This is a genomic window from Micromonospora sp. DT43 (assembly GCF_049841645.1).
GTDB lineage: Bacteria > Actinomycetota > Actinomycetes > Mycobacteriales > Micromonosporaceae > Micromonospora.
The window spans coordinates 56960-112631 of the sequence record NZ_JBNCKR010000012.1 but is presented as its reverse complement, the minus strand read 5'-3'; the positions used below and the strand labels follow the sequence as shown (position 1 = coordinate 112631).

Here is a 55672-nt window from a genome sequence, read left to right as displayed (position 1 = left end):
GCGTCAGGTACCGGGTAGAGATGGCGCCACGAGCGCGTCCACTCCGCCAGGCGTCGGATCACAGTTGTCGGCCTCTGGCCCTGGCCAGGCGAGCGCTCTTACCGTTAATGGTTCACAATGCGCTTTCCGGGACGGCAGGATCCCGACCGCGCCGGCGTTCGGGAGGACACATGGGCAGGGACGTCTCGCAGGGCGCCTTCACCCGGGAGGACCGCGTCCGCTACCGGCAGAAGGTTCGGCGGTGCCTGGACGTCTTCGCCCTGATGCTCGACGACTTCGGGTTCGACGCAGACCGGCCGATGACCGGCCTGGAGATCGAGCTGAACCTGGTCGACTCGGAAGCCGAGCCGGCGATGCGCAACGAGGAGATCCTCGCCGAGATCGCCGACCCGCTGTTCCAGACCGAGCTGGGGCAGTTCAACCTGGAGTTGAACGCGGAGCCCCGACTGATCGAGGGCACCGGTTTCGCCGACTACGAACACGACCTGCGCAGCAGTCTGAGCCGGGCAGACGAGCGCGCGGCCAAGTCGGACGCGAAGATCGTCCTGGTCGGCATCCTGCCCACCCTCACCGAGGGCCACCTGGTCGAGGACAATCTCTCCACCAACGAGCGCTACCGGGTGCTCAACGACCAGATCGTCGGCGCCCGCGGTGAGGCCATCGAACTCGACATCCGTGGCGTCGAGCAGTTGCGGACGCACACCGACTCGATCGCCCCCGAGGCGGCCTGCACCAGCCTTCAGTTCCATCTCCAGGTCGCGCCGGACAGCTTCGCCGACTACTGGAACGCCTCCCAGGCCATCGCCGGGGTGCAGGTGGCGGTCGGGGCGAACTCGCCCTTCCTGTACGGCCGCCAACTCTGGGCCGAGACCCGGATCGCCCTGTTCAAGCAGGCCACCGACACCCGCCCGGAAGAGCTCAAGGCTCAGGGCGTACGCCCCCGGGTCTGGTTCGGTGAGCGGTGGATCACCTCGATCTTCGACTTGTTCGAGGAGAACGTCAGGTACTTCCCGCCGCTGCTGCCGATCTGCGAGGACGAGGACCCGGTGGAGGTGCTGCACGCCGGTGGGGTGCCCCAACTGGGTGAGCTGCGGCTGCACAACGGCACCGTCTACCGCTGGAACCGCCCGGTCTACGACATCATGAACGGCCGCCCGCACCTGCGAGTGGAAAATCGCGTGCTGCCCGCCGGACCGACGGTGGTGGACATGCTGGCGAACGCCGCCTTCTACTTCGGGCTGGTCCGTGGCCTGGCCGAGGCGGACCGGCCGATCTGGAGTCAGCTCACGTTCAGCTCGGCCGAGGAGAACTTCCACTCGGCCGCCCGACGTGGGTTGGACGCCGTGCTGCACTGGCCCCGATTCGGTGACGTGCCGGTCACCAAGCTGGTGTTGGAGCACCTGCTGCCCGTCGCCGCGACAGGCCTGGACGGGTTCGGCGTCGACCCGGCACAGCGGGACCGGCTGCTCGGCATCATCGAGCAGCGCTGCCGTACCGGCCGCAACGGTGCCGTCTGGCAGACCGAGGCGGTCTGGGCGGCGGAGCGCCAGCGGGGCATGGACCGCGGCGCCGCGCTGCACCACATGGTGCAGCGGTACGCGGAACTCCAGCGCGGCAACGAACCGGTCCACACCTGGCCCGTCGACTGATCCCACCCGCAGAGCGCCGAGGCGGACGCGGTCAGTCGGCGGGGCGGGTGCTCCTGCGGGGTGGGCGGGCACGGCGGGGTGCCGGTTCCTCGGTCGCCCCGGCGGTGGCGGATTCGGCTGGCTCCGTGCCCTCCGGGGACGGCCGGGGCGCCGGTACCCGGGGTACGGCGGTCGTGCCGCCAGACCGGTTCTCCGCCCTGGTCGTCGACGACGCGGTCGCGGTCCTGCCGCGCCGAGGCGCCGTACCGGTCGAGGTGTCCGTCGCAGGCGCAGGGCTGTCCGCCCCGGCGCTGTCCGCCCCGGCGCTGTCCGGCCCGGCGCTGTTCGCCCTGGCGCGGTCCGTCTCGGCGCTGTCCGCCCGGTCCGACGACGGTACGGTCGCGCCGGCCGAGGCCGGGTCGACCCGAGCGCTCGGTCGGGTGGTCGGATCGGACTCGGTCGGGGTCGGCGCGGTCGGCGCGGTCGGGACGGGCTGCGTGCCCGCGGCGGCTGCCCGTCGGTGGGCGGCACGCCTGCGGCCGGCCCGCTCGGCGAGGACGGCGGCCAGTATCGAGCCGCCGACACCGGCGATCACCGCGTACGGGGCGATGATCTGGGTGGAGAACTGCGCGGGCCCGAGCGTGGCCCAGCGCGGCACCGTGGTCAGGTAGGCGAGCGCGACGAGCAGCGGGCCGGCCGCGCCGGAGGCCGCCGCGCCGGTCCGGTGTCCGCCCGAGCGCGCGGCGCCCCGAGCGACGAGCGCACCGATCAGGAGCGCGGGTACGAGCGCCAGCAGCGCTCCGGGCCAGTAGAGCTGGCCCCCGATCCAGTACCGCGCGTGGTCCGGGTCGAGCTGCCACGTGCCGAGCTGGGCGCCTGTGAGCCCGCGCCCGACGCGTACCCCGTCGATGACCGAGACCACCGCGAGCAGCCAGAGCCAGGCGGCCGTCGCGGTGACGTTCAGCGCGGCGGTGCGGGACCGCAGCGCCCAGAGTGCGACGACCACGCCGATCAGGATGCCCAGCGCCGCGTGCAGCGCGGCGACCCGTTGCGGTGTACCGGTGTCGGTGCCCACGGCGACCCGTGCCGGTACGGCGACCAGCAGCACGGTGACCAGTCCACCGAGCCCGGCGCCGAGCGCCAGTGACAGCCTGCGGAGCAGGCCGCCGCGCTCGGCGGGCAGCGTGTCGGCCACGGGTGTCACCCGATCGGCCGACGAGGTCGGCTGGTCCTGCGTCGCGTCGGTGCCCGCGGCCCGGATCGACCGCTCGCCGTCGAGCACCGCCGGCTGCGGCAGTCGCGCCTCGCGCGCCGGGGCGGACGCCGTCGGCGTGGCGTCAGCCGCCGAGGCCGGCGCCATCGGTTCGGCGTCGACGGCCGGCTGGGCGACTGCCGGGAGCATGGCACGTCTGTCGACCGTCGAGAGCACGGCACGCTGGTGCAGTCGCTGCGCGCAGACCGCACCCAGCACCGTCGAGCTGGCGGCGAGCCAGGTGGCCCAGGCGAGGCCGTCCGCCCAGGCCGTGTCGTTGGCCCCCGCGTCGGTGGGCGTCCAGGTGATGACGCCGAGCCCGTAGCCGAAGCCGAGCTGTGCGGCACCCGCGCCGGCAGCGACCCCGATCGCCGTCACGATCGATACTCCCCAGCCCCGTCTGGCCATGCCGGGCAGCGTAACGTCCCGTCGTCGGTGCGGCGAGTCGCAGCGACCCGCCGGTATGGACCGTCGGCACAACGTGATGGGCGGCGAACGGTACGGTCGCCGGTGATGAGGCGGTGGGCGGTATGACGGACGCGAACACGGGTCGGCAGGATTCCGCCGGCGGCCGGGCCGGCGGCGATGGGAGCCGGGCCAGCGTGCTGCTCGGCGGCGGGCTGGTCGCGGTGCTGCTGGCCGTGGTCGGTGCGACAGGCGGCTGGCTGCTGGCCGGCGAGGACGAAGAAACTCCGGCGAATCCGCAGGCGGTGGCCACCACGGCCGGTACGCCGACCGGTCGGGCCACCTCGTCCCGGCCGGCTCCCGGCCGGACCACGCCGTCCGGCCCTCGGACGACGGCCTCCACGACGAAGGGGACCGGGCTGACCGTGCCGCCGGTGGTCGGCGTCGACTTCGAGCAGGCACGCGAGATGTTGCGTGAGCAGCGGCTGGGCTGGCGCCTGGTCTTCGGCGGCGGCACCGGACGCAGGGTGGACAGCGCTTCGCCGGCCGTGGGCACCGAGGTGGCCCGGGGCGCCACGGTCCAACTGCAGGTGGCCGGTCCGGCCCCCGCCGCCGAGGTGCCGGACGTGGTCGGCGACCACTGCGCCAAGGCTGCCGACGAACTGGTCGAGGAGGGGCTCTACCCGCGTTACCGCAGTGGGCGCAGCGGAAAGGTCAGCCGGCAGGAACCGGCCGAGGACGGCCCGGCTCGCTGGAACGACGAGGTGAGCATCTGGTGCGGGGACGCGGCCCCGCCAAACCAGCCGACCACGAAGCCCACCCTCTGACCCGTCCCGTCGCACCGTCGGCGCGTCGGGGTGATCCACTCGGCTTCCTGGAAATCGGGCTGTCCGGAGTACCGGGACACCACGACTTCAACAGAACCGAGTCGATCAATACCGGCTGATGTCGACGTGGGCGGTTATGTTGACGGTCGAGGGCCATGGCGCCTGCCCGGTTCGGGAAAGGACGTGCAATGAGCGACGACCGCCAGGAGCCGCCGCCCGAGGACGACCGGACGCGCCCCCTGCCGCCCCCCGACGGCAACCGGCCGCAGCCGCCCGAACCCACCGCGTCGCCCGACGAGACGATGCCGATCGACCGGGCCGCTTCGGGGCCGCCGGGCGGTCGTGGGGGGTCGCCGGACGAGACGATGCCGATCGACCGAGCAGCGTCGGGGTCGCCGGACAAGACGATGCCGATCGACAGGGCCGCGTCGGGGTCGCCGGGCGACCGGACGGCGCGGATGCCGGCGGAGCGGTCGACGCCGCCGCCGTGGTCCGGGCGGGCCGAGGTGCGGGCGCCCCGACCGGCCGAACCGGCCGCCGACTGGTACGTCGAGGAGCAGGGGGGCCGGCGGTGGTGGCTGCCGATCCTCTGGGGCGTCCTCGCGTTGCTGCTCGCCGGGCTGCTCGGGGCGGCTCTGTGGGTGGTGCTCACCGCGCGGGACGACGACTCCGACGACCCGGCGACGCCGTCTGTCCCGCCGCCCAGTGCCACCGCCGCGCCGAGCAGCAGCGCCCCGACCTCGGCGGCGCCCAGCAGCGCTTCGCCGAGCAGTCCGGCTGCGACCACCGAGGAGGCGCAGATACCGGTGCCGCCGCTGGTCGGGCTGACGCAGGCCACCGCCGAGGGGCTGCTGGAGCGGCTCGGCCTGAGCTACCGAGTGGTGTACCGCCCGTCCGAACTGCCGCCGGGGACGGTGGTGAGCACCGATCCGGAGGCCGGTACGACGGTGCCGACCGACGAGGAGGTGCTGCTGGTGATCTCCCAGGCCCGGCCCTCCACCGGTACCAGCCCGACCGGTCCGAGCCCGACGGTGACGACCACGCCGTGACCGGTCACCACATCCGTCGGCGGGTGCCGACGAGGCCGAGGCCGGCGAGCGAGATGGTGAGGCCGAAGATCCCGGACCAGAACAGCGAGCGGTGGACGTCGGTGACGGCGTGCCCGGCCGGCGCGGCCTCGGTGAGGTCCTGCCCTCCGTCGGACTGACCGCCACCGCCGGCACCAGCGGCCGGGTCGGTCCCAGTGATCGGGTCGGTGCCAGTGGTCGGGTCCGTCGCTCCGACGCGTCCGTCGGGGACATCGGCGCCGAGCCAGCCGAATCCATCGGTCGGCGGGTGGGAGTCGACCACGGTGATCTCCGGGGCCGGCACCGGAACGGCCAGCCGGGTGGACGACAACGCCGGGTCGCGGACCAGGACCACGATGGTGGTCACGGCCCCGAGGAGGGCGAGCAGTCCGAGAGCGTAGGTGATACGGGAGCGGTGGTGCCGCCGCACGGCGGGCTGATTGACCATGACCATCCCAGGCTCAGGGTCCTGGACGTGCGGTGGAACGTGCCGGGGTGGGCGTACCGATTCTATGGCGACGGCACGCCTACCCGCGGCGGTTCGCGCTGGTCAGCCGACTCTGACCGGCGTACGGCTGACCGGTCGTCGGGTCCGTACGGTGTGCGGGCGGGGCTCCGGTGCGGCCTGCACCTGCCGCAGCCCTTCCCGCTGTACGAAGATCGATCGTCGGTTGACGGCATCGCCGGCGGCGTTGAGCTCGTAGCCGTCGAGCCAGAGCCAACCGTCGTAGGTCGGCCAGTCGAGCACCCGGATCACGCGGAACATGATCGGCCTGAGGAACTGGACACTCGCCGCGCGAGTCACGTGCAGAACGTCACCGGAGCGGGGAAGCACATGGGCTCCTGGGGAGGGAGAGCCGGCGTCGTGCCGGCGGGTGACTGGTCTGGGATGTCTCGGCCCGGTGACGGGATCGCGCCTCGTGGACCGGTTGGTGCGTGGTGGTGGTCGGGCCGTACCCGCTGGTGGCGTGCCGCCACCCGACCATCACCTGACTGCTTCCGGGAACCGCGCCCACCGCCGCAGTCAGCTGGCTTGCAGCGGTGGGGTCATCACCCCGGCGCAGATCTTGGTGGCACTGGCTGGGCCCGCGCCCGGTCCGGCTGTCCGGGGTCGGTGGGGTCACCACTCCCGGAGAGCGGACGGAGACGCTGAGTGATCCGTGCCATACGGACAGAGTGCATCAGCGACGTGCTACATGCAAGTTGCACGTCGACTTTTGCCGATACGTGAGTTCGCCACGCAAAGCGGCGCTTGAAGCCATCCGCGTGCGGACGGCACACTGAGGGCCGGTGTCGCCCGTCGCGGCCGGCCGATGACCGGCACCACCCCTCGTCGCGAACGCTCGCCGGTCGACGGTCGCGCCCCCGGCGAGCGCCAGTCAGTGGCGCGTCGACCGGAGGTAGCCCGAGAGTGGGGTCGAGCAACCAGCGGCGAGGACCAGAAACACCGAGGCCGCGCGATGAGTGAGCGGCGCAGCCCGACGATCCGACGGCGGCGGCTCGGTGCCGAGCTGCGGCGGCAGCGGGAGTCGGCCGGGATCACGATCGAGGTGGTCGCCGAGCAGTTGGAGTGCTCGGCGTCCAAGGTCTCCCGGATCGAGACCGGGCACACCACTGCCACTCCGCGCGACGTGCGGGACATGCTGCGGATCTACGGCGTCGTGGGTGCCGAGAGCGACGAACTTGTTCAGATCGCCCGGGAAGCGCGGCAGAAGGGCTGGTGGCACCCGTACAGCACGGTGCTGGTCGGCGCGTACGTCGGGCTGGAGGCGGCGGCGGGTTCGATCCGGGCGTACGAACAGCAGGTCGTTCCGGGCCTGTTGGAGACCGAGGAGTACGCCGGGGCGATGATCCGCGCCGCCCGTCCGGACTTCACCGCCGATCAGGTACACCAGAGGGTGCGTGTCCGTCTGGGCCGTCAGTCGTTGTTGACCCAGGACGATCCGGTCGATCTGTGGGTGGTGCTCGATGAGGCGGTGGTAAGTCGGCCGGTGGGCGGGGACGAGGTGATGCGCGGCCAACTCAGGAGGTTGGTCGAGGTGGCCGAGTTGCCGAACGTGACGCTCCAGATCCTCCCCTTCGAGGTGGGTGCGCACGCAGGCATGGACGGGACCTTCACGATTCTCAGCTTCCCCGAGCCCGGTGATCCGGATGTCGTGTACGCGGAGAACGCTACGGGTGGGCTCTTCCTCGAGAAGAGCGACGAACTGCAGAAGTACAGCTTCATCTTTGATCACATCCGCGCTGCGGCCATTCGTCCAGAGGAGTCCATCGCACACATCGCAAAACTGGCAGAGGAGCCGAAATGGCGACCAAGGGGTTCCCCGTGGACCTGACGCAGGCGACGTGGTTCAAGAGCTCGAAGAGCGGGCCGAACTGCGACAACTGCGTAGAGGTGGCGTACGTGACCGGGGCGGTCGGAGTGCGGGACTCGAAGGACAAGGCCGGCCCGGCCCTGGTCTTCGCTCCCGGTGACTGGCACGCCTTCGTCGCCGGAACCAGGGATGGTGTGTTGGGCTCGGTCTGACCGAGTGAGCAGTTGAGGTCCCCGTCCGGTCCCGACCGGGCGGGGACCTTCCGTCTTCCGCAGCGTCGACGACCCCCAGCGGGCACCGGCCCCGGCGAGGTTCCGCCGGGATTCCCGTCGCCACAGCGGGTCCGCCTCGTTGAACCCGTCGGTACGGCGCTGGTCCACGACCCGCCGCACCGACCCGCACCCGAGCGAGGTAGGCGAGACGGATGACGACGATCGGTTCAGAGAACCTCACCAACGGTCCGGGCAAGCCGGAGCGTTTCGGTGGCAAGTACCGCGGGGCGCGTCGGGACACCGTACTGACCGAGGTGGTCTCGACCGACCAGGAGCTGAACGGGCGGGAGATATCGGCCCCGGAGGGAGGCGAGGCACCGCTCTCGCTGCCGTCGCTGGACCCGAACCCCCTGGTCGAGCCGTCGTTCCCGCCGACCGGCTGGCCGCTGGAGCCCAGCGGTTCACTTGCCGACCACCCGCTGCTGCGGGGCCTGCTGCTGGAGTTGCCGCCGAAGGGCAGCATCCCGCCGCCGGGCTGGCTGGACCGCTGGTTCGAGGCGACGCGGGCGATCCTGGAACTGCTATACGTGCAGGGGGCCGGCCGCTCGCGCTGAGCGGGACGCGGCGGGCTGGGCCCGCTCGGTGAGCTGGCTGTGCCGCAGCGCGTGTCGCACGCCGATCGCGGCCACCGCGAGTGCGCCGACGGTGATCGCCGGCCCGGTGACCCCAGGCTCGGCGCCGAGGTCCGCACCTGCCGCCGCGATCACCGCCGGCAGCGTCGCCAAGGCTGTCACCTGCAACGGCAACCCGACGAGCGGGTGTGCTGCGGCGGCGCGCAGCCCGTGCGGGGCGGGCGTCCCGGGTGCCGTGTCGAACGCCCCGGCACCGGCCCACAGGCGGCGGATCCGTCGTACCGAGCAGGCGGCCACCACGAGCGCCGGCCCGGTGGCGAGGGTGAGCCCGGCGGCGGCCCGGTCCACCGGCGCGGTGCCGCCGCTGAACAGCCCACCGACGGACACCGCCGCGACGAGCGCCACGCCTGTCAGCGCGAGCGCCAGCAACCATCCGGCACGTCGACGGAGCGTACGCGCGTCGCGCAGTCGGGGCAGTCGGTCGGCCAGGACCCCGGCGACCAGCCAGATGGCGGCGACCGGCAACAGGATGGTGAGCTGACTCTCCATGTCGGAGAGTCTTTCCCGAATCGACGCGCGGCAAATCCGGGCCGGACCCTCGTTGACCCCGGAAGCCGAGCCCGTAGGGGGCATCCCATCCGGGTGATGGACGTTTCGACATGTTTATCTGCCCCGCCTCGTCGATCTACCCTCAGCCTGATCGGCATCTGTCGATAGATGTGGTACCGGTGGTCGCGCTTCGCCGCCGGTCGGAGGGAGGTAGGAAGATGGGTCTTCCACGCAGGTCCGTACTGGTCGGGGTGGCCGCCGCGACCGTGTTGGCCGTCGGCACCCCGGCCCTGGCCGCCGAGCCCGTCGGCGTGGTCCGGGAGGCCGGCGGAGCCACCGCCGTGCCGGACAGCTACATCGTCGTCCTCAAGGACACCGCAGTGGCCTCCAGCCGGGTCGGTGACACCGCCCAGCGACTGACCGGCCGGCACGGCGGACGGGTCGCCCGCACCTACGGCACGGCGCTGCGTGGCTTCGAGGTCACCGTCAGCGCGAAGGCGGCGGCACGCATCGCCGCCGACCCGGCGGTCGCGTACGTCGAGCAGAACCACACCGTGTCCATCGCCGGAACGCAGGCCAACCCACCCTCCTGGGGGTTGGACCGCATCGACCAGCGCAACCTGCCGCTGGACAGCTCCTACACCTACCCGAACACGGCGAGCAACGTGCACGCCTACATCATCGACACCGGCATCCGCTTCGCCCACAACGACTTCGGGGGCCGGGCCACCTCCGGCTACGACTCCGTGGACGGCGGGTCGGCCGACGACTGCAACGGGCACGGCACACACGTCGCCGGCACCGTCGGCGGATCCTCGTACGGGGTGGCCAAGGGCGTACAGCTCGTCGGCGTACGAGTGCTGAACTGCGCCGGCAGTGGCACCAACGCCGGTGTGATCGCCGGTGTCGACTGGGTCACCGCGAACGCGATCAAGCCGGCGGTGGCAAACATGAGTCTCGGCGGCGGCGCGAACAGCTCGCTGGACACCGCCGTCCGCAACTCGATCGCGTCCGGCGTGACGTACGGCCTGGCGGCCGGCAACGACAACGGCGCGAACGCCTGCAACACCTCGCCGGCGCGGACCACCGAGGCCATCACGGTCGGGTCGACGACCAGCTCGGACGCCCGTTCGTCGTTCTCCAACATCGGCACCTGCCTGGACATCTTCGCGCCCGGCTCGTCGATCACCTCGGCCTGGTACACGAGCAACACCGCGACCAACACGATCAGCGGCACCTCGATGGCCACTCCGCACGTGGTCGGAGCGGCGGCCCTGGTGGCCAGCGCCAACCCGAGCTGGACTCCTGCGCAGGTGCGCAACCAGCTGGTGGCCAACGCGACCCCGAACGTGGTGACAAACGCGGGCTCCGGCTCGCCGAATCTCTTGCTCTACGTGGGTAGCGGCGGCACCACGCCGCCGCCCACCGGCTGCACCGGAACCAACGGCACCGACGTGTCGATCCCGGACGCCGGTGCGGCGGTGACCAGCTCGATCACCATCTCCGGCTGTGGCCGCAACGCCTCGTCGGCCTCCACGGTGGCGGTGAACATCGTGCACACGTACCGCGGTGATCTGGTCATCGACCTGCTCGCCCCGGACGGCAGCGCGTACCGGCTGAAGAACAGCAGCACCTCGGACAGCGCCGACAACGTGAACACCACGTACACGGCGAACGTGTCCGGTGAGGCCGCCGACGGTATCTGGCGACTTCAGGTGCGCGACACCTACTCGGCCGACACCGGCTACCTCAACTCCTGGACCCTGACCGTCTGACCCGTCTCCGACGAGCGAGGCCCCACCCGGACATCCGGGTGGGGCCTCGTGTCGTACCGAAAAGGGGTCAGACCGCGAAGGTGGCCGGCCGCTCGGTGGCCGGGGCCGGCGGGCGGGCCTTCCACATACCCGTCTTCTGACCGGCGAGGCGGGCCAGGTAGGCGGGGTTGAGGATCACGTAGCGGCGCCAGAGCCGCTTCGGCTCCAGACCGAGCCGCCAGAACCACTCCAGGCCGGCGCGCTGCATCCACGGCGGGGGCTGGCGCAGCAGCCCGGCGTGGTAGTCGAAGGCCGCGCCGACCGCCATCAGCGGCATGTCGAGCAGTGGGCGCATGGCGTACGTGAAGACCTCCTGGCGCGGGCAGCCGAGCCCGACCAGGACGAGCCGGGCGCCGCTGGACCTGATCCGGTCGGCGATCTCGGCGTCCTCGCCCGGCTGGACCGCGCGGAACTTCGACGGCTCCACCCCGGCGATCTTCAGCGCGGGGAACATCCGCTCCAGCGCCGGGATGAGCTTGGCCAGCGTCTCCTCGGTCGAGCCGTACAGGTAGACCGGCAGGCCCTCGTCGGCGAAGCGGGAGAGCACGTGCAGGGTCAGCGTCGGCCCGTAGACCCGGTCCGTGAGCCCGGCGTGGTGCAGCAGGTTGAGCGCCCAGCGCACCGGCTGTCCGTCCGGGGTGACCACGTCGAACGAGTTGAGCCGGGCATTGTGCGCGGGGTCCAGCACACCTGTCATCACGCCGTGCACGGCCAGCGCGGTGAGCGCGAGTGGCCTGCGCTCGTGCGCCGCGGTCACCACCGCGTCGGTCGCCGTGGCGTAGTCGGTGGCGTCGACCAGGACGCCGAGCACGTTGCGCTTGGTCCTGGACGTCATGACTGCGGTACCCACTTGTCCACGTTGGCCTCGTAGATCTCCCGCAGGATCATCGGCACGTCGTACGTGATCTTCCACTCCGGGTACTGCTCCTCGAACCGGGCCATGCTGCTCACGTACCACTGGTGGTCGCCGGTGCGGTTCTGCTCGACGTAGTTGATCTGCGCCTCGCGGCCGGTGATCTCCTGGGCGATCGCGAACGCCTCGATGTGCGAGGTGTTGGAATGCCGGCCGCCGCCGAGGTTGTAGACCTCGGCGGAGCGGGGCGCCCGGAAGAACGCCTCGAACGCGGTAAGCACGTCGTGCGAGTGGATCGCGTCGCGGACCATCTTGCCCTTGTAGCCGAACAGGTTGTACGTCCGGCCCTCCATGACGCAGCGCATCAGGTAGGCCAGGAACCCGTGCAACTCGGCGGCCGAGTGGGCCGGGCCGGTCAGGGTGCCGCCCCGGAAACAGGCGGTCTTCATGTCGAAGTAGCGGCCGTACTCCTGCACCATCACGTCCGCAGCGACCTTCGAGGCGCCGAAGACCGAGTGCAGCGAGTGGTCGATCGACATCTCCTCGGTGATGCCCTGGTACCAGCGGTGGTCCTCGGGCAGTTCGTACCGGGTCTCCAGCTCGATGAGCGGCAGGCTGTTGGGCCGGTCGCCGTAGACCTTGTTTGTCGAGCAGTGGATGAACGGCGCGTCGATCGCGTGGCGGCGGGTGTTCTCCAGGATGTTGAGCGTGCCGCCGGCGTTCACGTCGAAGTCCGTGTACGGCTCCTTGGCCGCCCAGTCGTGGCTCGGCTGCGCGGCGCTGTGGATCACCACGGCGATGTCCGAGCCGTACTTCTTGAACACCTGCTCCAGACCGTCCCGGTCCCGGATGTCCACCGGGTAGTGGGTGTAGGAGCTACCCAGGTCACGGCCGAGCCGTTCCAGGCTCCACGAGGTGGAGCCGTCCTCACCGAAGAAGTACCGACGCATGTCGTTGTCGATGCCGACGACGTCCAGGCCGAGGCCGGCGAAGTGCCGGACCGCCTCGGAGCCGATCAGACCGCCCGACCCGGTCACCAACGCGACACTCACACGCCACTCCTGGTCCATCGGAGGCAGAAACCCTCGGAGCATAGCGTGATGCCCGGCACGCCCCGATATGACGGAAGGGCCCCGCATGTAGCGGAGCCCTCGTCTTTTGGTGGGGATGGGGGGAGTTGAACCCCCACGCCCTTTCGGGCACACGGACCTGAACCGTGCGCGTCTGCCATTCCGCCACATCCCCGTGGCACGACCCGGGACACTCTAGCCGCCCCGAACCCGCTGTCACCAACAGGCCCCGGGAATACTACGCTGTCCCAGTCGCTCGCCACGAGCGGTTACCGTTCGTGGCGGACGAAAGATTAGCACGGCGGTCCTGGTCCTTCCGAGCGGGCCGGGAGCAGCCGGCCGAGCGGCGTGTGAGCTGCGCGCGCGCCGGCCGGATACCATCATGTCCTCGGGACCCGAGGAGGAGCCGGTGAGCGTGCTGCAACGCTTCGAGAAGCGTCTGGAAGGCCTGGTCGAAGGGGCCTTCGCCAAGGTCTTCAAAGGGGTGGTCCACCCCGTGGAGATCCTCAACGCCATGCAGCGGGAGGCCGAGGCGCACAAGGCGATCCTGGCCGGTGGGCGCACGTTGGTGCCCAACCGCTACGTGATCGATCTCTCGCCGTTCGACCACAGTCGTCTGGCGCCGTACGCCGCCGCGCTGGCCCAGGAGCTGGCCCAGTCGCAGGCGGAGTTCATCGGCGAGCAGGCATGGACGGTCTACGGTGACGTGATCGTCGAGATCGAGCGGGGCGAGGGCCTGGACACGGGAATGTTCCGGGTCACCGCCGAGGTCTACACCGGCGGCGAGGTCGCCCCCGTGTCGGCGCCCGGCTACGACGCCGGCCCGCCCGCGTACCCCGCGTACGACCAGGGTGGCGGCTACGGCCCGCCGCCTGGGCACGGTGGCGGCCGCAACGTGCGGCTGGTCTCCGGTGACGGACGCACCTACCCGCTCCAGATGGGGTCGACGGTGATCGGTCGCGGCGACCAGGCGAACCTGCGCCTCCCCGACGTCGGCATCTCCCGGCGACACGCCCGGCTGGATTTCGACGGCGGCCAGGTTGTGCTGACCGATCTGGGCTCCACCAACGGCACCATGGTCAACGGGCAGCGGGTCTCCGCAGTCGCCCTCAACCCGGGTGACATGGTCCAGCTCGGCACCACGACGCTGACCTTCCGCGTGGACGGCTGAGCCGCCTTGCCGGCACTGGTCATCACCGTTGCCCGGTTCGGGTTCCTGATCCTGCTGTGGATCTTCGTGTTCACGGTGGTCGGCGTGATCCGTCGGGATCTCTTCGCGGGGGCCCGGTCCGGTCGCCTGGTGGCGGCACCACGCGCGGTTGGCGCCTCGACGGGGCAGGCGGCCAAACCGGCGAAGGTGAAGCGGGGCAGGGCCGCCCACCAGTTGGTGGTCACCGCAGGTCAACTGGCCGGCACCCGCATCACCCTCGGTGAAGCGCAGATCACCATCGGTCGGGCCGAGGACTCCACCCTGGTCATCACCGACGACTACGCCTCCGCGCGGCACGCGAGACTCGTGCCGCGCGAGGGCCAGTGGTTCGTCGAGGACCTCGGCTCGACTAACGGCACGTACCTCGATCGCGCTAAGGTCACCGGACCAACCCCCGTACCCCTCGGCGTGCCGATCCGAATCGGCCGCACTTCCCTCGAATTACGGCCATGACTCTGACCCTGCGCTATGCGGCCCACAGCGACCGCGGTCTGATCCGTGACGGCAATCAAGACTCCGTCTACGCCGGGCCGCGGCTACTCGCCGTTGCCGACGGCATGGGCGGCATGGCCGCCGGTGACGTCGCCAGCAACATCGTCATCGGTGCCATGGCGCCGCTCGACGAGGACGTCCCAGGGGACGCTCTCGTCGACGCGTTGCGTTCGGCCGTGGGCACCGCCAACCAACAGCTCCGCGACACGGTGGACGCCAACCCGCAGTTGGAGGGGATGGGCACCACGCTGACGGCGACCCTCTTCTCCGGCAGCAAGCTGGGGATGGTCCACATCGGTGACTCGCGGGCCTATCTGCTGCGCAACGGTGAGTTCTCCCAGATCACCAAGGACGACACGTACGTCCAGATGCTCGTCGACGAGGGCCGGATCAGCGCCGAGGAGGCCAGCAGCCACCCGCAGCGGTCGCTGCTGACCCGCGCCCTGGACGGCCGGGACATCGACCCGGAGTACTCGGTACGCCAGGTGTTGCCCGGCGACCGGTACCTGATCTGCAGCGACGGCCTCTCCGGCGTGGTGAGCGCGGAGACCATCGGCGAGAGTCTGCGGGAGTACACCGATCCGCAGAAGTGCGTGGAGCGGCTGGTGCAGCTCGCGCTGCGCGGCGGCGGTCCGGACAACATCACCGTGATCATCGCCGATGCCACCGACCACGACATCGTCGAGGCGACCCCGATCGTCGGTGGCGCCGCCGCCCGGGACCGGGGCATGGCCACCTCCGCCGACGACTCGACCCCGGCCGCCCGGGCCTCGGCGCTCTCCGCGCCGCGCCCCGCCGCGCCCGAGGAGCCGGCGGCCGCCGATGACGAGCCGGAGCGCCGCAAGCACCGTCCGGTACGCACCACCGCCATGGCGCTTGCCCTCCTGGTCATCCTCGGCGGCGGGCTCTTCGGCGGCTGGACGTACACCCAACGCCAGTACTACGTGGGCGCCACCGAGGAGGGGCAGGTCGCCGTCTTCCGTGGCATCCAGGGGCAGATCGCCGGGATGGACCTCTCGACCGTGCACCGCACCAGCGGCACCCGGTTGGACGACCTCACCGTCGCCGCTCAGGACACGGTCAAGGTGGGCATCCGGGCCAAGAACGAGCCGGACGCCGAGCGTCAGCTCGCCGAGCTGACAAGCGACACACCGAGCAACCCCAACCTGAAGCCGGTCTGCCCGCCCGACTCGGGCGCGCTGGTCGGCACGCCGACGCCCACCCCGAGCGTGACCCCGCCCGGGACGTCCCCGACTCCGAACGTCAGCCCCAGCCCCGGCGCGACGGTGAACGGGGTCGTCAGCGCGAGCCCGACCAACGCGGCGGCCACCACCGGCGGGACCGATCCGACCACCACACCCGACGCCACGCCCTCCGACTCGGCACCGCCGGCGCTCGACCCGGCCGGCTGCCGGTCTCCCGAGTGAGCGTCGGCTGAGAACCCAAGGACTCCACCCGTGACCGTAGCGGCCACACCGGCACCCTCGCCCGCCACCACGGGCGGGGAGTCCGGCGTACGCCTGGCCCGGTCCCGACGTAACGCCGAGCTGTCCCTGCTGCTGCTGGCCATGGTGCTGGTGGCGGCGTACATGGCGACAGTCGAGGCGAACCTTCTGGACACGGTCACCCCGGATTTCTGGATGCCCGCCGCCGCCCTCGGCGCGGTCTTCCTCGGCCTGCACCTGGTCATCCGGTTCCTCGCCCCGTTCGCCGACCCGGCTCTGCTGCCGGCGGTGGCCCTGCTCAACGGCCTCGGGGTGGGCTTCCTGCGCCGGATCGACCTGGGCGAGGCCGCCCCGGTCGACCGGGAGGACCTGGCGACCTTCGCCGGCATCGGCGGCCGGCAGCTCGCGTGGACGCTCGCCTCGGTGATCCTCGCCGCGGGCCTGCTCGCCATCATGCGCGACCACCGTTCGGTCTCCCGGTACGCGTACACCCTGGGGCTCGCCGGCATCGTGCTGGTGATGCTCCCGGCGGTGCTGCCGCGCAGCATCTCCGAGATCAACGGCGCCAAGCTGTGGATCCGGGTCGGCGGCTTCTCGCTGCAACCGGGTGAGTTCGCCAAGCTGGCGCTGCTGGTCTTCTTCGCCTACTACCTGGTGCGCAAGCGTGAGGTGCTCTCGCTGGCCAGCCGGCGGTTCCTCGGCATCGACTTCCCGCGTGGGCGCGACCTCGGCCCGGTGGTGGTGGTCTGGCTGATCAGCCTCCTGGTGTTGGTCTTCGAGAAGGACCTGGGCACCTCGCTGCTCTACTTCGGCATGTTCGTGGTGACGCTCTACATCGCCACCGAGCGGGTCAGTTGGCTGCTTATCGGTCTGCTCCTCTTCTTCGGCGGCGCCTACCTCGCGTACGTCCTCGGCTCGACTGTCGGTGGGCCGTTCGCCAACTTCTACCTGCGCGCCGAGATCTGGCTGGACCCGTTCGCCGACCCGACCGACAAGGGCTACCAGCTCGTCCAGGGTCTGCTGGCCCTCGGCACGGGCGGGCTCTTCGGCGCCGGGCCGGGCGGCGGTCAGCCGGACATCCTGCCCGAGGTGCAGAACGACTTCATCTTCGCCGGCATCGGTGAGGAGATCGGCCTGTTCGGCCTCTCCGCGCTGCTTGTGGTCTACCTGCTGATCGTGGAGCGGGGCCTGCGCGCCGCGCTCGCGGTCCGTGACTCGTTCGGCAAGCTGCTCGCCGGCGGCCTCGCCTTCACCCTGGGCCTGCAGGTCTTCGTGATCGTCGGCGGCATCAGCAAGCTCATCCCGTTGACCGGCCAGACCACACCGTTCCTGTCCGCCGGTGGTTCGTCGCTGATGGCGAACTGGCTGCTCATCGCGGTCCTGTTGCGCGTCTCCGACGGGGCGCGGCGACCGGTGACTGGTGGTTCCGGCAAGGCGAGCCGGCCCTCGGGCGGCTCGCCCGAGCAGTTGCACGGTGCTCCCACGGAGGTGATCAAGCCGTGAACGCACCCCTGCGCCGTGTCGGCATCGTCGTCATGGTCCTGTTCGGTCTGCTCTTCGCGAACCTCAACTGGATCCAGGCCTACAAGGCGGACGAATACCGCACCAGCGACTACAACGGCCGGGTCCAGGTCGCCGACTACAAGCGCAAGCGCGGCAACATCGAGGCCGGCGGCACCGCGGTGGCCACCAGCAAGGAGACCACCGGCAAGCTGAAGTTCCAGCGCACCTACCCGGGTGGCGCGAAGTACGCGCACGTGCTCGGCTACAAGCCGGTCAACCTGGCCGACACCGGCATCGAGCAGGTGGAGAACGACTTCCTGGCCGGCACCAGCGACCAGTTGATCGGCGACCGGTTCAAGGACATGTTCACCGGCGACGAGACGGGTGGCGGCAACGTGCTGCTCACGCTCTCGAAGCGGGCGCAGGACGTGGCGTACGACCAGATGCGCAACAACCAGGTAGATGCGAAGCGCGGCGCGGCGATCGCCATCGACCCGCGGACCGGTGCGGTGCAGGCCCTGGTCTCCATGCCCAGCTTCGACCCGAATCCGCTGGTCAGCCACAACACGACCCAGGCCGCAGCGGAGATCAACAAGCTGGAGCAGAACCCGGACGGTCCGCTCAAGAACCGCGCCCTCTCCGAGACGCTCCCGCCCGGCTCCACCTTCAAGATCGTGGTCGCGGCGGCGGCGCTGGAGAACGGCGTCACCAAGACGACTCCGATCCCGGCCGGCTCCAGCTACACCCCGCCCACCTCGGGCAGCCCGATCCGCAACGCCGCCGCGTCGATCTGCCCCGAGCCGCAGGTCACCCTGCAGGAGGCGGTCACCGAGTCGTGCAACACCGGCTTCGCCCAGCTCGGCGTGCGGCTCGGCGCCGACAAGGTCAAGGAGAAGGCCCGGCAGTTCGGCTTCGAGCAGGAAGACCTCACGGTCGGCCAGCTCGGCGAGGGCGGTCTTCGGACGGCGGCCAGCCGGACCGGCGACATGCTGAACCCGGACGGCAGCACCGACCCGGCCGCGCTGGCCCAGTCCTCGATCGGCCAGAACAACGTCCGGATGACCCCGTTGCAGGGCGCGATGATCGCCGGAGCGGTCGCCAACGGCGGCAGCCAGATGCGGCCGTACCTGGTCCGGCAACTCCTCGCCCCGGACCGGACCACCAGCTACTACACGGCGAAGCCGAAGGACCTGCGTCAACCGGTAAGCGGTCAGACCGCCGCCGACCTGCGCGACATGATGGTGAGCGTGGTCCAGAAGGGCACCGGCAAGAACGCCGCGATCAGCGGCTACACGGTCGGCGGCAAGACGGGCACCGCGCAGTCCGCCCCGGATCGGCCCGACCACGGCTGGTTCATCGGCTTCGCGCTGGACAAGAACGGCAACCCCGTCTCCGCTGTGTGCGTGGTGCTGGAGCAGGCCGGCAGCGGCGGCAGCGCCGAGGCGGCCCGGATCGGCGGCCAGATCATGCGGGCTGCCATCGCCGACCCCGGGGGCCGCTGACATGCTCAGCCCCGGCGTCCAGCTCGGCAACCGCTACCGCCTCGACGAGCGGATCGCCAGCGGCGGCATGGGCGACGTCTGGCGCGGCACCGACCAGGTGCTCGGCCGGACGGTAGCGGTCAAGAGTCTGCTCCCCGCGCTGCTCGACGACCCCGACTTCGCCGAGCGGTTCCGCGGCGAGGCCCGGACGATGGCGACAATCAACCACCCCGGTGTGGTGGACGTCTACGACTTCGGCAACGACCAGCAGATCGCCTTCCTGGTCATGGAGTACGTCGAGGGCGACGCCCTGTCGTCCACGCTGAGCCGGGTCGGTCGACTCACCCCGGCCCGGACGATGGCGCTTGTCGCGCAGGCCGCCGACGCGCTGCACGCCGCGCACGAGAAGGGCATCGTGCACCGCGACGTGAAGCCGGGCAACCTGCTGGTCCGGCCGAACGGCACGCTTGTGCTCACCGACTTCGGCATTGCCCGCTCCGACATCGTCGGCCAGCTCACCGCCGCCGGCTCGGTGCTCGGCACCGCCTCGTACATCTCTCCGGAGCAGGCCACCGGCCAGGTGGCCACCCCGGCGTCCGACGTGTACGCGCTCGGCGTGGTCGCCTACCAGTGCCTCGCCGGCCGGCGACCGTTCGAGGGCGACAACCCCCTCGACATCGCCATGCGGCACGTCCGGGAGACGCCCCGGCCGCTGCCGTCCGACATCCCGCCGCAGGTCCGGGCGGTTGTGGAACGTGCGCTTGCCAAGGATCCGGCCGCCCGCTGGCCGAGCGCCGCCGCCCTCGCCGGGGTGGCCCGCCAGCTCAAGGCCGCGCTGTCCCAGCAGGCCCGGGCCGCCGGTAACTCCGGCCCGGTCTCCGGTGTGCCGTCCTCGCCCGCCGCTCCCGGCCGGGCCCAGGTGCCGCAGGCGCAGCAGCTCCGCCCCCCGGGCGCCCCACACCGGCAGCCTCCCGTCGGGCAGCGCCCGACGGCTGTCGCCCCGGCCCAGCAGCCCCGCCCCACCGCCGTCGCACCGGCAGTACCGCACGGGCGGCCGCCGGGCGGCCCGGCCAGCTACCCACGCGGCGCCGCGTCGGTGCCGTCGGCGCAGACCCGACAGGAACACCAACCGGCGTACGCCCGGCAGGCCGGCCCGGCGCTGCCGGCGCCCGAGCCGCGCCGGTCCCGCCCCGGGATGGTGCTCCTCGCCGTCCTGCTGGCCTTGCTGGTCCTGCTCTGCTCCGGCGTGATTTCCTACAACCTGCGGAAGCAGAGCCAGAACGGTGCGGCCGGGACGCCGGCTACACAGACCGTGACGTCCGGCGCGCTGCGGCTCGACGAACGCGACGATACGACCCGGACGTCGTACCGTCGTGAGGTACGGCTCCGGCCGGGTGACGGCGGGACGACGACGAGCGAAGGACGACAGACGCGATGACAGCGCAGGCCCGCCTGCTCGGTGGCAGGTACCAGGTCGGCGAGCTGCTCGGCTATGGCGGCATGGCCGAGGTGCACCGCGGTCGCGACCTCCGGCTCGGTCGGGACGTCGCGATCAAGATGCTCCGCACCGACCTCGCCCGGGACGCGACCTTCCAGATGCGGTTCCGCCGCGAGGCGCAGAACGCCGCCTCGCTCAACCACCCGGCGATCGTGGCGGTCTACGACACCGGCGAGGAGACCGCGCCGACCGGCGAGACGCTGCCGTTCATCGTCATGGAGTTCGTCAACGGGCGGACGTTGAAGGAGGTCCTCGGCGCCGAGGGCCGTCTGCAGCCCCGCCGTGCGCTGGAGATCTGTGCCGACATGTGCGCGGCGTTGGAGTTCAGCCACCGGCACGGCATCATCCACCGGGACATCAAGCCGGGCAACGTCATGCTTACCCAGACCGGCCAGGTCAAGGTGATGGACTTCGGCATCGCCCGCGCGCTGGCCAGCGGCGCGACCACCATGACGCAGACCAGCGCGGTGATCGGCACGGCCCAGTACCTGTCACCCGAGCAGGCGCGCGGTGAGGCAGTTGACGCCCGCTCCGACGTGTACGCGGCCGGCTGCGTGCTCTTCGAGCTGGTATGCGGGCACCCGCCGTTCGTCGGGGACAGCCCGGTCAGCGTCGCCTACCAGCACGTACGGGAGACTCCGCCGACGCCGAGCGACATCAACCCGGACGTCACCCCGGCGGTCGACGCGATCGTCCTCAAGGCGCTGTCGAAGAACCCGCTCAACCGCTACCAGAGCGCCGGTGAGATGCGGGCCGACCTGCTGCGCGCCGCCGCCGGTCGGCCGGTGCTGGCCACTCCGGTGCTGCGCGAGGCCGAGACGGTGGCGATGGCCCCGGCCGGCGGCGGTGGCGGCTACGCGCCCGCCGCCACCGGGCCGCAGACCCGGCAGATCCCGGCCCGAGTCGGAGACCCGCGCCAGCGCAAGGCGTCCTCCTGGCTGATCGCCCTGTTCAGCGCGGTCGGCGTGCTGGCGGTGATCGCCCTGGTGGCCGCCCTGCTCTGGAGTCAGCAGGGGGACAAGGACCTGAAGTCGGTCCCCAGCCTCGCCGGAAAGACGCGGGACGCTGCGGTTACCGAGATCAGCAATGCCGGCTTCCGGCCGGTGGTGGGCGACCCGGTTCTGGCCAACGACTGCACGAAGGGCACCGTCGCCAAGCAGGACCCCGCACCGACCACCCGGCTGAAGCAGAACAGCACGGTGACCGTCCAGATCTGCGATGGCAAGCCCGACGTCAAGATCCCTCCGGGTCTGGTCAACTCGCAGTTCGAGAACGTCAAGGACCAGCTCGATGCCCAAGGGCTGGTGGTCGACGAGAAGCAGGTGGACAACCCGGCGCAGAAGGGCATCGTGGTCAAGGTCACCCCTCCGTCGGGGAGCACTGTCGCCCAGGGCAGCAAGGTCACCGTCGAGGTTTCCCGGGGCAACGTCGGCAAGGTCCCCAACGTCGTCAACTCCACCAAGGACGATGCCGCCCAGGAGCTTCGCGCAGCGGGTTACGACGTCAAGTTCCGCGACGGTGATGAGGTCGCGGCGGATCAGGCCGGGCGCGTCCAGTCGCAGAACCCGAAGGGCGGCACCGACTTGGCGCAGGGCAAGACGGTGACCCTCGAGATCAGCATCCCGGAGAAGGTCGAGGAGACGCCCAGCCCGCCGGTGACGCCGACGCCGACGCCGAGCGGCACGCCGACGACGCCGGGCAGCGGTGGTGGCTCCGGCCAGCCGATCTTCCCGCCGCCGATCCGACTTCCCGAGGAGTAGTCGTCCGCCCCTGGGTGTGGCGCTTTCGGTCAGCCGGCCGGCCGAGGGTGGGCCGGTGGCGACGGCGCCTCCTCTGGGGAGCCGCGCTGGGCGTGGTCGTGCTTGTCCTGAGCAGCGTCCCGTGGCTGTGGACGACGATCGGCGCGCGTGGGCACACGTACGGCGAGGCGGACGCACCCGCCGCCGACGTCGTGATCGTCCTGGGTACCGCCGTGGCGGGGGACGGACGGCAACCGGGCGAACGGCTCCTCGGCCGGCTGGAGACCGCCGCCGAACTGGTGCGTACCGGGCGGGCGCGGGTGGTGCTGGTCTCCGGCGACGGAGGTGGCACGTCCGGCGACGAGCCGACGGTGATGACGTCGCACCTGACCGAGAAGCTCGGCGTGGATCCGCGTCTGGTGGTGGCAGACCCGTCCGGCCTGGACACGTACGACAGTTGCGTCCGCGCTCGGGACGTGTACGGCGTCGAGCGGGCTCTGGTCGTCACGCAGTCCTATCACCTCTCCCGGGCGGTGACGCTCTGTCGACACCTCGGCCTCGACGTCGACGGGGTGGCCGCCCGGTGCGATGGATGTGGGTCTGGCCTTCTCGCTCGGAAGGCCGTCCGTGACTACTTCGCCAGCGGCAAGGCCGCGTGGGACGCGCTCCGGGGCCGTCCGCCCGCGGTCCGGTCGTCGGTGAACCCCGCGGTGCGGGACGCGCTGAGAAGCTGACCGGCGGGCGCAGCCGGCTCACGGAGGTGACCGTGGGTCACCTCCGTGAGGGCGGACGCTGTCGTCAGCGGTATACCGCAGAGTCATATTCATACCGCTGCGGTATATCGCTCAACAGCACATCGACACGAGGGGCAACCACAGCGGATGGCCAGCCCCCCTCCGCCGCAACTCCAGCCCGCCCTGAGTCAGGACTTGCTCGTCTACGAGGTGGCGAAGGCGGCCCGGCGGCGGGCGTCGACCTCGGCGGCCAGCGCTGGCGCGCGCTCCAGCGCCTCCGGGTGACCGCACGCGGCCAGCCAGTTGGCGAGCATCAGGTGGCCGCCCTCGGTGAGCACCGACTCCGGGTGGAACTGCACGCCCTCGATGGGCAGCGTCCGGTGTCGCATCGCCATCACCACGCCGGAGCCGGTCCAGCCGGTGACCTCCAGTTCGTCGGGCAGCGTCTCGGGGAGCACGGCGAGCGAGTGGTAGCGGGTGGCGGTGAACGGGTCGGGCAGGCCGGCGAGCACGCCGACCGAGCGGTGGCGTACCTCGGAGGTCTTGCCGTGCAGCAGCTCGGCGGCCCGGGTGACGGTCGCGCCGAACGCCTCACCGATAGCCTGGTGGCCGAGGCAGACGCCGAAGATCGGCAGCTCGCCCGCGTACGCCCGGATGACGTCGAGGCAGATGCCGGCGCGGTCGGGGCTGCCCGGCCCGGGTGAGAGCAGGATGCCCGCAGCGCCCACCCGGCCGACCTCGGCGACGTCGATCTCGTCGTTGCGGCGCACGTCGCAGTCCACACCGAGTTGGCCCAGGTACTGCACGAGGTTGAAGACGAACGAGTCGTAGTTGTCGATCACCAGAACGCGCACGGTCACCTGCTCGGGGAGGGCGGTGGGGTGTTGTTCCGGTCGGTGTCGTACGGCAGGTCGTGCTCGTCGCCGGCCGGCGTCTCCCCGGTCACCGCGTCCCCGCCGCCCGGGTCGCCGGGAACGCCGGAGTCCTGGGTGACCTGCACGTCGTCGAACGGCAGCAGCGGCTCGGCCCACGGGAAGGCCACGTACCAGAGCAGGGCCACCGTGGCGGCCGCGAGCAGCACCGAGCCGGCCAGCTTGCCGGCCAGTCCGAACGGGAGCTTGCGCCAGATGAACGCGTACATCGGATCAGTTTCCCAGCTCGATCGGGCGGCCCGCTGATTTGGACTGCGTGTGGTCCAACTCGGCGTGGATGATCAGACGCTGGTAGTTGTCCCACTTCGGGTTGCAAGTGGTCAGCGTCAGCATCCGCTTCGTGGGCCTCTTGTCCGGTTCGCCCGGCACCGGGGCCACCACCTCGACCTGTGTCGGCTTGACGATCCGGGTCTGCGACACCCGGTAGACGAACCAGTCGGTCTTGCTTTCGACCACGATCACGTCGCCGTCGTTCAGCTCGTCCAGCCGCCAGAAGGTCGCCCGGTTGCGGTGGCCGGCGACGGAGAAGTTGCCGACCTGTCCCGGCAGCACGCTGGTCGGGTAGTGACCCGGGGCGTACCGGATGTCGTTCTGGGTGACGCCCTCGACCACCACCCAGTTCTTCTCGAGCTTGGGGATGTAGAGGCCCGCGATCGGCTTGCCGTGCACCGCCGGGGACGGCTTGGCGCTCGGCGTGGCCGACGGGGCGACAGTGGGGTCGGTCGCGCCGCCCCACTCCTGGGCGAGTTGGCTGTTGAGGTCGTCCTGGTGGGCGTCGACGATGGCCGACTTGCCCCAGACCTCGTAGCCGGCGAAGAGCAGCACCACAAGGCCGAAGGTGATCAGCACCTCGCCGGTGACCCGGACGCCGGTGCGCAGCCGGGAGCCGAATGACGGGCGGGTGAGTTCCGAGTAGACGCTCTTGTAGCCCTCGCCGGTCTGGTGCGGCCGAAGCTGGACCACCCGCTCGCCCCGACGCGGTCGGGGAGGCTCGGCGGCGCTGTCGTCCGCGCCGCCCGGCTCGTCCGGCGTCGCCGTGCGGGGAACGGCCCCCATCAGCGCCGTGGAGTCCATGGCCGGAGGCCGGGGTGCCGGCCCGGACGGTACGGCCGGGATGAGCGCTGTGGCATTCGGGTCGTCCGGCCGGCCCGGACCGGCCGGTGAGACCGGGGTACCCGGCGCGCTGGTCAGGCGTGCGGCCGCCCCACCAACCTTCGGGATGAACGCGGTCGGCGCATCGCCGCCGGACGGGGTCGAGGCGCGGGGGGTAGTCGAGGCGCCGGACGGGGTCGAGGTGCCGGGGGTAGTCGAGGCGCCGGCCGGGGTCGAGGCGCGGGGGGTAGTCGAGGCGCCGGACGGGGTCGAGGCGCCGGGGGTAGTCGAGGCGCCGGACGCCGCGGGCCGGCCGGAGCCGCCGAGCGCCGCCGGTCGTGCAGGGGTGCCCGGAGCGCCGCCGGGCCCGGTCGGGACGTCGGGCGGGCCGCTGGCGGTCGCCGGGCGGGTCGGTGCGGCGTCGGGAGCCGGGACGCGCCTGGGGTCGTTGCCCGGGGCGGGCGGCCGGACCGGCCCCTGCGAGGGGGGCGTGGTCGGTCGGCCGGGAGCGGCGGCGGAGGCCTGGCCGGACCCGCCGTGCGGAGCCGAGCCGGTCGCTGCGGCGCCGGGCCAGGGCGGCGGCGCCGCCGGGCTCGGGTGCTGTGGCGCCGCCGGGCTCGGGTGCTGTGGCGCCGCCGGGCTCGGGAGCTGTGGAGCGCGCTGCGGGTCGGGCCGGCCGGCGCTGGGCGGGGCAGGGTGATCGGTGCGCGGGCCAGGGCCGGGACGGCCCACCTGCGACGGGGTAGAGCGGTCGGCCGGGGGCGGTCCGGCGGCCCTCGGCGGCTCGGGAGCTGCCGCCGGATGCGTCACCCGTGGCCGACTGGGCAGCACGGGCTCGGGCCAGTTGCCGGTCGGGGCCCGACCCGGAGTCGCCTCGGGCCGCTGCGGGGTCGGCTCACGCCGCTGCGAGGTCGGTTCGGGCCGCTGCGAGGTCGGCTCGGACCCTTGCGAGGTCGACTCGGGTCGACCCGGGGTCGGCTCGGGCCGCTGCGGGGTCGACTCGGGTCGACCCGGGGTCGGCTCGGGTCGATCGACCTTGGGCAGGAAGGCGGTCGGTTCGTCGGCCTGGTCCCGGTGCCGCCCGTCGCGGCGCTCGTCCGGGCCGCTCACCGGGGCACCGTCGCCGAACGCAGCGCGGTCGAGTCCTCGAAGGCCGGGACGGTCACGGTGGAGACGGACTCCTTGTAGCCGAGTTGATAGTCGTCGACTGCGTCCTTGAACAACCGGACTCCCTCAGAGCTGGCGAGGGCCTGCTGAAGGGCAGCGGGATCGCCGATTGCTACGATCTTGAACGGTGGGGAGTACACCCGACCATGGAGCAGCAGGGTGTTACCGACGCAGCGTACCGCGCTGGTTGCGAGCACACGGACGTTCATGATTGACATGGCCTGCGCCCCACCCGCCCACAGTGCGTTGACCACCGCCTGCACGTCGCCCTGGTGTACGACCAGGTCGTCGTTGGTGGCGTCGGAGTGGGCCTCGTCGTCGTGCTGGGGCGCGTCGTTCAGCTCGACAGTCACGGCCGTGCCGGTGACGGCGGTGAACCCGGCTGCCTTGAGGCTGCCCTGGGCTCGGGCCTGCTGGGCCTTGATCGGGGCGTCCGAACCGGCAAGTGTGTTGGTGCGTCGCTCGACCTCGTCGCGCAGGGTGGCAGCGCGGCCCTCGCTCGCGGCGACCTGCTGCTCGCGCTCCTGGATGAGCTGGTTGAGCTGGGGCCGCCGGTCCTCGCGTAGAGCGGTGCCGCCGGCCGTGGTCGCGGTGGTGGTGAAGAGCAGCCCTGCCGCGGCGGCGATCAGGGGCACTCCGATCGACCAGCCTGGTCGCCGTTGGCGTGGCCGCCGGGGCAGCAGCCCGGCGACGGCCCGTCGGAGGACCTTCTGCCAGGAGGCGGCGCCGGATGTGTACTCCACCGAGCGTTCCTTCCGCGTGTCGGGGACTGGCGCGTGCCGGCCGGGCCGGTGATGCGAACAGTCCCGCCCTTTTCGGTCACTCCATGTACCTGCCTGACCCCATTCGTGGTCCAGGCGGCCGTTCGGGACTACGCTAGCTGTCGAACATTATTGGCCATGAACCGTCGCCTCCGCGTCCGGTTGTCAGGCCGGACGAGGTCGTCACCCCCTCTGGAGAGCGCCGTGCCCAAGTCTCAGGTCCGCAAGAAGAAGGTGTACACCCCGCCGACGGACGTCCGTCCGACGACGACGGCGGCGTCGCGCAAGCCTAGCCCGGTGTGGTTGCCGATCACCGCGGTCGCCCTGATCGTCGCGGGCATCGGCTGGCTGGTCGTCTACTACCTCTCCGAGCAGGAGTACCCGGTCGCCTCGTGGCAGTACTGGAACCTGGCGGTCGGCTTCGGCGCGATGGTCGCGTCGCTGGTGCTGCTCTCCCGCTGGCGCTGAGCCTGGTCTGGGCGCCGTCACACCTGTGGGCCGGCGCCCCACACCGAAGGATCCAGGTCACCCACCACGCCCCTGCCCGGCAGGACCGGGCCGGGCACCCTATGGTGTCCGCAGGCAGCGTGGCCTACTGCGAGATGACTCACGTTACTGCTGGGTAACCTTGCGCGTAGGCTGCACTGCATGACCGAGCGGAGCGAGGTCATCGACCGGTCCGGTCGCAGGTGTGGCAGCGGCGCGACGCTGGCTCCGTCCTGCCCCGGTCCCGGTTGCTGAACCGCTCGACAGGCAGCAGACCGGGGAGGCCAACTCGATGGGCAGCGTCCAGATCGTCACCACGATCCTCGCGGCCGGCATCACCGCCGTGGCGGTGTGGCTGGCGGTGCGCGCGGTCATGAAGATGACGGCCGTCATCCGGCTGGGGCAACCCGCTCCGGAGCGGTTCGCCGACAAGGGCGCCCGCACCAGGAAGATGCTTGTGGAGACCGCCGGCCACACCCGGATGCTCAAGTGGGGCGTGGTGGGCGCCGCCCACTGGTTCGTGATGGTCGGCTTCATCGTGCTGTCGCTGCTGGTGCTCGAGGCGTACTTCGAGGTGGCGACCACCGACGGCGGGTTGCCGATCATCGGGCACTGGACGATCTTCGGCCTGGTCACCGAGATCATCGGGGTGTTGGGCCTGGTCGGCATCCTGGTGCTGATGGCGATCCGGCTCCGCAACCGGCCGACCCGGCCCGGCGGCCGGTCCCGGTTCACCGGCTCGACGATGTGGCAGGGCTACTTCGTCGAGTGGATCGTGCTGCTGGTCCTGATCTTCGGATTCGTGATCCGCGGCTTCAAGGTCGCAACGGACCACTTCGAGTTCCCGTTCTGGGCCACTCCGGTCAGCCACGCCGTCGGCGCGGTGCTGCCGGACTGGGCGGACGGCGTGAGCGTCGCCGCCGCCATCAAGATCATCATTTCGATGACCTGGCTGATCGTCATCTCGCTGAACGTCACAATGGGCGTCGCCTGGCACCGTTTCCTGGCGTTTCCCAACATCTTCTTCAAGCGTGACCCGGAGAAGCCGGCCGGCTCCGGTCTGGGCCCCCTGCGGCCGATGACGAGCCAGGGCAAGCCGCTCGACTTCGAGGAGGCCGACCCGGAGAAGGATCAGTTCGGTGTCGCCCAGGTCGAGCAGTTCACCTGGAAGGGCCTGCTGGACTTCAGCACCTGCACCGAGTGCGGTCGCTGCCAGTCGCAGTGCCCCGCCTGGAACACCGGCAAGCCGCTGTCACCCAAGCTGCTCGTGCTGAGCCTGCGCGACCACGCGTACGCCAAGGCCCCCTACCTGCTGGCCGGCGGCGGCAAGGACCTCACCGGCGAGGAGAAGGCCACCCAGGCGCAGCTCGCGCACCTGGACGTGCTGTCTCTCGCCGAGGGTGACAAGCCGCTGATCGGGACGGCAGAGGAGGGCGGCGTCATCGACCCGGACGTGCTCTGGTCCTGCACCACCTGCGGCGCCTGCGTCGAGCAGTGCCCGGTGGACATCGAGCACGTCGACCACATTGTCGACATGCGGCGTTACCAGGTGCTGATCGAGTCGAGCTTCCCCTCCGAGGCCGGCGTGATGCTGCGCAACCTGGAGAACAAGGGCAACCCGTGGGGCGCCCCGCAGAACACCCGCGAGGACTGGACCAAGGGCCTGGACTTCGAGGTGCCCCGGGTGGGTGAGGTCGACGACTTCGAGTACCTGTTCTGGGTCGGCTGCGCCGGCGCGTTCGAGGATCGGGCCAAGAAGACCACCCGCGCGGTGGCCACCCTGCTCAACGAGGCCGGGGTGAGCTTCGCGATCCTGGGCGAGGGCGAGACCTGCTCGGGTGACCCGGCGCGACGGATCGGCAACGAGTTCGTCTTCCAGATGCTCGCCCAGCAGAACGTGGAGACGCTGAACGAGGCGTTCGAGGGCCGGGAGAAGGCCAAGCGCAAGATCGTCGCGACCTGCCCGCACTGCTTCAACACGCTTGGCAACGAGTACGGCCAGCTCGGCGGCGAGTTCGAGGTCGTCCACCACACCCAGCTGCTGGCCCACCTGGTGTCCACCGGCAAGCTGACGCCTGTGCAGCCCGTCGACGGTGGCGTGACGTACCACGATCCCTGCTACCTGGGCCGGCACAACCGGGTCTTCGCCGCCCCTCGTGAGGTCCTCGGCGACGCGATCGAGGGCGAGATCACCGAGATGCCGCGCAACAGCGAGCGCTCCTTCTGCTGCGGCGCCGGCGGCGCCCGGATGTGGATGGAGGAGAAGATCGGCAAGCGGATCAACGTGGACCGGGTCGAGGAGGCCATGGCCACGGGGGCGAAGACGGTCGCCGTCGGCTGCCCGTTCTGCTCGACGATGCTCAACGACGGGGTCAACGGCAAGGGCGCCGGCGAGCAGGTCGAGGTGATCGACGTGGCGAGCGTGCTGCTCCGATCGGTGAAGCCGGAGCAGCCGCGGGGCGACAAGGAGTCCGCGCCGGTCGCCGGCTGAGGCGTACCCCGAAAATCATCGGACGGCGGCGGCGCCCACGGGTGCCGCCGCCGTGCCCGACCGCCCCGGCCCTCGCGGACCCGGCGTGGCAGAATCGCGCCGAGGTGAGGCGATATCGACGGCCTGCTCTTGACCACGCTGCTGCCACTGGTCGGCTTCGTTGCGCTGACCGCCGGCAACGCGTTCTTCGTCGCGGCCGAGTTCGCCCTGGTCACGGTCGACCGGGCGGAGATCGACCGCAGGGCCGGCGCCGGCGACGAGGCAGCCCTGAAGGTCCGCACCGCGCTGCGTGAGCTGTCCTTCCAGCTCTCCGGAGCGCAGCTCGGGATCACCATCACCGCGCTGCTCACGGGCTACCTGGCCGAGCCGGCTCTGGCCCGGATCTTCACCCCGCTGCTGCGCCCGGTGGCCGGGGAGAGCACCGAGCGGTTCACCCCGTTCCTGGCGCTGGCCCTGGCCACACTCATCTCCATGCTGTTCGGTGAGCTGGTGCCCAAGAACGCGGCGCTGGCCCAGCCGATGCCCGCCGCGCTGGCCACCGCCGGGCCGATGCACACCTTCTCCCGGACGTTCGGCTGGGTGATCCGGGGCCTGAACGGATCGGCGAACCGGCTGGTCCGGGCGCTCGGCGTGGAGCCGCAGGAGGAGCTGGCGAGCGCCCGCTCACCGGAGGAGCTGGGCCTGCTGGCGGCCATCTCGGCCCGCGCGGGCGCGCTGCCCACGGACACGGCGATGCTGCTGCGCCGCACCATCCGCTTCGGCGACAAACGGGCGGCCGAGGCGATGACGCCGCGTGTCGACGTGGTCGCGCTGCGCGCCACCGCCACGGTGGCCGAGCTGCTCGAAGAGTCGCGGCGGACCGGCCGGACCCGCTTCCCGGTGTACGAGGAGACCCTGGACCTGGTCACCGGTGTGGCAGGCGTGCCGGACGCGCTGGGCGTGCCGTTGGCGGCGCGGGGGTCGACGATGGTCGCCTCGGTGGCCCGGGAGCCGGTGTACGTGCCGGAGAGCCTGGACCTGGACGGCGTGCTGGCGGCGTTGAAGGCGGCCGGGGCGGACCTGGCCATCGTGGTCGACGAGTACGGCGGCACGGACGGCGTGGTGACGATCGAGGACCTCGTCGAGGAGCTGGTCGGAGAGATCGCCGACGAGTTCGATCCGGCCAGTGTGGACGACGCCGGGCCGGTCGAGCTGACCGTGCCGGGCGGGGAGCGCACGGTGCTTGTCGACGGGGTGCTGCGCTCCGACGAGCTGGCCGAGCAGACCGGCTTCCGGCTGCCCGAGGGGCCGTACGAGACGTTGGCCGGGTTCCTGCTGGCCCGGCTCGGACACATCCCCCTGGCCGGCGAGACGGTCGACGCGGACGGCTGGGAGTTCACTGTGGTCGAGGTGGAGCGGCACCGGATCGAGCAGGTCCGGGTGTTGCGCCCGGCGGAGCCGGACTCCGATGACTGAGCTGCTGGTGACAGTGCTGCTGCTGCTCGGCAACGGATTCTTCGTGGGCAGCGAGTTCGCGCTGATCGCGTCCCGGCGTACGGTGATCGAGCCGCTGGCGGCCGGCTCGAAGCGGGCCCGCTGGGCGCTGTCGGCGATGAACCAGATCCCGCTGATGATCGCCGGCGCGCAGCTCGGCATCACGGTCTGCTCGCTGGGCCTCGGCGCGATCGCCGAGCCGGCGCTGGCGCATCTGCTGGAGTCGCCGTTCCATGCCGTCGGCCTGCCCGAGCGGGCGGTGCACCCGGTGGCGTTCGTGCTCGCGCTCGGCATCGTCGTCTTCCTGCACACGGTGGTCGGCGAGATGGTGCCGAAGAACATCACGCTTGCCGGTCCGGAGGTCTCCGCCCTCTGGCTGGGCCCGGCCATGTTGGCGTTCTGCGTGGCCACCAAGCCGCTGTTGCTGGCCATGAAGTGGGCGGCGCGCCGGGTGCTGGCGTTCTGGCGGATCGAGGCGACCGAGGCCGTGAAGACGGTGTTCACCGCCGAGGAGTTGGCCGGGCTGGTGTCGCAGGCGCGTACCGAGGGGCTGCTCGACGCCGAGGAGCACGCCCGGATCACCGGGGCCCTGGCCCTGCACACCCGGACCGCGGCGGACGCGTTGCAGCCGTGGTCGACTGTGGTGACGGTTGCCGAGGACGTCTCTCCGGCGTCGCTGGAGGTGCTGGCGACCAGGACCGGCCGGTCCCGGTTCCCGGTGGTGCAGCGATCCACCAGGCGCGTCCTGGGCTTCGTGCACGTCAAGGACGTGCTCGGTTACGCCGGGCAGGGTCGCCGGGCACCGGTGCCGGAAGAGGTGTACCGGCCGCTGGCGGTGGTGCCGCCGGAACGTACGCTTGCCGATCTGCTGCTGGCGATGCGCCGGGAACGGCGACACATGGTGCTGGTCAGCGACGGTAGGCGTCCGCTCGGTGTGGTCACACTCGATGACGTATTGACCGCAATCGTTGGCTAATTGACCAGCACTGTTGGTGTGCAGGCGGTTGCGCCACGGTGATGGTGACTCGGCTCGCCTTGATTCCGGTGCGGCGCTTCCCTAATGTGGGGCACCGACCGCTGTGGGTCGTCTGCCTCGGCCCTTCCCTCACGCGAGGCGCCCGGCGGTCGGTTGCAAAGGAGTCGGTGCCGGTGGCAACCATGCCCCCTCATCGTCACGCCCCGGGACTGTCCGCTCGGCCGGGCGGTCTGCGCCGGGTCGCCCACCGTCTGCTCGTCCTGGTCGCCGCCGCCGCGGTCGGTGCCGGAATGCTCGCCGTGCCGGCGCAGGCCGAGCCCACGGTCGACGAGATCGAGGCGCAGATCGACAAGAAGTGGGAGCAGTTGGAGCCCACCATCGAGCAGTACAACAAGGTGCGGGCGCAGCTGAAGGTCAACCGGAACAAGTCGTCCGCGCTGCAGAAGAAGATCGAGCCGCTGGCCCTGCAGAGCGAGTTGGCGCTCAGCCGGGTCGGTGACCTCGCCTCCCGCTACTACATGTCGGGCCCGTCGCAGGAGATCGGCGCGCTGCTGGTCAGCGCCAAGCCGGACACGCTCACCGAGCAGCTCACCCTCCTCGACCGGCTGGCCGCGCAGGAGCGCAAGCAGGTCGCGGGCGTCCTGGCCGTGCGGGCCAGGTACGACGGCGAGAAGCAGAAGCTGGACGCGTTGATCGCCACGCAGACCAAGCAGCAGAACGAGCTGGCGGCCAAGAAGAAGCAGATCGACGCCGAGATCAAGAAGCTCGAGGCGTCGATGCCCAAGACCACTGTCAAGACCGTCGGCTGTCCGACCATCAACGGTGTGCTCGCCGCGGCCGCCCAGAAGGCGATCAGGACGGCCTGCCAGCAGGTGGGCGATCCGTACGTCTGGGGCGCCACCGGCCCGAACTCGTTCGACTGTTCGGGGCTGACCCAGTACGCCTACAAGTCGGCCGGGATCTACCTCACCCACCACACGGGTGACCAGTGGAACGAGGGCAAGGCCGTCTCGCGCGCCGACGCCCGCCCCGGCGACCTGGTCTTCTTCTTCTCCGGCCTGAGTCATGTCGGGCTGTATCTGGGTAACAACCAGATGGTGCACGCGCCACGTGCCGGCAAACCGGTGCAGGTGTCGAGCATCAACACCATGCCCGTCGCCGGGTTCCGCAGACCCGGCTGATCCACCTCGCGCACCACGACGGCCCCCGGTCAGACCGGGGGCCGTCGTCGTCTCTCAGCGAGGCGTTTCTCAGCGAGGCATCTCAGCGGGGCGCGCCCACCGGGGACGGCAGCAACTGCACGTCGGCGAGGTCGACGTACATGATGCGGTGGCCGAACTGGATCTGCGCGTACCGGTTCTTGCCCCGGATCACCGTCCAGTCGCCGGGCGAGGAGCCGTCGAACGTGCTGGCCCGGTAGTACTCGCCGCCCAGCACCGCGCCGACGGCGTAGCGCTGCCCGGCTGCCAGCGTGTACTGCAGCGGCGAGATCGCCTGGTAGGGCACGCCGGCCGGGTAGGCCGCCTGCTCCGGGTACGCCCGCCCGTAAACCGGGATGGTGGCCCGGCCGGCCTTCGGGGTGGCCACCACGCCGACGGTCCAGGTGGCGGTCGGCGCCGACGCCGGGTTGTGGAACCAGGCCCGTTGCCCGAGGTACCAGATGGCCGTCCAGTCGCCCTGCCGCCCGGCCAGGGCGTACGTCTGGCCGGCGGAGGCGCGGGCGCCGTGGTCAGACACGTCCATCGTGTTCGGGGTGCCGTCCGGGCGCAGCGCGATGTCGTTCACCAGCGGCGCGTCCTCGGACGGCGCGGTGTGCAGCACCACCGACGAGGAGCCGCGCGGCGCGCAGGGCGTTCCGGCTGTGACGCATCCGGTGAACGCCGGGCGGTTCGTCGCGTAGTCGGGGTCGATCCGGACCAACCCGGTGGCCGGGGTGCCGGTGTCCAGGCGCGGCGCGTGCAGCAGGTCGAAGTAGTGCGTCCAGTCCCAGTAGGGCCCCGGATCCCAGTGCATCCCGCGCACTGTCGACGCGATGGTGCCGGGCACGTTGTCGTGGCCGATGATGTGCTGGCGGTCCAGCGGGATGCCGTACCGCAGCGCGAGGTGCCGGACGAGCTTCGACGAGGTCCGGTACATCGCCTCGGTGTACCAGGTGCCCTGCGCGGCGAAGCCCTCGTGTTCCAGCCCGATCGACTTCGCGTTGACGTACCAGTTGCCGGCGTGCCAGGCGACGTCCTTGGTCTTGACGTGCTGGGCGATGTGCCCGTCGACCGAGCGCAGCGAGTAGTGCCAGCTCACGTACGTCGGGTCTTGGACGAGTTGCAGGGTGGTCGCCCAGCTCGCCTCGGTGTCGTGGATGACTATGTACTCGATCTTCTGCCGGGCGGGCCGGTCGGAGAGGTCGTGGTTGCCGTAGTCGCCGTCGCCGAACGCCTCGTAGGGGGCGGGGATCCACTCACAGGACACGGTCCGGGGGCATTCCAGGCCGTCCGGGCGGGCGAGTCGTCGCAGGCCCAGCCGGTCCAGCCAGGAACGCTCGGGTCGTACCGCGCGGGCCGGCAGGGTGACCCGCTGACCGTCGTCGGTCACGCGGGCAGCGCCGGCGCCGATGGTGGTGAAGACCTCGTCGGCGAAGGCCGCCGCGGCGTCGGCGCTGTCCGCGCCGGCGTAGCGGGCCACCGCGCCGTACCAGCTGGCCGGGTCGGTGCCCGCGCCGACCGGGGCTCCAACCTCCCGTTGGTACGCGGCCAGCAGCGCCGCCCCTCCCCTGATGTTGGTAGTGGCGTCGCTGCGCAGCGCCTCGGGGGCGGCGCCGGTCAGCGCGGCGGCGGCGTCGACGGTCTGCAACGCGGCAGTTGGCGGCGCGGGATCGGTGGCCGGCGCGGGTGCCCGGACGGCGCGGGAGTCGTCGCCGCGCGGATCCTCGGTGCCGGCGTCGTGGTGGCCGCGTGCGGGTAGGGCGGCCACGTGGCGGGCGTCGGTCAGGTGCATGGGCCCGTAGCCGCCGCTGGTGCTCGGGGTGCCGGCGTTGCTGTCCCAGCGGGACTCCAGGTAGGAGACGCCGAGCAGTACTGCGGTCGGCACCCCGTACTCGGTCGACGCGGCGGCGTACTGCTGCTGACGGTCGGCGGCCGGTGCGGCGGAGGCGGGACCGGTGCTCAGCGGTACGGCCGTCGTTGCGGTGACCACCGCGACGACGAGCAGCGCGCGCCGGCCGGCGGACAGGGTTGGACGTTCCATCGAACCCCCTAGATTTTGCTGGTATCGGTCTGGTCACCTTCGCGCCGGCCGGGAGTCCGCGTCAATACCTTTCTATCTATCAAAGCGTGCAGAAAGAAACTTTCACGTACGCTCGGTGATCCCCTCGAATCGGTACGGAGTGTCACGGCCGCACGGGTTGCGGATCGGTAACGGCCGTCTCTACTCTGGTCATTTGTCGGCCCGGTAGCAGGTCTGCCCATCCGGGCGGTAACGGACCGACACCGCCGAGTCGCTTGCGAGCGAGCCGGGGACCCAGGTTCCCCCGGGGTGAATCCGCAGCCATTGCGGTAGGGCGCCAACTTCCCGCCCGAACCCGTCAGCTAACCCGGTAGGCGGTCAGGAAGAAGGAGTACGGAACCCCGGTGGCCCTCCATGCCCCGCGGCCGTCGTCCGAACGGTCGGCCTCGGCCGACCCGACGTCGACAGTGCCGCGTCCACGCTGGTCCCGCTTCACCACCGCCCTCGCCGCAGTGGTCGGCGTCGCCGTCGTCCTGACCGGCAGCGCCACGGCTGCGCACGCGGACCCGTCCGTCGCCGAGATCGAGCGCCAGATCGACGCCGACTGGAACAAGCTCGAACCGGTCATCGAACGGCACAACGCCACCCGCGCGGACCTGGCCGTGAAGCGCAAGCAGGCCGACATGCTCGCCGCTCGCATCGCGCCCCTGGAACGCCAGGTCGACGCCGCGATGACCAAGGTCAGCGCGCTGGCCGTGCGGGCGTACATGGGCGAGAACCTGTCGACTGTCAACACGATGCTCGGCAGCCGGTCGCCAAGCGAGGTGGTGGGGCAGCTCGAGATGCTCGACCGGTTCGCCCACAACCAGCAGGAGGACGTCCGGCAGGTCGCCGACCTCCGCGACGAGCTGGCCCGGCAGAAGGCGCCGCTCGACGAGATGGTGGTCCAGCTGACCCGGACCGAAGCGCAGTTGGCGGCGAAGAAGAAGCAGATCAACGACGAGATCGACAGGCTGCAGAAGCTGCGCCTCAAGGTGTACGGCAACGGCGGCGGCGGTTCGCTGCGTCCGGCGCCCTGCCCGGCCAGCTACCCCGGCGGCGGCGCGGGCACGGCCGTCAAGTTCGCCTGCGCCCAGATCGGCAAGCCGTACGTGTGGGGTGCCGAGGGTCCGAACTCGTACGACTGTTCCGGGCTGATGCTCGCCGCATGGGCGAAGGCAGGCGTGTCGCTGCCGCACAACGCCGCAGCGCAGAGCCGGGTGACAAAGAACGTCAGCAGAGCCGACCTGCGCGCCGGTGACCTGGTCTTCTACTACAGCGACATCCACCACGTCGGCATGTACGTCGGCGGTGGCTGGGTGGTGCACGCCTCCCAGGCCGGTCAGCCCGTCAAGATGAAGAAGGTCGACGACGGGCCGATCCACAGCTACGGCCGTCCCGGCTGACCGACGTCGAACGCAGCAGGGCCCGTCGCGATCTCATCGCGGCGGGCCCTCGTCGTCTCCTAGCGCGTCGGCCAGGCACGCCAGTTCTGCCAGGAGCGGCTGGGCGTCGGCCCCCGCTGACCCTGGTACCGCGAGCCGTAGACCACCGAGCCGTACGGGTGCTCGGCCGGCGAGGAGAGCCGGAAGATGCAGAGCTGGCCGATCTTCATGCCCGGCCAGAGGGTGATCGGCAGGTTCGCCACGTTGGACAGTTCCAGCGTCACGTGGCCGGAGAAGCCCGGGTCGATGAACCCCGCGGTGGAGTGGGTGAGCAGGCCGAGGCGGCCCAGTGAGCTCTTCCCCTCCAACCGGCCGGCGAGCTGGTCGCCGAGCGAGATCACCTCCAGCGTCGAGGCGAGCACGAACTCCCCCGGATGCAGCACGAACGGCTCACCGTCGGGCACCTCGACCACCGAGGTCAGGTCGTCCTGCTGCATGGCCGGGTCGATGTGGGTGTAGAGATGGTTGTTGAAGACCCGGAACAGCCGGTCGAGTCGGACGTCGATGCTGGACGGTTGGACCAGGGTGGGCTCGAACGGCTCCAGGCCCAGCGTGCCGGTCTTGATCTCGGAGACCAGGTCACGGTCGGAGAGCAGCATCGGACCACCATAGCGAGGGCCGCGGTGACCAGCGTGTTGAGGTCGCTCCTCGTACATTTGTTCGATAGAATGCCCGCATGGCTTCCTGGTCCGAATTCGCCGCCGACGAGCCCCGCCTCGCCGACGGGATCCGCGTTCTCCTGCAGCAGTACGGGCCGGGCTTCGGCTACCTGGCCACGGTCCGCGCCGACGGCGGGCCCCGGGTCCACCCGGTCTCCCCGGTCATCACCGACGAGGGTCTCTTCTGCTTCATTATCGACTCGCCGAAGCGCCGTGACCTCGAACGGGACGGCCGCTACGCGCTGCACTCCTTCCCTTCGGAGGAGAGCGACGACGAGGCGTACGTGGCGGGCCACGCCTGGCCGGTCGCCGACCCGGGCCGGGTGGCCCGGTTGGCGCAGAGTGCCCGGGCCGAGCCGCAGGTCGACTGGCGGCTGTTCGAGTTCACAGTCGACGTGGCGATGCTGACCCGTCGCGAGCAGCACGTCACAGGCGTTCCGGGTGTCACTCCGGGCCGCCCGGCCGTGCGGGTCTGGCTGGATCCGCAAACCCCGCCGGCGCCGGCCGCGCCTGTCGCCGTACCGCAGACGCGCCCGGCCCGACGCAGCCGTGACGTCCAGTGCACGGCCGCCTGACCGCGGCCCGATCCGGTAAAAACGCAGGTGCCGGCTCCGTCGTGACGGAGCCGGCACCTGGTGTACGCGAGCAGAGCTACGCCGCGCGGTACGCGTTCCACGCGGTAAGCATGCGGCTCGCCTGCCCCGCGGTGAACTGGTACATGCACGAGTCGTAGGTGTAGTCCATGAAGTTGGTGATCGGGTCCAGGCCGGTCGCCGAGCAGGTGTTCCGCCCGGTCGGGCACTCGAACGCCGGTGACGCCTCGGCCGGGGTGTCACTCACGCCGTCGCCCGAGCCGCCGCAGCCACCCTGGAACGTGTGGTAGAGGTTCAGCCAGTGCCCGATCTCGTGGGTGCCGGTGTCGCCCTGGTTGTAGTTGGTGGCGGTGCCCCCCGGAAGGGACTCGTTGAGCACGACCACGCCGTCCATGCTGCTGAGCTTGCGCTGCGGGAAGGTCGCCCAGCCCAGCAGGTCGTCGCTGAGCTCACCGAGGTAGATGTTGAGCGTGTTCTTGCCGCCCACCCGCAGCGACGACTTCATCGACCGCTCCGCCGACGAGCCGTCGACGATCGGGTACCAGGACGGGTTCGTCACTCGGTTGATCTTGTCGAGTCGGAAGGCGAAGGCGGTGGCCGCGCCGCCGGTCCCACCCGCGTAGGCCTGGTTGAGCACGCTGATCTGCGAGGTGATCAGCGAGTCCGGGATGTTGCCGCCGGCCCGGGTGCTGTTCTCCTGGATCACGTGCACCACCACCGGGATGGTGACGGTGGCAAGCGTCGTGGCGCCGGCGCCGGCCCGGTAGTTGGCGCGCTCGCGCAGCGCCGCCGCGAGGTCGGCGTCGCGTTCACGGACCTGCTTCGCGGTCAGCTCGTTCGGCTCGTGCGTGCCCGCCGCGCCGGGCCTCACCCGGGCGTTGGCGTGGCTGTCGGTCGGCTCCGCGCAGGCGCCACCGGGCGCTGCGGAGAAGGCCGAAGCAGCCGGAACGACACCCGCCGCAGCGGTGCTGAGCAGGAGCGCGAGGGTCGTCGACGCGACACCGGCGGCACGCCGGGTCAGCAGGTTGGGACGGAGTCCCATGGGCCCACCTCTTTCTGGCGGCGCGGCAGGGGGTGTGTCACGCCGTGGCTGGGAACGTGTGGCAGACGTTACAACCCATCGACGCATTTGAGAACGGCCATATGTTGCCGTCAGGAAACTTCTTCCGATGCGCGGGCGGGCCGCCGGCACGCGGGGGTGGCCGGGTGCACCGGTTCGACGACTCGGGTACAGTGGTGCCGCCTGCGGGTGTAGTTCAATGGCAGAACATCAGCTTCCCAAGCTGACAGTGCGGGTTCGATTCCCGTCACCCGCTCCACGCACGGAAGCCCTGGTCAGGACCGATGGTCCCGCCAGGGCTTCCGTCGTTCTAGATGGCTGAAACAGGGCGCTGTGCCATTAGCCCGCCTCGGCGCCCGTCCCGTCGTCCTCGGCGGCCGCCGCGCGGGGACTGTCGTGGCCCATCCGGGCCATGATGTCTCGCAGGCTGCCGCCGGGCGCCCGCGACGCGAGCGTGTCGCCGGGTCCGGTGCGCGGGCTACCCTGCGGCGCAGCTGACGTCGTTGAGCGTGAACGCGATCGGGACCGCGTCGCTGGCCTGCCAGGTGCCCAGGACGCCGAAGACCACCGAGGCGCCCGGCGCCAACAGGGGGTTGTAGCTGGCGTTCCGGGCCGTGACGGTGGCACCGCTCTGCTGGGCGGTGGCGGACCAGGACTGGACGATGTGCTGGTCACCGGGGAAGGTGAAGCTGAGCGTCCAACCGTTGACCGGCACGGTGCTTGTGTTCTTGATGGTGATCTGGGCGGTGAAGCCTCCCGGCCACTCGCTCCCGGTGCGGTAGCTCACGGTGCAGGGCGTCGCCGGCGTCGGGTCGATCGGCACCGTGTCGGTCCGGGTGAGCCGGGTGCCGGTGGCGTGGTCCTCTACCCGGACCGTGACCTCCAGGCCGGTGGCCGTACAGCCGGGGCGCACAAAGTAACCCTCCTGCCAGCTGAAGGTCGCACCCGGATCGACGGTGACCGTCCAGCCAGGCAGGGGGTCGAAGGCCGGGCAGCCGGTGGGGATGCCGGGGGTGGAGCCGACGAACCGGGCGTAGATCGCCGTGGAGAACTGTTGCTGTTGGGCGGTGCAGTTCTGCCCGACGGCCGTGGCCCTGACGGCCTGGCCCGCAACCACCCGGGGCGGGTTGAAGGTGAGCGACTGGATCTGGACAGTACCGGCGCAGGCGTCGGCCGGGGCGGTGCCGGCTGGATCGGCCTGCGCCGCCGCTGCGGGGACGGCGAGTGCGCCGGCGGCGCAGACGGCGGCCGCGGCGAGGGTCAGGAGCGTACGCAAGAGGGCCCTCCTGGGTGAGCCGGGGGATACGGGCATCGCTAGTCGACCGCATCAATCAATGTTCGTCAATTGACCGGATCGGCGGTCGTCTCCACCATGCGTCGCACCGGCTCGCTGCCGGAGACCGCCGTGATCTCCCGACCGACCCCCCGCGGCCAGGACGTGAGTCCCGGTCAGGGCCTTCGGTGGCGCGGTCGATCATGGCCGGGGCCGGGCGTTGCGCAGCCTGATGCCACTGAAGCCGACCGTGCTCTTGACCACGGCGTCCCAGAACGGCCAGAGGTTGTCCAGCACGCGAAGCTGAATGCCCGCCTCGGCGTGGCACCGCAGCAGGTCGCCAACCGGCTCGGGAGGGCCGAGCGGCGTGACGGGCTCGACCGCCACGAGCGCGTGTGACTGGGGAGCGCCGAAGGGTCGGAACCGATCGGCCGGTAGCCGGTAGGCGAACAGTCGAACCGTCCGCATCGCTTCCAGCCAGCCGTACTCGATCGCGTGGACTCGCTCGCCGCAGCCCGCCCCGACGATGCGCTCCCGATCCGTCCGGGAGGTCGTTGGTAACACCCAGGCCATCGCACGTGGGCACTGGCGCGGAAACCAGTAGTCGGGTGCCCTGTCGTAGTCGACGGCCCACACGTAGGCGTCCGGCTGCTGAGCGGTCGCGGCGACATGCGGAACGAACCGAGTGATCGTCGGATCCTCCGAGAAGTGCAGCACCTGCCCGGGCTCCGGTCGCATCCCGTTGTCTCTACCCGCGGCGGGCGACAGGCACAACCGAATTCAGGTGACCCTCCGGGTCCGAACCGGTGCGCTCGGGCGGGCCGGTGTGAACGCAGCCGAGGGTCGGCCGTGCGGTGCGGGCCTCGGCGACGCGGACGCTTCTCACGTGCATGGCAAGATCTGCCGGGTGCAGGTCGGGATGCTGGGACCATTCGAGGTTCGTACGGACGAGGGTGTCCTGACCGACGTGCCGGGCGCGCGGTTGCGCGGACTGCTTGCCGCTCTCGCGCTCAGCCCCGGCCACGTGGTCCCGAAGGTGACTCTCGTGGACTGGATCTGGGGTGAGAATCCGCCCTCCGATGCGACGAACGCCCTGCACCGCCTGGTTTCCCGGCTGCGGAAGGTGCTGCCCGACAAAGTGATCGAGGGGCAGACCGACGGCTACCGGTTGACTGTGGAACCCGACGCCGTCGACGCCGTACGGTTCGAACGCCTCGTCGCTCAGGCACGCGACGCCGAGGGCCCGCAGCGGGTACGACGGCTTCGTGACGCCCTCGGCCTGTGGCGCGGCGCGGCCATGCAGGACATCGGTCTGGCCGACAGCATGGCGTTCGACGCTGCGGTCACCCGGTTCGAGCGGTTGCGCCTGACCGCTCTGGAGGACCGCTTCGACGTCGAGACGATCCTCGGCCACGGGCCGGAGCTGGTCGCGGAGCTGACCGACCTGGTGGCCGCGCACCCGGTGCGTGAACGGCTCGCCCTCGCGTTGATGCGAGCTCTCGCCGCGACCGGCCGGGACACGGAGGCCCTGCTCGTGTATCAGCGCACGAGCGAGGCGCTTGCCGACGCGCTGGGCGTCGACCCTTCGCCGGAGCTGTCCGCGTTGCACGTCGCGCTGCTGCGGGGCGAGGTGGGAGGGCGCGGCGAGAACCGCAGGACCAATCTGCGGGCCGAGCTGAGCAGCTTCGTCGGCAAGGACGGAGCTGTGGCCGAGGTCGGCGCGCTCGTCGCCGTACATCGGCTCACGACCCTGATCGGACCCGGCGGCTCGGGGAAGACCCGGCTGGCCACGGAGACCGCGCGCAGCATGCTCGACGACCTGCCCGACGGTGCCTGGCTGGTGGAGCTCGCCGCGATCGGGGCGGACGGTGACGTGGTGCAGGCGACGCTTACCGGGCTCGGGCTCCGGGACGCTCTGCTCGGCGAGGCACCGAGCTTGGAGCTGATCGACCGGCTCGTCGCCGCGATCCGCGAGCGGGACGCGCTGCTGATCCTGGACAACTGCGAGCATGTGATCGAGTCGGCGGCGGCGTTCGCCCATCGACTGCTCGGGGAGTGCCGGCGACTGCGCATCCTCGCGACGAGCAGGGAACCGCTCGGCATCACAGGTGAGGTGCTGTGGCCGGTCGCGCCGCTGTTCCTGCCGGCCACCGACGCCGACCCCGACGAGATCGAGTCGTCTCCCGCCGTCCGCCTGCTGCGGGACCGGGCGGGCGCGGTGCGCAGGGATCTGGCCGTCGACGCGCACACGTCGTCGACGATGGCGCGCATCTGTCGGGCTCTGGACGGCATGCCGCTGGCGATCGAGCTGGCCGCGGCCAGGTTGCGCACCATGTCCGTCGACCAACTCGCCACGCGGCTCGACGACCGGTTCCGCCTGCTGACCGGCGGCAGCCGCACCGCGCTGCCCCGGCACCGGACGCTGCGAGCCGTGGTCGACTGGAGCTGGGAACTGCTGACCGAGGCCGAACGCGTGGTGCTACGCAGGCTTGCGGTGTTCTTGGGCGGAGCGAGCCTGGAAGCGGCCGAACGGGTCTGCGCCGGCGACACGGTCGAGCAGGACGAGGTGCTTGACCTGCTGACCGCGCTGACCGAGAAGTCGCTGCTGGTCGCCGAGGGTGACGAGGCCCCGCGCTACCGGATGCTCGGCACGATCAAGGAGTACGCCGCGCACCGGCTCGCCGAGGCGGGCGAATCGGATCTGGCACGCCAGGGGCATCTCGCCTACTTCACCGAACTCACCGAGACGGCGGAGCCGCAGCTGCGCCGCGCCGACCAGGTGAGATGGCTCGCCACCCTCGAAGTGGAGCACGACAACATCCGCTCCGCTATGCGCGGTGCGCTCGCGGCCGGCGAGGCGTACGCGGCGATGCGCCTGGCCGCGGGCGCCGGCTGGTACTGGTGGCTCGGCGGCCACCGGACCGAGGGCATGGAGCTGATCACGGCAGCCACCGAAGCGCCGGGCGAGGTCACCGACGAGGTCCGCGCCACCGTGTACGCGCTCGTCGTGCTCTTCCTGAACTCCGGGCCCGGTGACGAGCGCCAGGCCGCGGAGTGGATCCACCGGGCGTACGAGTTCAGTAAGCGCAGCCCTGGCAAGCACCCCGGTACGTCGCTCGTCGTCCCGCTGGAGCGCATGTTGCGGGCTCCGGACGCGGTCCTCTCCGCGTGGGAACCGCTGCTGGACGACGAGGATCCCTGGGTACGCGCACTGGCCCGGCTGCAGCTCGGCAAGATGCGGATCATCCTCGGTCAGGACGGCCGGGACGTGGACGCGTATCTCGAGTCGGCGCTCGCCGAGTTTCGGGTTCTCGGCGAGCGGTTCGGGATCTCGTTCGCCCTCACCGAGTTGGCGGAGCTCATCGCCGTCCGCGGCGACTACGCCGTTGCGTGCGGGCACTACGAAGAGGCGATCGCGGTCGTCACCGAGGTCGGCACCGTCGAGGACATCATCCGGATGCGGTCGCGGCAGGCTCAGCTGCACTGGTTGCTGGGCGACGAGGAGTCCAGCGCGGCCGCCGTGGCCGAGGCGCGGCGGTTCGCGGAACGGGTCACGTGGCCGGGTGCGTTGGCGGTGCTCGCCCTGTCGCAGGCGGAGCTCGCTCGCTGGCGTGGGGACGCCGAGGAGGTGGCCCGGCAGGTCGGTGTCGCGACGGCCCTGCTGCGCGACGAAGCCGAGCAGGCGCACATCCGCTCCGTGACACATGACCTGCTCGGCTACGTCGCCGACGATCTCGACGAGGCGCGACGGCACCGTTCCGCGGCTTGTCAGGCGGCGGCCGAGACGGGGCACGCACCCTCGATCGCGCAGGTGCTGGTCGGAGTAGCGGACCTGGCCCTGCGCCGCGACCAGCATGAGCAGGCAGCCCGGCTGCTCGCGGCGAGCACCGCCGTGCGCGGTCGGCCGGATCGTTCCCAGCCGGACGTGGCCCGGATCGAGCAGGAAGTGCGGCGCCGCCTCGGCGAAGGGAGATTCGCGGAGGCGGCGCTGGAAGGCACTCGGACGAACTGGAGTGAGCTGGTCGCGGTCACGCTCGCTTCGTGAAGGTGGAACGCGCCCACAGGTATCCGACGAGGGCGATGGCGACGCACCAGGCGAGGGCGGGGATCACGTCGCCGGTGGACGGCGTGCCGTTGAGAAACCCGCGCAGGGTCTCGATGATCGGCGTGAAGGGCTGATATTCGGCGAACTCCCGCAGCCCGGGTCCCATCTTCTCCGCCGGCACGATCGCGCTGCTGAAGAACGGCAGCATGACCAGAGGCACGGAGGCCAGCCCCGCCGTTTCCGGCGACTTGGCCGACAGTCCCAGGGCGACCGTGAGCCAACCGGCGGCGACACCGAGCAGCACGATGACGCCGATGGCGCCGAGCCAGTCGAGGAGGCTCGCCGACGGGTCGAACCCGAGCAGGAAGGCCACCCCGATGAGGGCCGCGATGGCGGCCAGGTTGGTCAGGACGCTGGCGACGACGTGGCCGGTCAGCACCGCGCCCCGGGAGACGTGCATGACCTTGAAACGGTTGATGATGCCCTTGGTCATGTCCGAGTTCACGGCCGTGGCGGTGGCTCCGAGGCCGTAGCAGACGGCCAGCAGCATCAGTCCCGGGGTGGCGTAGTCGATGTAGTCGACGCCGACGTTGAAGGCGTCGCCGAACATGTACACGAACATCAGCATGATGATGATGGGCATCAGCACCGCGTTGAACACCGAGGTCGGGTTCCGGGCGATGTGCTTGAAGTTGCGACGCAGCATGACGATCGAGTGGGCCTTGGTGCTCATTTCGCGGAAACCTCCAGGGTGCGGTTGCCCGTCAGGGCGAGGAAGACGTCATCGAGGTCCGGCGTCTGGACGGACAGTCCTTCGGCGCTGATCGCGTACTCGTCGAGTCGGTCCAGCAGGGCCCGCAGCGAGGCTGTCCCGCCGTCGCTGGGGACCCGCAGGGCCAGTGCCTCGTCGTCCCGCGTGGAGTCGCTCAGCACCCGGGCGGCCGCGTCGAGTTCGGCGACCGTGGTGAACCGGAGCCGGACGTGCGTGCCGGGGATCTGGCGCTTGAGTTCGTCGGGCGTGCCCTGGGCGACGAGACGCCCCTGGTCGAGGACGGCGATCCGGTCGGCGAGCTGGTCGGCTTCCTCGAGGTACTGGGTGGTGAGGAAGATCGTGACACCGTCGGCGACCAGGTCGCGGATGATCGACCACATCGTGCGGCGGCTGCGGGGATCCAGGCCCGTCGTCGGCTCGTCGAGGAAGATGATCCGCGGGTCGCCGACAAGCGTCATCGCCAGGTCCAGCTTGCGGCGCATGCCGCCGGAGTAGGTGGCGGCCGGCTTCTGCGCCGATTCCGCCAGATCGAACCGCTCCAGCAATTCCGTGACGACCCGCCCGCCGTCCCTTGTCGGTATCCCGCTCAGATCCACCATGAGCTGGAGGTTCTCCCGGCCGGTCAGCAGTTCGTCCACCGCCGCGAACTGGCCGGTGACTCCGATGGCCGCCCGGACGGCCTTGGCCTCGGTCGCGACATCGTGCCCGGCCACCCGAACCGACCCGCCGTCGGCCTTCACCAACGTGGTCAGCACGTTCACAGTTGTCGTCTTACCCGCCCCGTTCGGGCCGAGCAGGGAGAAGATCGTGCCCGCCTGGACCTCCAGGTCGATGCCGTCGAGCACGACCTTGTCCTTGTAGGCCTTCCGCAAGCCGGAGACCGCAATCGCTGAACTCGTCATGCGGACAACTATTGAGAGCTGGCCTGTCACCGGACTGACACGGCCGTGACACGACCACTGACGCCTGTCGCTGTGGTTCCCTCGCCGTAGCGATTAGGGTCCGACCAGGAGGTGGTCGTGTGTTCACCGAGGCCTTTCCCATCGTGACGACGTCCGACCTGCCGCGGTTGATCGCGTTCTACCGGGACGTCGTGGGCTTCGACCTGACCTACCGGTTTCCCGAGGACGGCGAGCCGGAGTTCGTCGCCCTGCGGCTGGGCAGCAGTGAGCTGGGCCTGGCCGCCGACCCCCATGCCGGCGACCCTGCCCTCTCGCGTCGTTGGGAGTTGTGCGTGTACGCCGACGACTGCGACGCGGCCGTGGACGCCCTACGTGCGGGCGGCGCGACGGTCACCGAGGAGCCGGTGGACCAGCCCTGGGGTGAGCGGTCCGCCCGGGTCACCGACCCGGACGGCAACCGGCTGCTGGTGCTGTCCCGCCTGTAGCGGCGGTCATCGTCTCCAGAACAGCAGATGGGTGACGCCACTGGGACTGGGCAACGACTCCAGGTGGAAGCGGTCGAGCAGCTCGCGGTGGTCGTCCCACAGCCGCTCGCCCCGGTGGAGGTCGACGGGGGCGACGGCGATGTGCATCGTGTCGACCAGGTCGGCATCGAGGAACGCGCGGATGACGGCCACCCCACCCCCGAGGCGTACGTCCCGACCGTCGGCCGCCTGCTTCGCCCGGGCCAGTGCCTCGGCGGGGCTGGCGTCGAGGAAGTGGAACGTGGTGTCGGCGAGCGTGAACGACGGGCGTAGGTGATGGGTGAGCACGAAGACAGGCGTGTGGAACGGCGGATTGTCCCCCCACCAGCCCTGCCACTCGTGATTCTCCCAGGGGCCGCGCTGGGGGCCGAACTTGTTGCGACCCATGATCTCCGCCCCGATGTTGCACTCGGCGTCGCGGGTCAGGTAGTCGTCGAGGCCGCGGGTGCCGCCCGGCTCGGTGCGGTACACGAAGCTGGCGGTGGCGGAACGCCAGGAGAACAGCGCGGTGGGGTCGGCGTGGCCGAAGGGCCGTTCCAGGCTCTGCCCCTCTCCGGTGCCGAACCCGTCGCGTGAAACGTTGAAGCACTGCACCCGCAACAGCTGCGGCATGGCGTCTCCTTCAGTTAGTGGTCGTCGTCGGGCCGCCGCCACTGCCCCGGTCGTCGAGCACGAGCGGGGCACGACCGCTCACCTCGTACCGGATGTGGGTGACCTGCGGGGTGGGGATGACCCGGGTCGGCGTCAGCTCGATGGCCTCCTTGTCGCCGAGGTCGAGGTCCGCGTCGAGCAGCCGCAGCCCGGTGCCGAGCACGACCGGTACGACGTGCAGCTCCAACTCGTCGAGCAGGCCGGCCTTGAGCACCTGCCGCACCAGGCTGCCGCCTCCGGCCACCGCGACGTTCCGGCCGCCGGCCGCCGCGCGCGCCTGCTCGACGGCACTGGTCACGCCGTCGGTGACGTAGGTGAAGCTGGTGCCGCCGCCGCGTAGGAGGGTTTCGCGGGGTCGGTGCGTGACGACGAAGACCGGCGCGCGGAACGGCGGCTCCTCGCCCCAGGGCACCTCGCCGCCGTCGGCCATCCGCCGGCCCATGACGTACGCGCCGGCGGCGCCGAACGTCTCGGCGATCACGTCGGAGTTGGCGTCCTGCTCGCCTCCGGCGAAGCCCTGTCGCTCGCGCCACGCCACGGCGTCGGTCGCCCAGCGGGTGACCCGGAAGAACCCGGCAGCCTCGGCCGAGTCCGTCCAGTCGCCGTCGCCGTCGAACAGCGGGCCGGCGTAGAACCCGTCCACCGACACCGACAGCTGTGCGGTCACCTTCGTCATGTCGCTTCTTCCCTCTCCTCGGGCGGCACCAAGCGGGTGCCTGCTCGCAGGGAGGTCGGAGCCGATCGGGACGCCCCTACCACGACCAACTGTGACCTGAGTCACGCCGAGAGGGCTACGACCTGCGGTCGACGATCGCCGCCTCGATCCGCAGACCGATGCCGGTCAGGATGAGGAAGGTGGCCAGGAGCTGCGGTTGGAGCCCGCCGCTGCCGGACGACATGGTGAGCAGCGTCGTCAGGAAGCCGGCAACCAGCGACACGGTGCCCAGGACTCGTGCCGTGTCGGCCCGCCGTGATCGTGGGTCCACTGCCGAACCGTAGCGAAGGCCCGGCGTCCGTGATGCCCCGCAGCGTCGGCGTATCCGCGCGGCGCGCCGGGCGTATCGCCGCCGCGCTCCCCGTGCGCGTGTACCGGGCGCGGTTAGGCTGGCGATCATGCGGATTGGCATCGTGATCCTGCCGGACCAGCGGTGGGCGGAGTCGCAGCGTCGCTGGCGGCAGGCCGACGAGTGGGGCTTCGACCACGCCTGGACGTACGACCATCTGGGTTGGCGGGACCTGGTCGACGGCCCCTGGTTCGACTCGATGGGGACGCTGACCGCCGCCGCGACTGTGACGTCCCGGATTCGGCTGGGGACGCTCGTGGCGTCGCCGAACTTCCGGCACCCGGCCGTGTTCGCCCGGCAGATCACCACGCTCGACGACGTCTCGGACGGCCGGCTGCTGCTGGGGCTGGGCGCGGGTGGCATCGGCTTCGACTCGGCGGTGCTCGGCGGCGAGACGTTGCCGCCACGGCAGCGGGTCGACCGGTTCGCCGAGTTCACCGAACTGCTGGACCTGATCCTGCGGGAGGACGGCACGACCTGGCGTGGTGAGTGGTTCGCCGCGGTGGACGCCCGCAACAACCCCGGTTGCGTGCAGCAGCCCCGGGTGCCGTTCGTGGTCGCCGCGAACGGTCCACGGTCGATGCGGCTGGTGGCCCGGTTCGGTCAGGGTTGGGTGACCACCGGCACCGAAGCCGACGACGTGGAGGGCTGGTGGGGCACGGTGTCGGCGCTGTCGGAGCGGATGGACCGGACGCTGGACGAGGCCGGCCGTGACCCGGCGACGCTGGACCGCTACCTGTCGATGGACGCGGCGCCGGTGTTCTCCCTCAGCAGCGCACAGTTCTTCGCGGACCAGGTTGGCCGGGCCGCCGAGCTCGGCTTCACGGATGTGGTGACGCACTGGCCGAGGGCGAGCAGTTGGTACGCGGGCGACGAGGCCGTCCTGGCCGACGTGGCGACGCGACTCCTGCCCGAGCTGCGCGCCTGAGGCAGTGCGCCAAACAGCGGCCAGGCCCGAGCTGCGCGCCTGAGGCAGTGCGCCAGACGGCGGCCAGGCCCGAGCTGCGCGCCTGAGGTGCCGCGCCGAGCGGCGGCCACGCGCGGGTGGCGAGGGCTCAGGTGCCGAGGTCGCCGCTTGCCACGCCGCCCTCGCCGCCGGATACCAGCCGCAGGCGCAGGCAGACGATCGGGGTGTCGTCGTCGACGGGACTGCCGAGCCGCGCCCAGTAGGCCGAGTGCCCCGCCCGCCACTCCTCGATCGAGCGGTCACCCTCGCCCTCGGCGCGGGCGAACTCCCAGGGCACGTCGCCGAAGCGGACGACATCGACGCCGGTGATCTCCACGAGGCCGGCCAGCGCGTCGTTGTCGTCGACAAGCGCGAGCCGTTCGCCGACCTCCTCCAACTCCTCGCCCTCTTCCGCGTACTCGGCGAGTCGGCCGGCCGTCGCGGTCTTCACGCCGGCCAGCACCAGGGTGTTGAGGGTCGCCCGCAGTTCGCCGGGGGTGCCGAGGGCGAGTGTGCGCAGACCACCGATCCGAGGCCACATCCTGCCGAGGCTAGGCCAGCGCGGCCGGCGCCGCCGCCGTAATTCGGCCGGCGCAGCTCAGATCAGCTGCACGGCGTAGCCCGCGGTGTCGAGCAGCCGCTTGTCACCGCTGGCGGCGTGCGCGTCGAGGACCGCGTCGGCGAGCTTGACCACGTGCGCGTCGCCGTGCCGGGCCGCGCGGGCGAAGACCTCCGCCGGGGTCCCGGCGGCCACCGACGGCGGCGCGATCCCGTCGGTCGGGGCGTACACCGAGGTCACGGCCGCCGTCGCGGCCCAGGCCGCGGCGAGGCTCGGCGCCCACAGCGCCCGGTCCAGTGCCGGCAGGGTACGCAGCACGGCTGTCGGCGCGGTGACCGCGTGCACCAGCATGATCGGCTCGGCGTGCCCGTAGCGCAGGTAGTCGAGGCCGGCACGACGCACCAGCGCGGCGAGCCCGTCCTCCGCCTCGGTCGGCGTCCGGGCGGGGCGCAGCGCCGCGAGCGCCGGTTCCCATCGGGGTACGCCCACCAGCCGGCCCAGCCGCTCCCGGATGCCCCCGGTCTGGTTGTCGATCCGGGGCAGCCCGGCCAGCGCGGCGGCCACGTCCGGTCCCGTGGCGTCCGGGTGGGCGTCGGGTGAGCCCGACGTGGCGGCGGCGAGCAACCGGTCGGCGCCAGGGACCGGCTGCCAGCGAGCGGCCCAGTAGCCGAGGGCCTGGCCCAGCTCGGTGAGCCGTTGCGGGCTCTCGTCGTGCAGGTGCAGGGCGTGTACGGCGTGCCCGACCCGGATCACCCCGTGCGTGGCGCCGGCGGCGATGCCGGGCAGCAGTCGGGGCCACCAGGTGCCGAGCACGTCCCGCCACGGCTGCTCGCGCAGGTGCCTGTCGAAGTACGCCAGCCAGTCACCGGCCCGCTTCGCGTCGCCCAGCGCCGTCCGCCAGTCGTCGATCGGGCGCAACCCGCGGGGCAGCTCGTCGAGCCGGCTGAGGTAGTCGTCCAGCCAGCGGTGCACCCGTTGCCCGTGCCCGTGCCGGGCCAGCGCCTCGACGGCCATCGGACCGTGGTTGGAGAGCCAGCCCTCGTATTCGGGGCCGGTTCGGTGCAGTCGGTCGTACGCCTCGTCGAGGATTCCGTCGCTCATGCGTCGATCGTCGAAGGTGAAGCGGGCTTCAGGTCAAGCCTGCAGATCCGCGCCGGAGATCAGGCCGGTGATCCGCAGCGCGGTGGCGGTCTCGGGCGGGCAGTCGACGGCCACCACTGCGGTCCCGAGCACCTGCGCGCCGCGCGTGGCGCAGATGTCGTAGAGGGCGTGCAGCTGCGCGCCGGTGCGTACCCAGTCGTCCACGACCAGGACCCGGTCGTCGGGGCCGAGGTGCCGGTCCCGGACGGCCAGGTCGACCCGCCGGCCCCGGTAGTCCGGCGGGCTCTGCGCCCAGGTGAGCGGGCCGGCCGGCAACCTGCCGTCGCCGGGCTTGTGTGCGGCCACGAAGCCGACCCCGAGGGCGGTGGCGGCCAGTGGCCCGAGCAGCAGGCCGGTGACCGCCGGGGCGAGCACCACTGTCGGTCGGGCGGCCCGGTACGGGGCCACCAGGGCCGGTCCCAGTTCGGCGAGCACTGTGGGGTCGCGCCACCAGCCGGAGATGTCGCTGACCAGGTGACTGGCGTCCGGGCCGGGGTCGATCCAGCGGAACAGGGCGGCCAGGCGTTCGGTCAGCTCAGCGGGCATCGGTCCATCGTGCGGTACGGGTGCTCGACGCGTCCCCACCCGGGCCGGTCGACCCACCCGGGCTCGGATGATCGGCTACACGTACTATGGCAAATACGGGCATAACACCATGATCACGTTGACGTCGGAAGTGCTTCTCTCGTTACGGTCCGACCCGGTTTGTTCAATCGACGAAAGGACCGGCCGGTGGTAGGCAGGCACTCCCGTACCCGCATCTTCTCCTCTCCGGCGGGCATCGCGGCCACCGCGGCGATCGGCGTCGCCCTCGCCGTCGGTGGCACCGTCGGCGCCGTCCAGCTGACCTCGGGCTCCGGGCAGTCGAACCAGGCGGCTCTCGATCTCACCCCGGCCACCGCCCCCGCCAGCCTCGCCCCCAGCTCTCCGACCGCATCCCCGAGCGCCAGCGCCTCGCCGAGCGCGACGGCCAGCCCGTCCGCCAGCCGATCGGCGCAGGCCGCCTCCCGGGGCAAGGCCCGCACCGCGGCGCCGAAGCCGCGCCCGACCGCGAAGAAGACCACGCCGGCGGCGAAGGTGCTGGAGAGCGGCTCGTGTGGCGCCTCCTTCTACTCCGACGGGCAGCTCACCGCCAACGGCGAGTCGTTCAACCCGAACGAGTTGACCGCCGCGCACAAGACGCTGCCGTTCAACACCAGGGTTCGGGTGACCAACCCGAGCAGTGGCAAGTCGGTAGTCGTGCGGATCAACGACCGTGGCCCGTTCATCGACGGTCGCTGCCTGGACCTGTCCCGCGCCGCGTTCGCGACCATCGCCTCGACCGACGTCGGTGCGCTCACCGTCCGCTACGAGGTCCTCGGCTGAGCGCAGCCGGGAGCGCCGATCCGGCCGCGAGCCTGGGCCGGCCGGACAGAACACCCTCGGACGACGGGCCAGGTTCATTCACCGGTTCACGTGGATCAGGCATGCTGTCCCTCGTACCCACGCGACTCCTCCAGTCGGGCCGTAGCCCGCTGAGCCCCGGATCCCGCGCCGGCCTCGGCGCGGCCCTCGTCCTGCTCGCGATCGTCTCGGCGCTGGAGGCGGCCGACGGCCGTCGGGCGCACTACATCGCGCTTCTGGCGGCCGCCCCGCTCCTGGCTGCCGCCCTGGCAGCCTGGCGGGTGGTGCTGGGTGTCGGTGCCGTGGCGACCCTGATCGGGGTGGGCTTCGCCCTGGTCGACCCGAAGATGATGCTTGTGACATCGGTGAACGTGGTCGGTGTGGCGCTCGCGAGCGGGCTCGCCGTGGCGGTGGCCTCGATACGCCAGCGGCAGGCGGAGCAGATCGCCGAGTTGACCAAGCTCGCCTCGGTGGCCCAGCAGGCGGTGCTGCGCCCGCTCGGGCCGCAGGTCGGCATGCTCTCGGTGGCCGGGCGCTACATCTCCTCCACCGCCACGGCCGAGATCGGCGGCGACCTCTACGAGGCGATCGACACTCCGTACGGCGTCCGCATGATCATCGGTGACGTCCGTGGCAAGGGCCTGGACGCGGTCCGTCTGGCCAGCATCGTCCTGGGCTCGTACCGGCACGTGGCCTACGAGCGGGCCGACCTGCGCGCCGTCGTCGCCGACCTGGACCGTGCGGTGGCCCGCAACGTCGGCGACGAGGACTTCGTGACCGCCGCGCTGGTGGAGGAGCGGGGCGGGACGCTCACGATCGTCAACTGCGGGCACCCGTCGCCGCTGCTGCTGCGCCGGGGCGCGGTGATCCCGCTGGAGCCGCCGGCGCCGGCGCCGCCACTCGGATTCATGCCTGTGGTACGCCCCCGCGTGGAACGCCTGGAGCCCGGCGACCGCCTGCTGCTGTTCACCGACGGTCTCGGCGAGGCCCGGCGGGACGGCGAGTTTTTCCCCACCGCCGACCGGGCGTGGCGGCTGCTCGGGCACGGGACGGTAGCCGACGGGCTCGCCTCCCTGGAGACGGCCCTCGTGGAGTGGGTGCACGGGCACCTGGACGACGACATCGCCCTGGTCCTGATGGAGTACGTCGGTGCCCGCACGGGCGCGACATCGGCCGTCCCGAGCTGGGAGGTCGGCGCCGCCGAGAGCTGAGCCGGGGCGGCGGCGCGGAACTGTGTAATCGCCGTCACTTGGGTCATCGGCTTGTCGCTGCCTACCCGCGAGTAATACAGTCGGGGTTACTGATCGGTAACACCTGTCCGGAAGCGGGGCCAGCGAGCATGACCCACTACAAGAGCAACCTTCGGGACCTCGAGTTCAACCTGTTCGAGGTCTTCGGGGCGGACCGGGCGTTCGGCCAGGAGCCGTACTCGGAACTCGACACCGACACCGCCCGGAGCTTCCTCGCCGAGGTGGACCGTCTCGCCCGCGAGGACCTGGCCGCCAGCTACACGGACAGCGACCGCAACCCGCCCGTCTTCGACCCGGCCACGCACACCGCCCCGCTGCCGGAGTCGTTCAAGAAGTCGTACCAGGCGTTCATGGACTCCGAGTTCTGGCGGCTGGACCTGCCGCCCGCGCTGGGTGGCACCAACGCGCCGCGCGCCCTCTGGTGGGCCCTCGCCGAGCTGGTGCTCGGCTCGAACGCGCCCGTCTGGATGTACGCCTCCGGCCCGTCCTTCGCGCACGTGCTGCACGTCGAGGGCACCGAGCGGCAGAAGGGCTGGGCGAAGCTCTTCATCGACAAGCAGTGGGGCTCCACCATGGTGCTCACCGAGCCGGACGCCGGCTCGGACGTCGGCGCCGGCCGCACCCGCGCCATCCAGCAGCCGGACGGCACCTGGCACATCGAGGGCGTCAAGCGGTTCATCACCTCGGGCGAGCACGACCTGAGCGACAACATCGTCCACTACGTGCTGGCTCGCCCGGTGGGCGTGGAGGGTGTCGGCGGCCCCGGCACCAAGGGTCTGTCCCTCTTCGTGGTGCCCAAGTTCCACTTCGACGAGACCACCGGCGAGCTGGGCGAGCGCAACGGCGTCTACGCCACGAACGTCGAGCACAAGATGGGCCTGAAGGTCTCCAACACCTGCGAGGTGACCTTCGGCGAGCATGGCGTACCGGCCAAGGGCTGGCTGCTGGGCGACAAGCACGACGGCATCCGACAGATGTTCATGATCATCGAGTACGCCCGGATGATGGTCGGCACCAAGGCGATCGCCACCCTCTCCACCGGCTACCTCAACGCCCTGGAGTACGCGAAGAACCGGGTGCAGGGCGCCGACCTGATCCAGCAGGCGGACAAGACCGCCCCCCGGGTCACCATCACCCACCACCCGGACGTGCGCCGCTCCCTGCTGCTGCAGAAGTCGTACGCCGAGGGTCTTCGTGCTCTGGTCCTCTACACCGCCACCTGGCAGGACCGGGTGGCCATCGCCGAGGCTGCCGGCGACGAGAAGGCCACCAAGCTGGCCAAGCGGGTCAACGACCTGCTCCTGCCGCTGGTCAAGGGTGTCGGCTCGGAGCGGGCGTACGAGATGCTCGGGCACGAGGCCCTGCAGACCTTCGGCGGCTCCGGCTTCCTTCAGGACTACCCGCTGGAGCAGTACGTCCGGGACGCCAAGATCGACACTCTGTACGAGGGCACCACTGCCATCCAGAGCCTGGACCTGATCTTCCGCAAGATCGTCCGGGACAACGGCAAGGCGCTGCTGGCGGTCTCCGGCGAGATCCAGGAGTTCATCTCCTCCGAGGCGGGCAACGGCCAGCTCAAGGAGGAGCGGGCGGCGCTCGGCAAGGCGCTCGCCGAGATCCAGAACATCCTCGGTGTGCTGACCGGCTGGCTGGGTGAGGCGCAGGGTGGCGACACCCGCGCCCTCTACAAGGTCGGCCTGAGCAGCCGGCGGTTCCTGCTGGCGATCGGTGACCTGGTCGTGGGTTGGCTCCTGCAGAAGCAGGCCGACGTCGCCCTCAAGGCGCTGGCCGGCGACGTCTCCGCCACCGACAAGGCGTTCTACACCGGCAAGGTGGCCGCTGCCCGATTCTTCGCCCGCGAGGTGCTGCCGCGCATCGGCGCCGACCGGCGGATCATCGAGGGCGCCGACCTCGACATCATGGACCTCCCGGAGGAGGCCTTCTGACCGTGCCACGGCACACCCGAAGGTTCCGGGTCGCACCACCCGGCACCCGCACCGACGGCCGGCGGGCACCTGTCCCGCCGGCCGTCGCCGGCTCCGCA

General features: G+C 71.2%; 51 protein-coding genes, 2 tRNA genes and 1 riboswitch. Of the genes, 29 read left to right on the top strand and 24 right to left on the bottom strand.

What is annotated here, in order from left to right; translation table 11 throughout:
* Nucleotides 1–170 precede the first annotated feature (170 nt).
* Nucleotides 171–1649: a glutamate--cysteine ligase gene (locus tag ACLQ26_RS25185; RefSeq protein ID WP_425746780.1), complete on the top strand. Its 1479-nt coding sequence runs from the start codon at nt 171–173 to the stop codon at nt 1647–1649.
* Nucleotides 1650–1680: 31 nt separating this feature from the next.
* On the opposite strand, the gene ACLQ26_RS25180 is transcribed toward ACLQ26_RS25185, so the two are convergent.
* Entirely contained in the window at nt 1681–3288 is a 1608-nt protein-coding gene (locus ACLQ26_RS25180; protein WP_425746779.1) for a hypothetical protein, read from the bottom strand.
* A gap of 122 nt (nt 3289–3410) precedes the next feature.
* On the opposite strand from ACLQ26_RS25180, the gene ACLQ26_RS25175 reads away from it, so the two are divergent.
* Nucleotides 3411–4112 (top strand): PASTA domain-containing protein, encoded by a 702-nt coding sequence (locus ACLQ26_RS25175; protein ID WP_425746778.1) that lies wholly within the window; start codon nt 3411–3413, stop codon nt 4110–4112.
* Nucleotides 4113–4300: 188 nt separating this feature from the next.
* Entirely contained in the window at nt 4301–5161 is an 861-nt protein-coding gene (locus ACLQ26_RS25170) for a PASTA domain-containing protein (RefSeq protein WP_425746777.1), read from the top strand.
* Nucleotides 5162–5165: 4 nt separating this feature from the next.
* Here ACLQ26_RS25170 and ACLQ26_RS25165 read toward each other — a convergent pair whose 3' ends face one another.
* Nucleotides 5166–5633: a hypothetical protein gene (locus ACLQ26_RS25165; RefSeq protein ID WP_425746776.1), complete on the bottom strand. Its 468-nt coding sequence runs from the start codon at nt 5631–5633 to the stop codon at nt 5166–5168.
* Nucleotides 5634–5729: 96 nt separating this feature from the next.
* Nucleotides 5730–6014 carry a hypothetical protein gene (locus ACLQ26_RS25160; protein ID WP_425746775.1) on the bottom strand — a complete coding sequence of 95 codons (285 nt, stop codon included), beginning with the start codon at nt 6012–6014 and terminating at the stop codon, nt 5730–5732.
* A 625-nt stretch (nt 6015–6639) separates the two neighbouring features.
* Between ACLQ26_RS25160 and ACLQ26_RS25155 the strand changes: the two genes are divergently transcribed.
* From ACLQ26_RS25155 to ACLQ26_RS25145, 3 genes are all read left to right on the top strand, one after another.
* Nucleotides 6640–7515, top strand: a complete 876-nt coding sequence (locus ACLQ26_RS25155) for a helix-turn-helix domain-containing protein (RefSeq protein WP_425746774.1) — start codon at nt 6640–6642, stop codon at nt 7513–7515.
* The gene (locus ACLQ26_RS25150; protein WP_007454112.1) at nt 7485–7706 is read left to right on the top strand and encodes a DUF397 domain-containing protein; all 222 of its coding nucleotides are present in this window, start codon (nt 7485–7487) and stop codon (nt 7704–7706) included. The genes ACLQ26_RS25155 and ACLQ26_RS25150 overlap by 31 nt, the downstream gene beginning before the upstream one ends.
* A gap of 212 nt (nt 7707–7918) precedes the next feature.
* The gene (locus ACLQ26_RS25145) at nt 7919–8320 is read left to right on the top strand and encodes a hypothetical protein (protein WP_425746773.1); all 402 of its coding nucleotides are present in this window, start codon (nt 7919–7921) and stop codon (nt 8318–8320) included.
* On the opposite strand, the gene ACLQ26_RS25140 is transcribed toward ACLQ26_RS25145, so the two are convergent.
* Nucleotides 8288–8887, bottom strand: coding sequence for a hypothetical protein (locus ACLQ26_RS25140; RefSeq protein WP_425746772.1), 600 nt, complete (start codon nt 8885–8887; stop codon nt 8288–8290). The genes ACLQ26_RS25145 and ACLQ26_RS25140 overlap by 33 nt on opposite strands.
* A 218-nt stretch (nt 8888–9105) precedes the next feature.
* Here ACLQ26_RS25140 and ACLQ26_RS25135 point away from each other — a divergent pair, with 218 nt between their 5' ends.
* Nucleotides 9106–10662 (top strand): S8 family peptidase, encoded by a 1557-nt coding sequence (locus tag ACLQ26_RS25135; protein ID WP_425746771.1) that lies wholly within the window; start codon nt 9106–9108, stop codon nt 10660–10662.
* Between the two features lie 67 nt (nt 10663–10729).
* Here the strand turns inward: ACLQ26_RS25135 and ACLQ26_RS25130 are convergent, their stop codons facing one another.
* The 3 genes from ACLQ26_RS25130 to ACLQ26_RS25120 form a co-directional block, all read right to left on the bottom strand.
* Nucleotides 10730–11536, bottom strand: a complete 807-nt coding sequence (locus tag ACLQ26_RS25130; RefSeq protein ID WP_425746770.1) for a WecB/TagA/CpsF family glycosyltransferase — start codon at nt 11534–11536, stop codon at nt 10730–10732.
* Nucleotides 11533–12648, bottom strand: coding sequence for an NAD-dependent epimerase/dehydratase family protein (locus ACLQ26_RS25125; protein WP_425746769.1), 1116 nt, complete (start codon nt 12646–12648; stop codon nt 11533–11535). Before ACLQ26_RS25125 ends, ACLQ26_RS25130 begins: the two co-directional genes overlap by 4 nt.
* Nucleotides 12649–12713: 65 nt before the next feature.
* Nucleotides 12714–12799, bottom strand: a tRNA-Leu gene (locus ACLQ26_RS25120).
* Between the two features lie 207 nt (nt 12800–13006).
* On the opposite strand from ACLQ26_RS25120, the gene ACLQ26_RS25115 reads away from it, so the two are divergent.
* The 8 genes from ACLQ26_RS25115 to ACLQ26_RS25080 all read left to right on the top strand — a co-directional run bounded on the left by ACLQ26_RS25115 (nt 13007) and on the right by ACLQ26_RS25080 (nt 22726).
* Entirely contained in the window at nt 13007–13795 is a 789-nt protein-coding gene (locus tag ACLQ26_RS25115; protein ID WP_007454122.1) for an FhaA domain-containing protein, read from the top strand.
* Nucleotides 13796–13801: 6 nt separating this feature from the next.
* Nucleotides 13802–14287, top strand: a complete 486-nt coding sequence (locus tag ACLQ26_RS25110; RefSeq protein ID WP_007454124.1) for an FHA domain-containing protein FhaB/FipA — start codon at nt 13802–13804, stop codon at nt 14285–14287.
* Nucleotides 14284–15753 carry a PP2C family protein-serine/threonine phosphatase gene (locus tag ACLQ26_RS25105; RefSeq protein ID WP_425746768.1) on the top strand — a complete coding sequence of 490 codons (1470 nt, stop codon included), beginning with the start codon at nt 14284–14286 and terminating at the stop codon, nt 15751–15753. Before ACLQ26_RS25110 ends, ACLQ26_RS25105 begins: the two co-directional genes overlap by 4 nt.
* 30 nt (nt 15754–15783) lie before the next feature.
* Entirely contained in the window at nt 15784–17274 is a 1491-nt protein-coding gene (locus ACLQ26_RS25100) for an FtsW/RodA/SpoVE family cell cycle protein (RefSeq protein ID WP_425746767.1), read from the top strand.
* Nucleotides 17271–18776, top strand: a complete 1506-nt coding sequence (locus tag ACLQ26_RS25095) for a peptidoglycan D,D-transpeptidase FtsI family protein (RefSeq protein WP_425746766.1) — start codon at nt 17271–17273, stop codon at nt 18774–18776. Before ACLQ26_RS25100 ends, ACLQ26_RS25095 begins: the two co-directional genes overlap by 4 nt.
* A 1-nt stretch (nt 18777) precedes the next feature.
* Nucleotides 18778–20193 (top strand): protein kinase domain-containing protein, encoded by a 1416-nt coding sequence (locus ACLQ26_RS25090; RefSeq protein WP_425746765.1) that lies wholly within the window; start codon nt 18778–18780, stop codon nt 20191–20193.
* Nucleotides 20190–22013, top strand: coding sequence for a Stk1 family PASTA domain-containing Ser/Thr kinase (pknB, locus tag ACLQ26_RS25085; RefSeq protein ID WP_425746764.1), 1824 nt, complete (start codon nt 20190–20192; stop codon nt 22011–22013). Before ACLQ26_RS25090 ends, pknB begins: the two co-directional genes overlap by 4 nt.
* A 92-nt stretch (nt 22014–22105) precedes the next feature.
* On the top strand, nt 22106–22726 hold the full coding sequence (locus ACLQ26_RS25080) for a SanA/YdcF family protein (protein ID WP_425746763.1): 621 nt from the start codon (nt 22106–22108) through the stop codon (nt 22724–22726).
* A 203-nt stretch (nt 22727–22929) separates the two neighbouring features.
* Here ACLQ26_RS25080 and ACLQ26_RS25075 read toward each other — a convergent pair whose 3' ends face one another.
* From ACLQ26_RS25075 to ACLQ26_RS25060, 4 genes are all read right to left on the bottom strand, one after another.
* Nucleotides 22930–23580, bottom strand: coding sequence for an aminodeoxychorismate/anthranilate synthase component II (locus tag ACLQ26_RS25075; protein ID WP_425746762.1), 651 nt, complete (start codon nt 23578–23580; stop codon nt 22930–22932).
* 2 nt (nt 23581–23582) lie between these two features.
* Nucleotides 23583–23867: a hypothetical protein gene (locus ACLQ26_RS25070; protein WP_425746761.1), complete on the bottom strand. Its 285-nt coding sequence runs from the start codon at nt 23865–23867 to the stop codon at nt 23583–23585.
* A 4-nt stretch (nt 23868–23871) separates the two neighbouring features.
* On the bottom strand, nt 23872–24732 hold the full coding sequence (locus ACLQ26_RS25065) for a class E sortase (protein WP_425746760.1): 861 nt from the start codon (nt 24730–24732) through the stop codon (nt 23872–23874).
* A gap of 1124 nt (nt 24733–25856) precedes the next feature.
* On the bottom strand, nt 25857–26660 hold the full coding sequence (locus ACLQ26_RS25060; RefSeq protein ID WP_425746759.1) for a DUF881 domain-containing protein: 804 nt from the start codon (nt 26658–26660) through the stop codon (nt 25857–25859).
* Nucleotides 26661–26882: 222 nt separating this feature from the next.
* Between ACLQ26_RS25060 and ACLQ26_RS25055 the strand changes: the two genes are divergently transcribed.
* The 5 genes from ACLQ26_RS25055 (at nt 26883) to ACLQ26_RS25035 (ending at nt 33285) form a co-directional block, all read left to right on the top strand.
* Nucleotides 26883–27146, top strand: coding sequence for a cell division protein CrgA (locus ACLQ26_RS25055; RefSeq protein WP_007454145.1), 264 nt, complete (start codon nt 26883–26885; stop codon nt 27144–27146).
* Nucleotides 27147–27456: 310 nt separating this feature from the next.
* Nucleotides 27457–29655, top strand: coding sequence for a (Fe-S)-binding protein (locus ACLQ26_RS25050; RefSeq protein ID WP_425746758.1), 2199 nt, complete (start codon nt 27457–27459; stop codon nt 29653–29655).
* Between the two features lie 129 nt (nt 29656–29784).
* Nucleotides 29785–31110, top strand: a complete 1326-nt coding sequence (locus ACLQ26_RS25045; protein WP_425746757.1) for a hemolysin family protein — start codon at nt 29785–29787, stop codon at nt 31108–31110.
* Entirely contained in the window at nt 31103–32104 is a 1002-nt protein-coding gene (locus tag ACLQ26_RS25040) for a hemolysin family protein (RefSeq protein ID WP_425746756.1), read from the top strand. Before ACLQ26_RS25045 ends, ACLQ26_RS25040 begins: the two co-directional genes overlap by 8 nt.
* A gap of 167 nt (nt 32105–32271) precedes the next feature.
* On the top strand, nt 32272–33285 hold the full coding sequence (locus ACLQ26_RS25035) for an NlpC/P60 family protein (protein WP_425746755.1): 1014 nt from the start codon (nt 32272–32274) through the stop codon (nt 33283–33285).
* 82 nt (nt 33286–33367) lie between these two features.
* Here ACLQ26_RS25035 and ACLQ26_RS25030 read toward each other — a convergent pair whose 3' ends face one another.
* Complete coding sequence (locus ACLQ26_RS25030; protein ID WP_425746754.1) at nt 33368–35344, bottom strand: N-acetylmuramoyl-L-alanine amidase; 1977 nt, start codon at nt 35342–35344, stop codon at nt 33368–33370.
* A gap of 233 nt (nt 35345–35577) precedes the next feature.
* Nucleotides 35578–35714: riboswitch (cyclic di-AMP (ydaO/yuaA leader) on the top strand.
* 13 nt (nt 35715–35727) lie between these two features.
* On the opposite strand from ACLQ26_RS25030, the gene ACLQ26_RS25025 reads away from it, so the two are divergent.
* Nucleotides 35728–36768, top strand: coding sequence for an NlpC/P60 family protein (locus tag ACLQ26_RS25025; protein ID WP_425746753.1), 1041 nt, complete (start codon nt 35728–35730; stop codon nt 36766–36768).
* A 59-nt stretch (nt 36769–36827) separates the two neighbouring features.
* Here the strand turns inward: ACLQ26_RS25025 and dcd are convergent, their stop codons facing one another.
* The gene (gene dcd / locus ACLQ26_RS25020) at nt 36828–37406 is read right to left on the bottom strand and encodes a dCTP deaminase (protein ID WP_363680972.1); all 579 of its coding nucleotides are present in this window, start codon (nt 37404–37406) and stop codon (nt 36828–36830) included.
* 77 nt (nt 37407–37483) lie between these two features.
* On the opposite strand from dcd, the gene ACLQ26_RS25015 reads away from it, so the two are divergent.
* Entirely contained in the window at nt 37484–38041 is a 558-nt protein-coding gene (locus tag ACLQ26_RS25015; protein WP_425746752.1) for a pyridoxamine 5'-phosphate oxidase family protein, read from the top strand.
* Nucleotides 38042–38117: 76 nt separating this feature from the next.
* Here the strand turns inward: ACLQ26_RS25015 and ACLQ26_RS25010 are convergent, their stop codons facing one another.
* Nucleotides 38118–39101: a zinc metalloprotease gene (locus ACLQ26_RS25010; protein WP_425746751.1), complete on the bottom strand. Its 984-nt coding sequence runs from the start codon at nt 39099–39101 to the stop codon at nt 38118–38120.
* Nucleotides 39102–39304: 203 nt separating this feature from the next.
* On the opposite strand from ACLQ26_RS25010, the gene ACLQ26_RS25005 reads away from it, so the two are divergent.
* A tRNA-Gly gene (locus ACLQ26_RS25005) sits at nt 39305–39378 on the top strand.
* Nucleotides 39379–39597: 219 nt separating this feature from the next.
* On the opposite strand, the gene ACLQ26_RS25000 is transcribed toward ACLQ26_RS25005, so the two are convergent.
* Both ACLQ26_RS25000 and ACLQ26_RS24995 read right to left on the bottom strand, forming a co-directional pair.
* A complete protein-coding gene (locus ACLQ26_RS25000; protein WP_425746750.1) occupies nt 39598–40395 on the bottom strand; it encodes a cellulose binding domain-containing protein in 798 nt (265 codons plus the stop codon).
* A 198-nt stretch (nt 40396–40593) separates the two neighbouring features.
* On the bottom strand, nt 40594–41130 hold the full coding sequence (locus ACLQ26_RS24995; protein ID WP_425746749.1) for a DUF6886 family protein: 537 nt from the start codon (nt 41128–41130) through the stop codon (nt 40594–40596).
* Between the two features lie 169 nt (nt 41131–41299).
* On the opposite strand from ACLQ26_RS24995, the gene ACLQ26_RS24990 reads away from it, so the two are divergent.
* Complete coding sequence (locus tag ACLQ26_RS24990; protein WP_425746864.1) at nt 41300–44437, top strand: BTAD domain-containing putative transcriptional regulator; 3138 nt, start codon at nt 41300–41302, stop codon at nt 44435–44437.
* Here ACLQ26_RS24990 and ACLQ26_RS24985 read toward each other — a convergent pair.
* Both ACLQ26_RS24985 and ACLQ26_RS24980 read right to left on the bottom strand, forming a co-directional pair.
* Nucleotides 44421–45170: an ABC transporter permease gene (locus ACLQ26_RS24985; protein WP_425746748.1), complete on the bottom strand. Its 750-nt coding sequence runs from the start codon at nt 45168–45170 to the stop codon at nt 44421–44423. The two genes, ACLQ26_RS24990 and ACLQ26_RS24985, sit on opposite strands and share 17 nt — an antisense overlap.
* Complete coding sequence (locus tag ACLQ26_RS24980) at nt 45167–46111, bottom strand: ATP-binding cassette domain-containing protein (protein ID WP_425746747.1); 945 nt, start codon at nt 46109–46111, stop codon at nt 45167–45169. Before ACLQ26_RS24980 ends, ACLQ26_RS24985 begins: the two co-directional genes overlap by 4 nt.
* A gap of 119 nt (nt 46112–46230) precedes the next feature.
* Between ACLQ26_RS24980 and ACLQ26_RS24975 the strand changes: the two genes are divergently transcribed.
* Complete coding sequence (locus ACLQ26_RS24975; RefSeq protein ID WP_425746746.1) at nt 46231–46596, top strand: VOC family protein; 366 nt, start codon at nt 46231–46233, stop codon at nt 46594–46596.
* Between the two features lie 6 nt (nt 46597–46602).
* On the opposite strand, the gene ACLQ26_RS24970 is transcribed toward ACLQ26_RS24975, so the two are convergent.
* The 3 genes from ACLQ26_RS24970 to ACLQ26_RS24960 form a co-directional block, all read right to left on the bottom strand.
* Complete coding sequence (locus tag ACLQ26_RS24970) at nt 46603–47247, bottom strand: dihydrofolate reductase family protein (protein WP_425746745.1); 645 nt, start codon at nt 47245–47247, stop codon at nt 46603–46605.
* A 10-nt stretch (nt 47248–47257) separates the two neighbouring features.
* The gene (locus ACLQ26_RS24965; protein ID WP_425746744.1) at nt 47258–47962 is read right to left on the bottom strand and encodes a dihydrofolate reductase family protein; all 705 of its coding nucleotides are present in this window, start codon (nt 47960–47962) and stop codon (nt 47258–47260) included.
* Nucleotides 47963–48077: 115 nt separating this feature from the next.
* Nucleotides 48078–48272: a hypothetical protein gene (locus tag ACLQ26_RS24960; RefSeq protein ID WP_425746743.1), complete on the bottom strand. Its 195-nt coding sequence runs from the start codon at nt 48270–48272 to the stop codon at nt 48078–48080.
* A 127-nt stretch (nt 48273–48399) separates the two neighbouring features.
* Between ACLQ26_RS24960 and ACLQ26_RS24955 the strand changes: the two genes are divergently transcribed.
* Entirely contained in the window at nt 48400–49278 is an 879-nt protein-coding gene (locus ACLQ26_RS24955) for an LLM class flavin-dependent oxidoreductase (RefSeq protein ID WP_425746742.1), read from the top strand.
* Nucleotides 49279–49405: 127 nt separating this feature from the next.
* Here ACLQ26_RS24955 and ACLQ26_RS24950 read toward each other — a convergent pair whose 3' ends face one another.
* From ACLQ26_RS24950 to ACLQ26_RS24940, 3 genes are read right to left on the bottom strand one after another with little or no spacing between them, the layout of a single operon-like run.
* The gene (locus tag ACLQ26_RS24950) at nt 49406–49837 is read right to left on the bottom strand and encodes an ASCH domain-containing protein (RefSeq protein ID WP_425746741.1); all 432 of its coding nucleotides are present in this window, start codon (nt 49835–49837) and stop codon (nt 49406–49408) included.
* Between the two features lie 57 nt (nt 49838–49894).
* The gene (locus ACLQ26_RS24945; RefSeq protein ID WP_425746740.1) at nt 49895–50956 is read right to left on the bottom strand and encodes a questin oxidase family protein; all 1062 of its coding nucleotides are present in this window, start codon (nt 50954–50956) and stop codon (nt 49895–49897) included.
* A 33-nt stretch (nt 50957–50989) separates the two neighbouring features.
* Nucleotides 50990–51541 carry a phosphoribosyltransferase family protein gene (locus ACLQ26_RS24940; protein ID WP_425746739.1) on the bottom strand — a complete coding sequence of 184 codons (552 nt, stop codon included), beginning with the start codon at nt 51539–51541 and terminating at the stop codon, nt 50990–50992.
* A 186-nt stretch (nt 51542–51727) separates the two neighbouring features.
* Between ACLQ26_RS24940 and ACLQ26_RS24935 the strand changes: the two genes are divergently transcribed.
* The 3 genes from ACLQ26_RS24935 (at nt 51728) to ACLQ26_RS24925 (ending at nt 55574) form a co-directional block, all read left to right on the top strand.
* Complete coding sequence (locus ACLQ26_RS24935) at nt 51728–52360, top strand: septal ring lytic transglycosylase RlpA family protein (RefSeq protein ID WP_425746738.1); 633 nt, start codon at nt 51728–51730, stop codon at nt 52358–52360.
* 101 nt (nt 52361–52461) lie between these two features.
* Nucleotides 52462–53589, top strand: a complete 1128-nt coding sequence (locus tag ACLQ26_RS24930; protein WP_425746737.1) for a PP2C family protein-serine/threonine phosphatase — start codon at nt 52462–52464, stop codon at nt 53587–53589.
* 128 nt (nt 53590–53717) lie between these two features.
* A complete protein-coding gene (locus ACLQ26_RS24925) occupies nt 53718–55574 on the top strand; it encodes an acyl-CoA dehydrogenase (RefSeq protein WP_425746736.1) in 1857 nt (618 codons plus the stop codon).
* Nucleotides 55575–55672 lie beyond the last annotated feature (98 nt).

Excerpts from the sequence above, each read along its gene's own strand:
- ACLQ26_RS25185 (WP_425746780.1), top strand. The coding sequence starts at position 171 with ATGGGCAGGGACGTCTCGCAGGGCGCCTTCACCCGGGAGGACCGCGTC.
- ACLQ26_RS25180 (WP_425746779.1), bottom strand. The coding sequence starts at position 3,288 with ATGGCCAGACGGGGCTGGGGAGTATCGATCGTGACGGCGATCGGGGTC.
- ACLQ26_RS25175 (WP_425746778.1), top strand. The coding sequence starts at position 3,411 with ATGACGGACGCGAACACGGGTCGGCAGGATTCCGCCGGCGGCCGGGCC.
- ACLQ26_RS25170 (WP_425746777.1), top strand. The coding sequence starts at position 4,301 with ATGAGCGACGACCGCCAGGAGCCGCCGCCCGAGGACGACCGGACGCGC.
- ACLQ26_RS25165 (WP_425746776.1), bottom strand. The coding sequence starts at position 5,633 with ATGGTCATGGTCAATCAGCCCGCCGTGCGGCGGCACCACCGCTCCCGT.
- ACLQ26_RS25155 (WP_425746774.1), top strand. The coding sequence starts at position 6,640 with ATGAGTGAGCGGCGCAGCCCGACGATCCGACGGCGGCGGCTCGGTGCC.
- ACLQ26_RS25150 (WP_007454112.1), top strand. The coding sequence starts at position 7,485 with ATGGCGACCAAGGGGTTCCCCGTGGACCTGACGCAGGCGACGTGGTTC.
- ACLQ26_RS25145 (WP_425746773.1), top strand. The coding sequence starts at position 7,919 with ATGACGACGATCGGTTCAGAGAACCTCACCAACGGTCCGGGCAAGCCG.
- ACLQ26_RS25140 (WP_425746772.1), bottom strand. The coding sequence starts at position 8,887 with ATGGAGAGTCAGCTCACCATCCTGTTGCCGGTCGCCGCCATCTGGCTG.
- ACLQ26_RS25135 (WP_425746771.1), top strand. The coding sequence starts at position 9,106 with ATGGGTCTTCCACGCAGGTCCGTACTGGTCGGGGTGGCCGCCGCGACC.
- ACLQ26_RS25130 (WP_425746770.1), bottom strand. The coding sequence starts at position 11,536 with ATGACGTCCAGGACCAAGCGCAACGTGCTCGGCGTCCTGGTCGACGCC.
- ACLQ26_RS25125 (WP_425746769.1), bottom strand. The coding sequence starts at position 12,648 with ATGCTCCGAGGGTTTCTGCCTCCGATGGACCAGGAGTGGCGTGTGAGT.
- ACLQ26_RS25115 (WP_007454122.1), top strand. The coding sequence starts at position 13,007 with ATGTCCTCGGGACCCGAGGAGGAGCCGGTGAGCGTGCTGCAACGCTTC.
- ACLQ26_RS25105 (WP_425746768.1), top strand. The coding sequence starts at position 14,284 with ATGACTCTGACCCTGCGCTATGCGGCCCACAGCGACCGCGGTCTGATC.
- ACLQ26_RS25090 (WP_425746765.1), top strand. The coding sequence starts at position 18,778 with ATGCTCAGCCCCGGCGTCCAGCTCGGCAACCGCTACCGCCTCGACGAG.
- pknB (WP_425746764.1), top strand. The coding sequence starts at position 20,190 with ATGACAGCGCAGGCCCGCCTGCTCGGTGGCAGGTACCAGGTCGGCGAG.
- ACLQ26_RS25070 (WP_425746761.1), bottom strand. The coding sequence starts at position 23,867 with ATGTACGCGTTCATCTGGCGCAAGCTCCCGTTCGGACTGGCCGGCAAG.
- ACLQ26_RS25065 (WP_425746760.1), bottom strand. The coding sequence starts at position 24,732 with ATGGACTCCACGGCGCTGATGGGGGCCGTTCCCCGCACGGCGACGCCG.
- ACLQ26_RS25050 (WP_425746758.1), top strand. The coding sequence starts at position 27,457 with ATGGGCAGCGTCCAGATCGTCACCACGATCCTCGCGGCCGGCATCACC.
- ACLQ26_RS25040 (WP_425746756.1), top strand. The coding sequence starts at position 31,103 with ATGACTGAGCTGCTGGTGACAGTGCTGCTGCTGCTCGGCAACGGATTC.
- ACLQ26_RS25030 (WP_425746754.1), bottom strand. The coding sequence starts at position 35,344 with ATGGAACGTCCAACCCTGTCCGCCGGCCGGCGCGCGCTGCTCGTCGTC.
- dcd (WP_363680972.1), bottom strand. The coding sequence starts at position 37,406 with ATGCTGCTCTCCGACCGTGACCTGGTCTCCGAGATCAAGACCGGCACG.
- ACLQ26_RS25015 (WP_425746752.1), top strand. The coding sequence starts at position 37,484 with ATGGCTTCCTGGTCCGAATTCGCCGCCGACGAGCCCCGCCTCGCCGAC.
- ACLQ26_RS25010 (WP_425746751.1), bottom strand. The coding sequence starts at position 39,101 with ATGGGACTCCGTCCCAACCTGCTGACCCGGCGTGCCGCCGGTGTCGCG.
- ACLQ26_RS24995 (WP_425746749.1), bottom strand. The coding sequence starts at position 41,130 with ATGCGACCGGAGCCCGGGCAGGTGCTGCACTTCTCGGAGGATCCGACG.
- ACLQ26_RS24985 (WP_425746748.1), bottom strand. The coding sequence starts at position 45,170 with ATGAGCACCAAGGCCCACTCGATCGTCATGCTGCGTCGCAACTTCAAG.
- ACLQ26_RS24980 (WP_425746747.1), bottom strand. The coding sequence starts at position 46,111 with ATGACGAGTTCAGCGATTGCGGTCTCCGGCTTGCGGAAGGCCTACAAG.
- ACLQ26_RS24970 (WP_425746745.1), bottom strand. The coding sequence starts at position 47,247 with ATGCCGCAGCTGTTGCGGGTGCAGTGCTTCAACGTTTCACGCGACGGG.
- ACLQ26_RS24965 (WP_425746744.1), bottom strand. The coding sequence starts at position 47,962 with ATGACGAAGGTGACCGCACAGCTGTCGGTGTCGGTGGACGGGTTCTAC.
- ACLQ26_RS24955 (WP_425746742.1), top strand. The coding sequence starts at position 48,400 with ATGCGGATTGGCATCGTGATCCTGCCGGACCAGCGGTGGGCGGAGTCG.
- ACLQ26_RS24950 (WP_425746741.1), bottom strand. The coding sequence starts at position 49,837 with ATGTGGCCTCGGATCGGTGGTCTGCGCACACTCGCCCTCGGCACCCCC.
- ACLQ26_RS24945 (WP_425746740.1), bottom strand. The coding sequence starts at position 50,956 with ATGAGCGACGGAATCCTCGACGAGGCGTACGACCGACTGCACCGAACC.
- ACLQ26_RS24940 (WP_425746739.1), bottom strand. The coding sequence starts at position 51,541 with ATGCCCGCTGAGCTGACCGAACGCCTGGCCGCCCTGTTCCGCTGGATC.
- ACLQ26_RS24930 (WP_425746737.1), top strand. The coding sequence starts at position 52,462 with ATGCTGTCCCTCGTACCCACGCGACTCCTCCAGTCGGGCCGTAGCCCG.
- ACLQ26_RS24925 (WP_425746736.1), top strand. The coding sequence starts at position 53,718 with ATGACCCACTACAAGAGCAACCTTCGGGACCTCGAGTTCAACCTGTTC.